The organism is Pseudochryseolinea flava (genome assembly GCF_003286915.1).
GTDB lineage: Bacteria > Bacteroidota > Bacteroidia > Cytophagales > Cyclobacteriaceae > Ohtaekwangia > Ohtaekwangia flava.
In genome coordinates this window covers 1-57671 of record NZ_QMFY01000016.1, presented here as the reverse complement: position 1 = coordinate 57671, position 57671 = coordinate 1, and the positions used below count along the sequence as shown (strand labels likewise).

At 44.4% G+C, this 57671-nt stretch carries 55 protein-coding genes (1 of these 55 running past the window's edge); 16 read left to right on the top strand and 39 right to left on the bottom strand.

What is annotated here, in order from left to right; translation table 11 throughout:
- Positions 1–1037, bottom strand: partial view of an alpha-ketoacid dehydrogenase subunit alpha/beta gene (locus DQQ10_RS22960; RefSeq protein WP_245970510.1) — the 5' end (the start) only. The gene continues 1375 nt to the left of window position 1, outside the view; only the first 1037 of its 2412 coding nucleotides appear in the window; it begins with the start codon at positions 1035–1037; its stop codon lies beyond the left edge, outside the window.
- Positions 1038–1302: 265 nt separating this feature from the next.
- Here DQQ10_RS22960 and ald point away from each other — a divergent pair, with 265 nt between their 5' ends.
- The 5 genes from ald to DQQ10_RS22935 all read left to right on the top strand — a co-directional run bounded on the left by ald (position 1303) and on the right by DQQ10_RS22935 (position 5494).
- The gene (ald, locus tag DQQ10_RS22955) at positions 1303–2415 is read left to right on the top strand and encodes an alanine dehydrogenase (protein WP_112749276.1); all 1113 of its coding nucleotides are present in this window, start codon (positions 1303–1305) and stop codon (positions 2413–2415) included.
- 156 nt (positions 2416–2571) lie between these two features.
- Positions 2572–3324, top strand: a complete 753-nt coding sequence (locus DQQ10_RS22950; protein ID WP_112749275.1) for a TerC family protein — start codon at positions 2572–2574, stop codon at positions 3322–3324.
- A complete protein-coding gene (locus DQQ10_RS22945) occupies positions 3317–3841 on the top strand; it encodes a YfiT family bacillithiol transferase (RefSeq protein ID WP_112749274.1) in 525 nt (174 codons plus the stop codon). The genes DQQ10_RS22950 and DQQ10_RS22945 overlap by 8 nt, the downstream gene beginning before the upstream one ends.
- Positions 3842–3863: 22 nt before the next feature.
- Positions 3864–4799 carry a YheT family hydrolase gene (locus tag DQQ10_RS22940; protein ID WP_112749273.1) on the top strand — a complete coding sequence of 312 codons (936 nt, stop codon included), beginning with the start codon at positions 3864–3866 and terminating at the stop codon, positions 4797–4799.
- Positions 4796–5494, top strand: coding sequence for an SOS response-associated peptidase (locus tag DQQ10_RS22935; RefSeq protein WP_112749272.1), 699 nt, complete (start codon positions 4796–4798; stop codon positions 5492–5494). Before DQQ10_RS22940 ends, DQQ10_RS22935 begins: the two co-directional genes overlap by 4 nt.
- A gap of 78 nt (positions 5495–5572) precedes the next feature.
- Here DQQ10_RS22935 and DQQ10_RS22930 read toward each other — a convergent pair whose 3' ends face one another.
- The 4 genes from DQQ10_RS22930 to ispG all read right to left on the bottom strand — a co-directional run bounded on the left by DQQ10_RS22930 (position 5573) and on the right by ispG (position 9190).
- Positions 5573–6598, bottom strand: a complete 1026-nt coding sequence (locus DQQ10_RS22930; RefSeq protein WP_112749271.1) for a hypothetical protein — start codon at positions 6596–6598, stop codon at positions 5573–5575.
- Positions 6599–6661: 63 nt separating this feature from the next.
- Positions 6662–7015, bottom strand: coding sequence for an MmcQ/YjbR family DNA-binding protein (locus DQQ10_RS22925; protein WP_112749270.1), 354 nt, complete (start codon positions 7013–7015; stop codon positions 6662–6664).
- Positions 7016–7017: 2 nt separating this feature from the next.
- On the bottom strand, positions 7018–7215 hold the full coding sequence (locus DQQ10_RS22920) for a DUF6728 family protein (protein WP_112749344.1): 198 nt from the start codon (positions 7213–7215) through the stop codon (positions 7018–7020).
- A gap of 16 nt (positions 7216–7231) precedes the next feature.
- Positions 7232–9190, bottom strand: coding sequence for a (E)-4-hydroxy-3-methylbut-2-enyl-diphosphate synthase (gene ispG, locus DQQ10_RS22915; RefSeq protein WP_245970508.1), 1959 nt, complete (start codon positions 9188–9190; stop codon positions 7232–7234).
- Positions 9191–9430: 240 nt separating this feature from the next.
- Here ispG and DQQ10_RS22910 point away from each other — a divergent pair, with 240 nt between their 5' ends.
- Complete coding sequence (locus tag DQQ10_RS22910; RefSeq protein ID WP_112749268.1) at positions 9431–10213, top strand: hypothetical protein; 783 nt, start codon at positions 9431–9433, stop codon at positions 10211–10213.
- On the opposite strand, the gene DQQ10_RS22905 is transcribed toward DQQ10_RS22910, so the two are convergent.
- Positions 10214–10918, bottom strand: a complete 705-nt coding sequence (locus tag DQQ10_RS22905) for an SDR family oxidoreductase (RefSeq protein ID WP_112749267.1) — start codon at positions 10916–10918, stop codon at positions 10214–10216.
- A gap of 89 nt (positions 10919–11007) precedes the next feature.
- Here DQQ10_RS22905 and DQQ10_RS22900 point away from each other — a divergent pair, with 89 nt between their 5' ends.
- Entirely contained in the window at positions 11008–11742 is a 735-nt protein-coding gene (locus DQQ10_RS22900; RefSeq protein ID WP_112749343.1) for an MlaE family ABC transporter permease, read from the top strand.
- Positions 11739–12488, top strand: coding sequence for an ABC transporter ATP-binding protein (locus DQQ10_RS22895; RefSeq protein ID WP_112749266.1), 750 nt, complete (start codon positions 11739–11741; stop codon positions 12486–12488). The genes DQQ10_RS22900 and DQQ10_RS22895 overlap by 4 nt, the downstream gene beginning before the upstream one ends.
- Before the next feature lie 7 nt (positions 12489–12495).
- Here DQQ10_RS22895 and mtgA read toward each other — a convergent pair whose 3' ends face one another.
- From mtgA to DQQ10_RS22770, 25 genes are all read right to left on the bottom strand, one after another.
- Positions 12496–13221, bottom strand: a complete 726-nt coding sequence (gene mtgA, locus DQQ10_RS22890; protein ID WP_112749265.1) for a monofunctional biosynthetic peptidoglycan transglycosylase — start codon at positions 13219–13221, stop codon at positions 12496–12498.
- Positions 13222–13297: 76 nt separating this feature from the next.
- On the bottom strand, positions 13298–14092 hold the full coding sequence (locus DQQ10_RS22885) for a GNAT family N-acetyltransferase (RefSeq protein ID WP_112749264.1): 795 nt from the start codon (positions 14090–14092) through the stop codon (positions 13298–13300).
- A gap of 78 nt (positions 14093–14170) precedes the next feature.
- The gene (locus tag DQQ10_RS22880) at positions 14171–16531 is read right to left on the bottom strand and encodes an ABC transporter permease (protein ID WP_112749263.1); all 2361 of its coding nucleotides are present in this window, start codon (positions 16529–16531) and stop codon (positions 14171–14173) included.
- Positions 16532–16635: 104 nt separating this feature from the next.
- The gene (locus DQQ10_RS22875; RefSeq protein WP_245970515.1) at positions 16636–20262 is read right to left on the bottom strand and encodes a sensor histidine kinase; all 3627 of its coding nucleotides are present in this window, start codon (positions 20260–20262) and stop codon (positions 16636–16638) included.
- A gap of 43 nt (positions 20263–20305) precedes the next feature.
- Positions 20306–20581: a DUF983 domain-containing protein gene (locus DQQ10_RS22870; protein ID WP_165824069.1), complete on the bottom strand. Its 276-nt coding sequence runs from the start codon at positions 20579–20581 to the stop codon at positions 20306–20308.
- 67 nt (positions 20582–20648) lie between these two features.
- Entirely contained in the window at positions 20649–20903 is a 255-nt protein-coding gene (locus DQQ10_RS22865) for a hypothetical protein (protein ID WP_112749342.1), read from the bottom strand.
- A 39-nt stretch (positions 20904–20942) separates the two neighbouring features.
- On the bottom strand, positions 20943–21482 hold the full coding sequence (locus tag DQQ10_RS22860; protein ID WP_245970507.1) for a DUF420 domain-containing protein: 540 nt from the start codon (positions 21480–21482) through the stop codon (positions 20943–20945).
- Positions 21483–21484: 2 nt separating this feature from the next.
- Positions 21485–21970 (bottom strand): hypothetical protein, encoded by a 486-nt coding sequence (locus tag DQQ10_RS22855; RefSeq protein ID WP_112749260.1) that lies wholly within the window; start codon positions 21968–21970, stop codon positions 21485–21487.
- Between the two features lie 70 nt (positions 21971–22040).
- Positions 22041–22370 carry a cytochrome C oxidase subunit IV family protein gene (locus DQQ10_RS22850; protein ID WP_112749259.1) on the bottom strand — a complete coding sequence of 110 codons (330 nt, stop codon included), beginning with the start codon at positions 22368–22370 and terminating at the stop codon, positions 22041–22043.
- 44 nt (positions 22371–22414) lie between these two features.
- The gene (locus DQQ10_RS22845; protein ID WP_112749258.1) at positions 22415–23158 is read right to left on the bottom strand and encodes a cytochrome c oxidase subunit 3; all 744 of its coding nucleotides are present in this window, start codon (positions 23156–23158) and stop codon (positions 22415–22417) included.
- A 72-nt stretch (positions 23159–23230) separates the two neighbouring features.
- Entirely contained in the window at positions 23231–23824 is a 594-nt protein-coding gene (locus tag DQQ10_RS22840) for a cytochrome c oxidase subunit 3 (RefSeq protein ID WP_112749257.1), read from the bottom strand.
- Positions 23825–23851: 27 nt separating this feature from the next.
- The gene (gene cyoE, locus DQQ10_RS22835; protein ID WP_112749256.1) at positions 23852–24757 is read right to left on the bottom strand and encodes a heme o synthase; all 906 of its coding nucleotides are present in this window, start codon (positions 24755–24757) and stop codon (positions 23852–23854) included.
- Between the two features lie 3 nt (positions 24758–24760).
- Positions 24761–25768 (bottom strand): COX15/CtaA family protein, encoded by a 1008-nt coding sequence (locus tag DQQ10_RS22830; RefSeq protein WP_112749255.1) that lies wholly within the window; start codon positions 25766–25768, stop codon positions 24761–24763.
- Positions 25769–25852: 84 nt separating this feature from the next.
- On the bottom strand, positions 25853–27739 hold the full coding sequence (locus DQQ10_RS22825; RefSeq protein WP_112749254.1) for a cytochrome c oxidase subunit I: 1887 nt from the start codon (positions 27737–27739) through the stop codon (positions 25853–25855).
- 31 nt (positions 27740–27770) lie between these two features.
- The gene (locus tag DQQ10_RS22820) at positions 27771–28844 is read right to left on the bottom strand and encodes a cytochrome c oxidase subunit II (RefSeq protein ID WP_112749253.1); all 1074 of its coding nucleotides are present in this window, start codon (positions 28842–28844) and stop codon (positions 27771–27773) included.
- A 16-nt stretch (positions 28845–28860) separates the two neighbouring features.
- A complete protein-coding gene (locus DQQ10_RS22815; RefSeq protein WP_112749252.1) occupies positions 28861–30360 on the bottom strand; it encodes a quinol:cytochrome C oxidoreductase in 1500 nt (499 codons plus the stop codon).
- Positions 30361–30410: 50 nt separating this feature from the next.
- Positions 30411–31109, bottom strand: a complete 699-nt coding sequence (locus DQQ10_RS22810; protein WP_112749251.1) for a c-type cytochrome — start codon at positions 31107–31109, stop codon at positions 30411–30413.
- A 16-nt stretch (positions 31110–31125) separates the two neighbouring features.
- Positions 31126–31653, bottom strand: coding sequence for a DUF3341 domain-containing protein (locus DQQ10_RS22805; RefSeq protein WP_112749250.1), 528 nt, complete (start codon positions 31651–31653; stop codon positions 31126–31128).
- 44 nt (positions 31654–31697) lie between these two features.
- Positions 31698–33092 (bottom strand): NrfD/PsrC family molybdoenzyme membrane anchor subunit, encoded by a 1395-nt coding sequence (nrfD, locus tag DQQ10_RS22800; RefSeq protein ID WP_112749249.1) that lies wholly within the window; start codon positions 33090–33092, stop codon positions 31698–31700.
- A 42-nt stretch (positions 33093–33134) separates the two neighbouring features.
- The gene (locus tag DQQ10_RS22795) at positions 33135–36236 is read right to left on the bottom strand and encodes a TAT-variant-translocated molybdopterin oxidoreductase (RefSeq protein WP_112749248.1); all 3102 of its coding nucleotides are present in this window, start codon (positions 36234–36236) and stop codon (positions 33135–33137) included.
- Between the two features lie 60 nt (positions 36237–36296).
- Positions 36297–37544, bottom strand: a complete 1248-nt coding sequence (locus tag DQQ10_RS22790) for a c-type cytochrome (protein WP_112749340.1) — start codon at positions 37542–37544, stop codon at positions 36297–36299.
- Positions 37545–38225: 681 nt separating this feature from the next.
- Positions 38226–39041: a TIGR02757 family protein gene (locus tag DQQ10_RS22785; RefSeq protein ID WP_112749247.1), complete on the bottom strand. Its 816-nt coding sequence runs from the start codon at positions 39039–39041 to the stop codon at positions 38226–38228.
- Between the two features lie 66 nt (positions 39042–39107).
- Entirely contained in the window at positions 39108–39512 is a 405-nt protein-coding gene (locus DQQ10_RS22780; protein WP_112749246.1) for a DoxX family protein, read from the bottom strand.
- Positions 39513–39521: 9 nt separating this feature from the next.
- Positions 39522–39911: a hypothetical protein gene (locus tag DQQ10_RS22775; protein WP_133259735.1), complete on the bottom strand. Its 390-nt coding sequence runs from the start codon at positions 39909–39911 to the stop codon at positions 39522–39524.
- Between the two features lie 65 nt (positions 39912–39976).
- Complete coding sequence (locus DQQ10_RS22770; protein WP_112749244.1) at positions 39977–40789, bottom strand: helix-turn-helix domain-containing protein; 813 nt, start codon at positions 40787–40789, stop codon at positions 39977–39979.
- A 131-nt stretch (positions 40790–40920) separates the two neighbouring features.
- On the opposite strand from DQQ10_RS22770, the gene DQQ10_RS22765 reads away from it, so the two are divergent.
- Positions 40921–42300, top strand: a complete 1380-nt coding sequence (locus tag DQQ10_RS22765) for a serine hydrolase domain-containing protein (protein WP_112749243.1) — start codon at positions 40921–40923, stop codon at positions 42298–42300.
- On the opposite strand, the gene DQQ10_RS22760 is transcribed toward DQQ10_RS22765, so the two are convergent.
- From DQQ10_RS22760 to DQQ10_RS22750, 3 genes are read right to left on the bottom strand one after another with little or no spacing between them, the layout of a single operon-like run.
- Positions 42281–44575 (bottom strand): FdhF/YdeP family oxidoreductase, encoded by a 2295-nt coding sequence (locus DQQ10_RS22760; protein WP_112749242.1) that lies wholly within the window; start codon positions 44573–44575, stop codon positions 42281–42283. The genes DQQ10_RS22765 and DQQ10_RS22760 overlap by 20 nt on opposite strands.
- A gap of 46 nt (positions 44576–44621) precedes the next feature.
- Positions 44622–45455, bottom strand: a complete 834-nt coding sequence (gene fdhD / locus DQQ10_RS22755) for a formate dehydrogenase accessory sulfurtransferase FdhD (protein WP_112749241.1) — start codon at positions 45453–45455, stop codon at positions 44622–44624.
- Position 45456: 1 nt separating this feature from the next.
- Positions 45457–46440, bottom strand: coding sequence for a Gfo/Idh/MocA family protein (locus DQQ10_RS22750; RefSeq protein WP_112749240.1), 984 nt, complete (start codon positions 46438–46440; stop codon positions 45457–45459).
- Between the two features lie 85 nt (positions 46441–46525).
- On the opposite strand from DQQ10_RS22750, the gene DQQ10_RS22745 reads away from it, so the two are divergent.
- From DQQ10_RS22745 to DQQ10_RS22735, 3 genes are all read left to right on the top strand, one after another.
- Positions 46526–47242, top strand: a complete 717-nt coding sequence (locus DQQ10_RS22745; RefSeq protein ID WP_112749239.1) for a tRNA1(Val) (adenine(37)-N6)-methyltransferase — start codon at positions 46526–46528, stop codon at positions 47240–47242.
- A gap of 145 nt (positions 47243–47387) precedes the next feature.
- Entirely contained in the window at positions 47388–47957 is a 570-nt protein-coding gene (locus DQQ10_RS22740) for a YceI family protein (protein WP_112749238.1), read from the top strand.
- A gap of 76 nt (positions 47958–48033) precedes the next feature.
- Positions 48034–48504 carry a MarR family winged helix-turn-helix transcriptional regulator gene (locus DQQ10_RS22735; RefSeq protein WP_112749237.1) on the top strand — a complete coding sequence of 157 codons (471 nt, stop codon included), beginning with the start codon at positions 48034–48036 and terminating at the stop codon, positions 48502–48504.
- Here DQQ10_RS22735 and DQQ10_RS22730 read toward each other — a convergent pair.
- The 3 genes from DQQ10_RS22730 to DQQ10_RS22720 all read right to left on the bottom strand — a co-directional run bounded on the left by DQQ10_RS22730 (position 48501) and on the right by DQQ10_RS22720 (position 51512).
- Entirely contained in the window at positions 48501–50222 is a 1722-nt protein-coding gene (locus DQQ10_RS22730) for a M3 family oligoendopeptidase (protein WP_112749236.1), read from the bottom strand. The genes DQQ10_RS22735 and DQQ10_RS22730 overlap by 4 nt on opposite strands.
- A gap of 37 nt (positions 50223–50259) precedes the next feature.
- Entirely contained in the window at positions 50260–50994 is a 735-nt protein-coding gene (locus DQQ10_RS22725) for a glycosyltransferase family 2 protein (RefSeq protein WP_165824065.1), read from the bottom strand.
- Between the two features lie 71 nt (positions 50995–51065).
- On the bottom strand, positions 51066–51512 hold the full coding sequence (locus DQQ10_RS22720) for a TerB family tellurite resistance protein (protein ID WP_112749234.1): 447 nt from the start codon (positions 51510–51512) through the stop codon (positions 51066–51068).
- A 296-nt stretch (positions 51513–51808) separates the two neighbouring features.
- Between DQQ10_RS22720 and DQQ10_RS22715 the strand changes: the two genes are divergently transcribed.
- The gene (locus DQQ10_RS22715) at positions 51809–52525 is read left to right on the top strand and encodes a hypothetical protein (RefSeq protein WP_112749233.1); all 717 of its coding nucleotides are present in this window, start codon (positions 51809–51811) and stop codon (positions 52523–52525) included.
- A 10-nt stretch (positions 52526–52535) separates the two neighbouring features.
- Here DQQ10_RS22715 and DQQ10_RS22710 read toward each other — a convergent pair whose 3' ends face one another.
- Together DQQ10_RS22710 and miaA are read right to left on the bottom strand one after the other, a co-directional pair.
- Positions 52536–53837, bottom strand: a complete 1302-nt coding sequence (locus DQQ10_RS22710; protein WP_112749232.1) for a glycosyltransferase family protein — start codon at positions 53835–53837, stop codon at positions 52536–52538.
- A gap of 45 nt (positions 53838–53882) precedes the next feature.
- On the bottom strand, positions 53883–54827 hold the full coding sequence (gene miaA, locus DQQ10_RS22705) for a tRNA (adenosine(37)-N6)-dimethylallyltransferase MiaA (RefSeq protein ID WP_317047962.1): 945 nt from the start codon (positions 54825–54827) through the stop codon (positions 53883–53885).
- A gap of 44 nt (positions 54828–54871) precedes the next feature.
- On the opposite strand from miaA, the gene DQQ10_RS22700 reads away from it, so the two are divergent.
- From DQQ10_RS22700 to DQQ10_RS22690, 3 genes are read left to right on the top strand one after another with little or no spacing between them, the layout of a single operon-like run.
- Positions 54872–55186 (top strand): hypothetical protein, encoded by a 315-nt coding sequence (locus tag DQQ10_RS22700; protein ID WP_317047961.1) that lies wholly within the window; start codon positions 54872–54874, stop codon positions 55184–55186.
- A complete protein-coding gene (locus DQQ10_RS22695) occupies positions 55183–55944 on the top strand; it encodes an MBL fold metallo-hydrolase (RefSeq protein ID WP_112749230.1) in 762 nt (253 codons plus the stop codon). Before DQQ10_RS22700 ends, DQQ10_RS22695 begins: the two co-directional genes overlap by 4 nt.
- A gap of 42 nt (positions 55945–55986) precedes the next feature.
- Positions 55987–57537: an NFACT RNA binding domain-containing protein gene (locus DQQ10_RS22690; RefSeq protein ID WP_112749229.1), complete on the top strand. Its 1551-nt coding sequence runs from the start codon at positions 55987–55989 to the stop codon at positions 57535–57537.
- Positions 57538–57671: the final 134 nt, after the last annotated feature.

The following is a 57671-nucleotide window of genomic DNA, read 5'->3' as shown; positions in this document are numbered from 1 at the left end:
GCGGCTTGCTTTGCTTCGCGTTCAATAGCTTCTACTTCTTCAGGTAGAATATTGACTTCGTCGATGATCCACTCCCGCATTTTCTTAACGCAATCGTGGTCAGCTTCCCAAGCAAGGCGCTCTTTCGATTTATAACGCTCATGTGATCCCGAAGTTGAATGTCCTTGCGGCTGTGTCATCTCCTGCACATGCAACAATACCGGTACATGTTCTTCACGGCATACTTTCTCCGCTCTCTGATAGGTGTCTACCAGCGCCATGTAATCCCAACCTTTTACGGTGAAAATTTCAAAGCCTTTTTCATTTTCGTTTCGCTGTAGACCAGCCAACAATTTAGAAATACTTCCTTTTGTTGTATGATATTCTTGCGGAACAGAAATCCCATAATCGTCGTCCCAAATAGACATCAACATCGGGACTTGTAATACACCTGCAGCGTTTATGGCTTCGAAGAACATTCCTTCGGAAGTTGATGCGTTTCCGATTGTACCGAAAGCTATCTCGTTTCCATTCTTCGAAAAGTTTTCATAAGCATGGAGTGCATCATTCTGACGATACAACTTAGAAGCGTACGCTAGCCCAAGTAACCGCGGCATTTGTCCTGCTGTCGGTGAAATGTCAGCGCTGCTATTTTTGATATCGCTTAACGCTTTAAACTTACCATATTCATCGAGCGTGCGCGTACCAAAGTGTCCCGTCATCAATCGTCCTGCCGTTGATGGATCCGCTTCTAGGTCCGTATGCGCATAGAGTTGAGCGAAGAATTGCTGTATGGTGAGTTCGCCGATAGCAAACATGAACGTTTGATCACGATAATATCCCGAGCGAAAGTCACCATTCTTAAATACACGCGCCATGGCGATTTGGGCAAGCTCCTTTCCGTCGCCGAAAATACCGAACTTGGCTTTGCCCATGAACACCTCTTTACGGCCAATAAGACTGGCTTCACGACTCTCTACAGCCAGGCGGTAATCCGATAAAATCTCTTTCACTTTCACCTGCGAGAATCTTGCTTTCACTTCTTTGGTTGCGCTCAAAATATGTGGGATTTATTTAGACCGTTCAGCCAAAAATAGACAATAGTTTAAGGTTTCAAAAGCTAAGCGACGGTACACGGGCGACCGTGAACCACACGCAAGTTTTGCGGTCACGAATTTTCTTTCGTAAAAACACATTCATCGAAATAATTAGGGACAATAAAATTCGATCACGGAGGTTTATTCTGCCAAAAAATCATATTGGATCGGTCAGAATTTCCGATAAAAAGCCATGCTATATTTGCACGACTAAATCGATTGAAACATGATAATAGGTGTTCCTAAGGAAATCAAAAACAATGAAAACCGTGTTGCGCTCACCCCTGCTGGCACGCAGGAACTCGTGAAGCGTGGACACACCGTTTACGTTCAACAAACAGCAGGTGTTGGTAGTGGTTTTAGCGATGAAGAGTATGCAAAAGCGGGCGCCAAGTTGTTGGCTGATGCAGCTGCTATCTTCGACGTTGCAGAGATGATCATGAAAGTAAAAGAACCTATTGAGCAAGAATATAAACTGATCAAAAAAGGCCAACTGGTATTCACGTATTTTCACTTCGCTTCTTACGAGCCACTAACGAAAGCCATGGTTGCCAGTGGAGGTGTTTGCCTTGCTTACGAAACTGTTGAGCGCGTCGATGGAAGTCTTCCGTTGCTGGTACCAATGTCAGAGGTCGCGGGAAGAATGTCAATCCAAGAAGGTGCTAAATATCTTGAGAAGCCATTGAAAGGTCGTGGCATCTTGTTAGGCGGTGTCCCTGGTGTGAAGCCCGCAAAGGTGCTCATCCTCGGCGGTGGTGTTGTGGGAACAAATGCTGCAAAAATCGCAGCGGGTATGGGTGCCGATGTAACCATCATGGACCTCAACCTAAATCGGCTTCGTTATTTAGATGACGTCATGCCGAAGAATGTGCATACCGTCGTATCGAACGACTACACAATTCGCGAACTGGTTAAGGAATCTGATCTCATCATTGGTGGTGTATTGGTGCCTGGCGCAAAAGCACCAAAACTAATTACCCGCGATATGCTGAAAACAATGCGGCCAGGAACAGTGCTAGTGGATGTGGCGGTTGACCAAGGTGGTTGTATTGAAACTTGTAAACCTACTACGCACGAAGATCCAACGTTTATCATCGATGACGTTGTGCACTATTGTGTAGCCAATATGCCTGGTGCCGTTCCATACACTTCTACCCTTGCACTTACCAACGCAACATTGCCTTATGCCATTAAACTGGCTAATCTTGGCTGGAAAAAAGCATGTCAAGAAAGCATGGAGTTGCGTAGTGGACTGAATGTGATTGAAGGAGAAGTTGTTTACAAGGCTGTTGCAGAAGCCTTTAACCTTCCGTACACCGACGTCAAGAAATTTTTATAACAAGAACAATAGAAAAGCCGTATTCATGTACGGCTTTTTTACTGGAAAAGTGAGGTGCAACAGTGAATATAAATCATCCTGGGCACCCTGCGATTTTGGTGGATCGCAATACTTATTCTATTTTTAAAGCTTAAACAAATTCTGAAACCCCTCTGCATGGAAATATTCCTTCACGCGGAAACCTGGCTTGCCCTGTTAACCCTCACATTTTTCGAAGTTGTTTTAGGTATTGATAATATCATCTTTATCTCCATTGTCTCCAACAAGTTGCCAATTGAGATCAGGGCCAAAACACGGAATATGGGTCTTCTGCTCGCCATGGGCGTTAGAATCCTACTCCTCCTCACCATCACATGGGTGATGAAATTCACCGAACCCTTGTTCAATGTTCCCCATTGGATTGCCGAAGATGGCGCCATCAGCGGACGAGACCTCATCCTCATTTTCGGGGGTATGTTCTTGATTGCGAAAAGTACCCGTGAGATCAATCACGAAATGGAAGGTGAAGACGAGGACGACCAACCTGAAGCCAGTGGCAAATCAAAAGTTACAGGCGTGATCGTGCAGATCATTCTCTTAGATATCATTTTCTCATTCGACTCCATTCTTACCGCGGTTGGATTGACCAGCGAAATCATCATCATGATTATTGCCGTTGTCCTCTCCATCGGTATCATGATCATCTTCTCAGGCCGCATCAGTGAGTTCATTCACAAACATCCATCCATGGAGGTGCTTGCATTAGGCTTCTTGATTTTGATTGGCTTCATGATCTTCCTCGAAGGTCTCGGCAAAGAAGTGCCAAAAGGATATATCTATTTTGCGATCGTATTCTCCATGATCATCGAAATGATCAACATTCGTGTTCGGAATAGACGAAAGAAGGCAAAAGAAGAATTCCATGAGTAGTGACGACGCACTACGCTTCCCAATTGGTAAGCATAAGTCGAAAGAAAGTTATCGTGCAGATGAAATCAGTCTGTGCATTGACCGCATCGAAGCACTACCGATTAAAGTAGAAACGCTAGTAAAAACATTACCGCCGAAGCAACTTCAACTACCCTATCGCGATGGCGGTTGGACTGCGCTTCAAGTGATCCATCACATTCCGGATAGCCACCTTAACGCATATGTACGCATCAAGCTCATGCTTACGGAGGATGTTCCGACGATAAAACCTTACAATGAAGGCGCGTGGTCTACAACACCTGAAAACGCGTTAGACCCGGTAATATCTATAAACCTGCTGAAAGCAATACATGTAAAATGGGTAGCTTTGTTACGGGCAATACCTGCGGCTGACTACAGTCGACAGTATTTTCATCCTGAGTCTAAGAAACACGTGCGGCTCGATCAGGCAATCGCCATGTATGCGTGGCATGGTGAGCACCACCTCGGGCACCTTAACCTCGTGGCCACGAAATGATAAAACTAACCGCTGAAGAGAAATGAATCCATATCAACCACCTACCATTCTCTTCAACGCTCACCTGGAAACAATTTTTCCATCGCTTCTTCGTAAGGTAAGTTTCCAGCAAGCGCAGCGCGAACGTATCGTTACACCCGATAATGACTTCCTCGATCTTGATTGGTATCGGCAGAATTCCAAAAAGTTGCTGATCATTTCTCACGGCTTAGAAGGAAATTCAACGCGCACCTATGTGCTGGGACTCGCACGTGCAGGATATCTTGCTGGCTTCGACATTCTCGCGTGGAATTTCCGAGGCTGCAGTGGTGAGATTAACAAGCAACTTCGTTTTTATCATAGTGGCGCCACCGACGATCTTCTCACTATCGTGAATCATGCACGGCTACAGTACAATGAGATTTATCTCGCGGGATTTAGTCTTGGCGGAAACCTAACACTAAAATTTTTGGGAGAGCCGGTCGACCACAGTCACATCAAGAAGGCTGTTGTCTTCTCCGTACCACTCAACCTTCACACGAGTTGTCAACGCATTGGCGAGCGATCGAACTGGATCTACGAAAGACGTTTCCTGAATTCTTTAAAGAAAAAAGTGTTGGCCAAAGCGAAGTTCTATCCCGAACTCGACACGCGGAAGTTGATGGCCATTACTGACCTAAAAACTTTCGACGATCAATACACAGCACCACTCCATGGATTTAAAGATGCGATCGCTTATTACGAGGCGTGTAGTTCACTCTACTTTCTGAAGCATATCAATATTCCTACCCTCATCGTAAACGCAAAGAACGACCCCTTCCTAAGTTCTGATTGTTTTCCTGAGGATATATTGACAGATCATCCTGTGGTTACGCTAGAGACACCTATCTTTGGCGGACATGTAGGCTTCGCCCAGTTCAATAAAAATGGACTATATTGGAGTGAAGAGCGTGCTATCAAATTTTTTACGCAATCATGATCGACCGTTTCACCATAACCGCCAGCGCAACGAAAATAGCGGAGCGATTCTCCGTTGAAGTTCCTGATTTCTATACCCCGAAGTACAACGCAGCACCTACTCAGTTGATCGGCGTGATTACAAGCAACGCTCCAGAAGGACTTTCTAATTTCTATTGGGGAACTTCTCCCGAATGGGCCAAGAATAAAACGCTTAGTGAAAAAATCATCAACGTTCGTGCTGAAGTGATTCTTGAAAAACCGGCTATCAAACGCTCCATGATGCGTGGTCGATGTATTGTGCCTGCTGATGGTTTTTATGCCTGGAAAAAGGCCGGAAAAAAATCAATGATCCCTTATCGTTTTGTTGATAAGAATGAAGGAATATTCTCTTTCGCTGCGATATGGGAAGAGTTTGAAGATACCGATGGCAACGAGCTTCAGACTTTCTCAATTATTACGGTGCCCGCTAATGAACTGGTGACTCCCATATACGATCGTATGCCTGTCATTCTTTCTCCTGAAACGGAGGCTCAATGGCTCAACAAAGAAACTAAAGAAGAAGAATTGGTTTCGGTGCTCACAGCGATACCCGCGAACCAATTAAATCTATATTCCATTTCTCCGAGAATCAGTAATCCAGCTTTAGATGTGCCGTCCCTTATACATCCTACGCCTCCTGCCGATCAACACGGGAACCTTACACTTTTTGATTAGTTATATCGGTTATCGGTTATCTTGTAAACTGTTATCCGTGAACCGTGAACTGTTACCGTGAACTGTTATCCGTTAACACTAGAATCCGTCTTCCTCTTCCTTCTGCTTTTCTTCTTCGGTAGGCGCTTCTTCAGTCTCTTCTGATTTCTTTTTCTTGTCCTTCTTACGACGTGCTGGTTTCTCGTCAGATGTTTCCGCAGGTTGATCTTGATCTGCCTTTTTCTTACGTCCGAATAGTCCTTTCTTCTCTTTCTTTTCTGCTTTAGGGGCCACCTGGGTAGCAGTCGTTGCTTGCTGCACCGAATCTTCGTCTACATAATCAAAGTCGTCCTCTGATTTGACTGGTGGCTCGGCAACATCCGTGGAATCCGTTGCAGCAGATTTATCTTTCTTCTTGAACAAATTCTTAAAGAATCCAAAGAAGCCTTTCTTTTCCTTCTTCTTCTTTGCGGATGCTCCGGAAGCTTGTTCTTGTTGTCCTAAATGCGCTAAGCGAACATCAGGCAACACGAGGTAATCACGGAGATACCACATGTAGTTATCCTGATCAACATTGAATTTTACTTCCTCCACGTAGTACGTGGGAGTCTCCCGACCATATTTTCCAGACGCAGAATCGTACACTAAGCTATCGGGGAAATTGTATCGTAGTACGCGAACTTCTTTGTCTTTAGAGATCATATAAACGCTGTCCTCTTCTGGTGCTGCAACGCTATCGGTTGGCACATCAACGATATATGTGCTGTCGATTACAGAACGCGCCGCGAGGTCGAGCTCAGCGCCAGGAACCACCCCGTCTTCGTCCATACCAGGCACATAGCCCGGCTGTAGCGAATCTGGTACGACCACGTTTACCGGTTTCATGACGACAGTCTGTAACTGTCTTAATTTCTTTTTATAGGAAACATCTTCTGCGACGAGATATTTATTCTTGCTCGCAGTGTACACCTTAGGCATGGTGTCGTTCTCAAAATAGCTGAATTTCTTGCGTAGCTCGTCTTTATCGTAGATGTACGCACTCTGATAGGCAGGGCATATCATGCGCTGTGTACAGCCACTTAAAAGGAGGTTCGCAATGAAGATTACAAAAAATGCCCTAATCATGGACAGGCTAATTCAAACAAAAATAAAGATTTTAGCATCATTTATAACCTTTTGACTATCAATTTACATCGATTCTAACGCTGATTTTTGACTTTTAGTGAGTTTCGACGCCACTAAAGCATAAGAATCGTCAATCCATTGACGGACAAGCTTATCGGGCAAAGATCCATCCATCAGCACGGTGTTCCAATGTTTCTTATTCATGTGGTACCCAGGTTGTACGGCTGGATAGGTCTCTCTAAGCTCAGCCCCTTTTTCGGGATCAACCTTAAGGTTAATGCTGGCGAAACTCTCTACGTCCGTTAAGGCAAATAACTTGCCCATCACCTTAAACACCAACACTTCTTCGCCAAATGGAAATTCTTCGGTCACGCCCTTCTTATTCAAACAATAAGCGCGAAACGATTCAATATTCATGGCTAGAGGATGCGTTTCAGAACGAGGTAAAACACCGCGATGATAAACACAACGATTGAAAACTTATTCACACCATGCATCATGCGCAGGTTAACATTGGCTGGACGTGATGCATCACGCTTGCGAAAGAAGTAAGTGCCAACTTCACCAAGTCTAAAAAAATCTTTCCATGAGCTTTTACGAGGCTTCGTATTTTCCATTGCGTTTGTATTAATGTTAAGATGCTGGTTCAATCCAGTCGCCATGTTCGCGGATTAAATCAACCAATTCGTCAACAGCTTCAGCGGTAGGAACGTTCCGACGAACAACTTCCTTGCCTTTATATAAGGTTATCCGTCCTGGCCCGGAACCAACATATCCGTAATCCGCATCGGCCATCTCTCCAGGTCCGTTCACAATACATCCCATGATGCCAATCTTGATACCTTTCAAATGACTGGTACGCACACGAATTTTAGCAGTCGTTTCCTGGAGGTCAAACAAAGTACGCCCACACGATGGACAAGAGATGTATTCTGTTTTTGAAATTCTTGTTCGCGTCGCCTGGAGAATATTGAACGCTGTATCGTTGATAAATTTATCAGATCCACAATGCTCGGCAGCAATAAAAACACCATCACCTAATCCATCGACAAGCAACCCTCCTAGATCGGTCGCAGCATACAGTTGCAGTTGATCACTGGTAAGGTCTGCGTATGCACGCCCTATAACAACAGGTACATCACATCGCCCATTCATTAATTCAACAAACAAACGACGCTGTTCTGCGAGGCCGTGTTTATTGTACGTGTTGATAAACAAAACTGCTGTTGGTTCATTTTTTACTTTCTCGAGAAAAGCTTCATCAATATCTTTCAAGAGCGTGTAAATAAAATTCAATCGATCCGATAATTCAACTTCTCCCTTATGATAATCAGAAGCCTTAATCAACGGATAAGCTCTATCTCGATGTCGTTGTGTCTGCCATGTCTGATGATTGAAGATCAATCCCAGTGTACCTGGAATTTCAAACTCAATGGTCTTGTCGCCCAGAAAAATATAGTCACATGCTGTATCAGTGATATTCCACTTATCGAGCGCGACTGCATAGTGATACCCTAACGCAAAGCATGATGCTGGCGTAATTTTTTCTTTCGTCGAGAAATCTGCGATTACTCTTGGAATCGGATGCGATCCACCAAAGTTTACAACCTCACGTGTTTTCCGTCGGTTGTAATCAAACGGCGTAATCGGATAGTGTTGAATCGCGGCTATTGGTTCATGTCCCACACGATCATCATAACGTTTGGCTAACTCGCGCGCAACCGGAACTTCAGCTTCAGGCTCCTCGGTGAGGGAAACGCGAATCGTGTCGCCCAGGCCATCTTCGAGTAATGTTCCGATCCCGACTGCAGACTTCACACGACCATCTTCGCCATCGCCCGCCTCGGTAACGCCTAAATGAAGTGGATATGGTTTCAGTCCCTCCTCTTCTAATTTCTGCACCAACAAACGATATGCTTGCACCATCACTTGTGGGTTACTCGATTTCATGGAGATGACAATGTTGTAAAATTGCTCATCCTCACAAATGCGCAAAAACTCCAAGGCAGACTCAACCATTCCCGCTGGGTTGTCGCCATAGCGACTCATAATACGGTCTGAAAGGGATCCATGGTTTGTACCGATACGCATAGCTGTTCCATATTCCTTACAAATCTTGATCAACGGCACAAATTTCTTACGGATACGATCAAGTTCCGCCTGATACGAAGCCTCTGTATAATCGATTGTTTCAAATCTTTTCTTGTCGGCATAGTTGCCCGGATTGATTCGAACCTTCTCAACGATACGCGCAGCAAGCTCCGCTGCGTTCGGCGTAAAATGAATATCGGCTACGAGCGGTACGTTATATCCTCTTAAGCGAAGCCCTTTCTTAATCTCGTCAAGATTCTGCGCTTCTTTAATACTGGGTGCTGTGATCCGAACATACTCACAGCCAGCATCTACCATGCGTATCGTTTGTTCGATAGAACCCTGCGTATCCATGGTATCGATGGTCGTCATCGATTGAATGCGAATAGGATTAATGCCCCCCATGGGTACATCTCCAATTTTCACTTCGATGGTTTTGCGGCGGCTGTATTGAACCAGGCTGTTGCAGTATTGCTTGAGGGCTGCGATTTCGGCGTTCACAGATGAGATTTTATCTGACAAAAATAACTTTAAAATGCCGATTTTGTTTTCGCACACCGGAAGATTCTTCGGCCAAACGGCTAAATAATTGCCCCACGAAATGCAATTTTTCCTTCGGTCGTCTGGCATTATTCCGCATGTTTCTGAATAAAAATTACATAAGCAAAATCCGCTTATCAATACCCAAGTTTACGCGTGAAAAACCTCCTAAAATTGAAGTGTCAAAAAACCATTTCACCCATGCAGGTCAAAGGAAACGTCATACTTTACAACACGCGCATCTATGAAGAGGAAAATCTCCAACCCGATGTGTTTCTTGAAAAAGTAAAATTGGTTCAACGTATTCGAACCTCACGACAACTGAAATTTTCTTTTCTTCCAACGTCTGCGAAAGACCTTGAGCGTAACAACAAAATTTGGGAATTTGTCAACGGCAATTCCAACGCCCTTAATTACGACCATAAATATTTTATCATCATGCTGCCGGATTGGCTGCACCAGTTTCTTCGATTTTCTACTCAGAAGAACGTGATGGAATGTATCGTGGTAGCCCTCACTGGCCTTTATGCCGGCGAGCCTGCCATGCGCGCAAAACTTGAAAAACGTCTCGAACGCAGTCTATATCTCCGTGTGACAGACTACTATCGTCAATACTTTTCCGACTTTGAAGACTTTAGCTTTATCGTCGCGGAAGATTGGAATCTCACCGATCAAATCAACGACGAGTATTTTCAGAAAAGAAAACGTTTCATCTCGCGCTTTGATTACTTCTTCCGTGATCATTGCAGCAACCCGATCGTCATTCCACATATCTATCCCGTGTATGACCCTCGCTACGAACAATCCATGTTCGTAAAGAACACCTTCGATGTCCCTTTGGTGAATTCTTATTTCAGCAAAAGCGACTGGAAGCGTATCATTCTTGGTGATTCCAAAGATGAATTGATCCGCATGGAGAGCGAAGCTGAACCATGGATCAAGTGGAAAGAAAGTTTTGTACGCGAGAACAGGCTACGCGCATAATCAAATATCGCCAAGTTGTGGTCGGATTAGGATCTCTTCGATCACCGTCCTGTCCGAAAGGGAATACGTCGAATAAATGGTTTCCGCGATGTCTTCGGAAGGCATAAAGCGCTCGTCTGGCAACGTCGTACCATCCCAACTCGCGGTACGTGTGGCACCGGGTAAAACAGCTGTGACTTTCACCTGATGTTGCTTTAACTCCTCACGCAAACACTTGGAAAAACCCAGCAATGCGAATTTCGAGATCGCATAAGACCCGCCATTCGCGTACGCTTGGATACTGGCTATGGAACAGATATTGAAAATATGCCCTTGCCGCAAGTCTTTCATAACATGCACCAGTCCACGGGTGGTATAATAAGCACTGTACAGATTTCCTTCGATCATTTTTTCCAGCGTCCCTGCCGGCTCTGTCGCAATCTCGCCAGGAATAAAAAAGCCTGCATTATTAACCAACACGTTGATGGGCTGCCGAAGAAGTAAAACCTTTTCACAGAACAACTTCACTTGCTCAGGCTCCGACATATCGGCCACATGCGCATGGCAACGAACATCATACGTATTCTCAACATGCGCGACCAGCTGACGAAGATCCACTTCTTTCCGCGCACAAGTAACAACATCAAATCCCTCACGGGCAAACTTTTCAATAATCGCCCTTCCAATTCCCTTCGTCCCGCCCGTAACAACAATCAGTTTGTTCATAATCTCCTAAAATGCGAATATTCACAGTTGAATTAATTTTCAACTATCTTTAGCAAGATAATGATTGCCTTTATTTTCTTGCAGGTATGATCGCTGAGATTGGTAAGTATTTTATGTTCCTCGGAAACCTCTTCGTGAATCGCGAAGCGTTCCGAACGTACTATAGGCTGGTGATGGAAGAATGCGTGAGCATCGGATTAGGATCGCTCTTTCTCGTTGCCCTGGTTGCCACATTCATGGGTGCCGTGACCACGGTTCAAACCGCCTTCAATATGGTGAGCCCACTGATTCCTAAATTTGTGATTTCTCAAGTTGTTCGTGAGATGACTGTATTGGAACTCGCGCCAACAATCATCGCCATCATTTTTGCCGGTAAAGTAGGGTCAAGTATGTCGGGCCTTTTGGGAACGATGCGCATCACCGAACAGATCGATGCACTCGAAGTGATGGGAATTAATTCCGTATCGTATCTCGTCCTCCCCAAGATCATTGCATCAATCTTAATGTATCCAATGCTGGTTATCGTCGCGGGTGTTTGTGCATTGCTCGGCGGTTACATTGTCGGCATATTCGCAGAGGTAATCACGCCTAATGATTACGTTGTCGGACTACGATATTCTTTCAATCCATTCACGATTACCTTTGCGCTGATAAAGTCAGTTGTTTTTGCATTCCTCGTGTCTTCCATTTCATGTTATCAAGGATACTACACCCATGGTGGTGCATTGGAAGTGGGCGTGTCGAGTACAAAAGCCGTTACCAATAGCGTGATCGCGATTCTGATTTCAGATTATTTACTAGCACAACTACTTCTCGCGCAATGATCAAAATACAAAGTATTACCAAATCATTTCACGATCGAATGATCCTCAACGACGTGAGTGGTACGTTTGAAAAAGGTAAGCCTAATCTCATCATTGGGGCCAGTGGTACAGGGAAGAGTGTGCTCTTGAAATGTATCGTCGGGTTATCGAAACCAGACTTCGGTCAAGTGTTCTATGATGGTCGCGATTTCTACGAAGGCGACCGTGATCTAAAAATCGAAATCCGCAGAGAGATGGGGATGCTGTTCCAAGGTGGAGCTTTGTTCGATTCAAAGACAGTAGAGCAAAACGTAATGTTTCCCCTCGATGTCCTCACGAAAATGTCGAGCGAAGAGAAACTCGACCGGGTGAATTTTTGTCTGAAGCGCGTTGGTCTCGAGAACGTCAATCGGAAAATGCCATCTGAAATTAGCGGTGGTATGAAAAAACGCGTCGGCATTGCGCGCGCAATTGTCAATAACCCCAACTACCTATTCTGCGATGAACCAAACTCCGGGTTAGATCCTCAAACATCGGTACTCATCGATGATTTGATTCAAGATATTTCCGAAGAATTTGATATCACTACCATAGTCGTTACGCACGACATGAACTCAGTGATGGGTATCGGTGAGCGCATCATGTTCATTTTCAAAGGACAGAAACTTTGGGAAGGGACAAAAGACAACATCACGCACTCGAACGTTAAAGAACTCGATGACTTTGTGTTTTCAAATAAAGTCATGAGTGGATTACGTGGAAAATAAAGAATCCCTATTTCTTCGTCTTCCCATTGTTGGCTGGCTCCAGTAGCGCATCAATCTCCGGATCACCACGCAAATTGTTCATCTGCTGCAGTACCCATGGATACCGTTTGCTGATGTATCGTGATTGAGGTTTTACGGTATATTTCTTTGGATTCGGCAGCGACGCAGCGATCATTGCAGCTTCCGTCTGCGTGAGTTTTTTGGCCGATTTCTTAAAATATTTTCTTGACGCTGCTTCAATACCAAATACTCCTTTGCCCATCTCTGATACGTTAAGGTATACTTCCAATATGCGTTTCTTTCCCCACACAGCTTCAATCATAAAAGTAAAATACGCCTCCAGACCTTTTCGAAACCACTTCGTATACACCGATTGCCCCTGCCACAGGAACACATTTTTCGCCACTTGTTGACTAATCGTCGATGCACCACGAATACGCTTTTTGGTTTTGTTATTCTCCATCGCCTTCTCGATACTCTTCCAATCGAACCCATTGTGGTCAGGGAAAATTTGATCCTCTGCCGCCATCACAGCCAAAGGAGCATTGGGAGAAATATCTTCGTAAGCAACGTAGTCGCGCTTCAAACCATCGCCTTCAATCCAGCTCATCAATTGAATGACCGTAATCGGCGGATCTACCCAGCGCAAAGCGATGATGTATAAAAGTTGCGCTACGAACAGAATGATAAATGTCTTCTGTAAAAATTCGACAAGAGCCTTAAGCCGCTGCATGGTGTAGATTGTGTGCGCGAAAATAGGAAAAGTTTTGACCGGCTGTACTCGCTTGTGAAAAGAGATATGTAATCTACTAACCGACGTTTCCTGCTATTCTGTTATAGACCGCTTGGGGTTGCCATGAGAACGACTTTCCCAGACGCATTCGTGTACCTTGGTTGCTTACTTGATAACCTCGTTCAAGTAAATAGTTTATCGCTACTTCGTTCTCTGAAGGAATGACACTCTTCGTTTGATTGATACTTCGTGTTGTCAAAAGGGCACAACCTGCTTCCTTGGTCGTCGCAACAATGGGGCCATCAGCGATCGTCGGCAAATAGTAGCCGCTTATTTTTCCATGCTCAAGATAAAGGGACGCTTCTTTCAAATGTGGTAAGATCAATCGAGAACGATCTTCTCCGACAACGCTAAAATCTACCGACAACAATTCGTCCCGTCTATTGCTTTCAAATCTTTCAATGTTCGTCGATGGTGATGTTGGAAGTATGCCACCTTTTAAAAATGTATAGGTTGATTCAGCAACAAAACCAACTTTCTTATACACCGGTTCGCCTAACGTCGTTGCGAGGAGCATGATCGTCTCACACGATGTGTGCCGTAGCTCGGCAACAAGTGCCGACGTGATGAAGGTACCCACACCTCTACCGCGTTGGTTTGAAGCGACGATAATGTGCCCGAGCCACGCTGTTTTCCCATGGTTGATGATGGTCCCTACGCCGATGATCGTTCCCTGCGCTTCTACTTTCATCGGTGTACAGAACGATGAAGCGAGATACCACTCAAACGCCTGCGTGATATCACCCCAACCCTCGGGCTGAAGCGCAGCCAATGACGATAAATCTGATTTTGTAAAAGGTGCTATGAACACGTCGGTAGAAAATATTGATTCGCAGAACGACTGTCGAATATAATTTTTTAACCAATATCTTCATAGCACCTCACGATTCTATTCGTATCGTAAACTTTTCACGGGATCACTTGATGCCACTTTTAACGAATGATAAGAAATGGTAATCATCGAGATCAACAGACAAATCGATGTCGCAAAAAGCAAAGTCGCGATTCCGATATCAACGCGATAGGCATACGTTCCCAGCCAATACGACATAAAATACCATCCAGCAGGACAACCGATACACGCGGCAATCATTACTAAAACAGCGAACTCTTTTCCCATCAAACGTACAAGCCCTGGCACAGAAGCACCCAACGCTTTGCGTATACCAAGTTCTTTTGTCCGTCGTTCAGCTGAGAATGCTGACAGTCCAAAGAGTCCTAAACACGAAATAAAAATTGAGAGTATAGCAAGTGCATTAAACAACTGTCCGCGTTGACCCTCGTCCTTATAAAATTTCTCCCAATCTTGATTCATAAAAGTGTAACGATACGGATAGGCCGGCGCATATTCTTTCCAGATTTTCTCAACCGATGCGATCGCCGCTTCATTCTGACCGTCGCGTGCCCTTACAATTAAGCAATTCATCCATGACGGGTCGATGCGCATAATGATTGGTTCGATCTCGCTATGCAAAGAACCGAAATTAAAATCCTTCACCACACCAATAATCTTTCCCTTCTCTTCCCACATGGTGAGATCCTTTCCGGCAACACCATCCTTAAAACCAAACTTCGCCGCAGCCTTTTCGTTCACGATGTAGTTCGAGCTATCCGTAATTTGATTGCGATCGAATGGCCTCCCCTCTGCCATTTCCATTTTCATCGTTTGGATAAAGTCAAAATCTACGTTCATGTTAGAAAACAAAATTCGATCATCTGGACTTTTTCCTTCCCAATCTAAACCATAGGTCGAATTACCAACTTGAATGGGCGATTGACTGGAGGCCGTTACACTCTCAATGCCTGGCATCTGCAACAGCCGCGCACGAAAGGTCTCAAACTTTTTAGGCATATCCCCTTCCATCCACAGCGTGAATAAATTATTACGATCAAAACCAATCTCGTGGTTATTCATGAAACTCATCTGGCGAAAGACAACCGTAGTACTGATGATCAAAATGATTGACAGCGAAAACTGTACAACTACGAGTGCTTTTCTAAACGTTGCTGCGCGACTACCACTCTTCAACTGACCTTTTAGGACTTGCGCTGGTTTAAATTCTGAAATAAATATAGCAGGATAACTTCCCGCGATAAAAGCTGTGATAAACACGATTCCAACAAAAGTCAAAATCACATACTCATTAGAAAAATCTAATGCGATATCCTTCGAGGTGATCTGATTAAACATCGGCATCAAAACAAAAGCCATCACCAATGCAATGATCGATGCCAGCAAAACGGTCAGAAAAGACTCTCCCATAAATTGCCTAAACAACTGGCTCGGCGAGGCCCCGATAGCTTTACGCAACCCAACTTCTTTTGCTCTCTTCGTCGCTTGTGCTGTGGCGAGATTCATAAAGTTGATACAGGCGATGATCAACACAAAAATTGATAGAACGAAGAATATCTTAACGTTCTCAATTCTACCTCCCGACTGTACCCCGTTCTCGTAGTCGCCGTGCAAGTAACCATCTTTGAAAGGTTGAATCAGTAGCTCTACATTGGTCTTCTCTTCGTGCGCTCGAATTTCATCTTTGAATCGTTTTGAAAATCCTTCGACATCTGCTCCAGCACGTAGCTGAAGGAAAGTCCTCACGTTATTATTACCCCACTCATCTAACCAGCTTTTATTCTCATCAAAGAAAAATTGAAATGGCAGCAGATATTCAAAGCGAATAGATGAGTTAGTCGGAATAGGTTTAAGAACGCCAGTAACGGCAAATGTATTCTTGGTATCCATTACGATAATCTTCCCAAGTGGATTATCGTCACCAAAATATTTTTTCGCCATCTTCTCGCTGATCACAATACTATTCTTATTCACCAAGGCAGTTTTTACATTGCCTGCTTTTAGCTCAAAGCTGAACATTTCTACAAAATCCTGATCAACATAAAAACCCTCTTCGTAAAAAGCCTTTTCTTCAAATTGCATTAAATGGGTAACTGGCCACGTAAAACGAGATGTCCGTTCTATTTCAGAATACTTCTCCTTAATAAATGGAGCCATGGGCGCCGGTGTGGAATTGAACGTAAAGAGCTTCCCATCAGTGTAGGTCTGATTTTCTCTGACGATGTATAGTCGCTCCACATCGCGGTGGAACTGATCGACTTTCAATTCATCATTCACCCACAGCAGAATCAGTAGTGTGCTGCAGATACCGAGTGCTAAGCCAAGTATATTGACAGTTGAGAAAAGCTTATTTCGAAAAATGTTTCGAAAAGCAATAGTAAAATAGTTTTTAACCATGATAAAAGCGATTAGCAGTACTAATGACAACCCAACAAAAGAGATGTTGCATGAAGGATACTTAGCCTTCTACGAATGGTTACAGCGGAAATAAAATATATTCGTTACGATTCAATCAGCGGCAATTCAATAAAAAAGGCCGTGCCTAACCCGGGCTTTGTTTCAAACCACAACTTACCCTTCATTTGCTCGATTCCCTGTTTTGCAATTGCAAGACCTAATCCTGAGCCTGATTTTTTTGTCGTAAAATAAGGAATGAAAATCCGCTCGGCGATCGCGGGCTCGATCCCTTTTCCGCGATCCGCTATACTTACAACGCATTGCTTGTTTGCAACATCGACATCAACGACCACGGGATTACTTCTCCCCGGAATGGCGGCTTGAAAAGCGTTGAGAATGATGTTAGAGAACGTTCGCCCCAGAAGTTGTTCATCACCCATCACGTACAGTTCCCGATGTGGTAACCGAACAGAAAGATCTCCCGTCGGACTATGCAGGTCTACAATTCGCTTGATCAATGAGGTGATCTCAAGTTTTTGAATAACCGGTTCCGGCATCTTGGCAAACGAACTGAATGAAGACGCTATTTCATTGAGCGTATCGACTTGTGTTAGCAATGATGAAACTGCCTTCTGTGTTTTTTCCTCGGAACTTTTTCCGGATTGAAGCGCGCGTTCCAGTTGCTGAAGCGTCAGCTTCATGGGCGTCAGGGGATTCTTGATCTCATGTGCTACTTGTTGGGCGATTTCTCGCCATGCCCGCTCGCGTTGCGTCTGCTCCAATTCAGCCTTACTCTCGCTCAAAGAAAATAACATCTGGTTGTACTCTCGTACCATCAAACCAATTTCGTCATCGGCCTTCCATACCAAAGGTTGGTTTGTCTTCGTAAGCGAAGTTCGCCGCAAGCTTTGGGTGATAAACTTCAACGGAAACGTAAGCCACTGCGAAACAAAATATGAGAGAATAACAAGCGCAATAAAGATCAAACAGAATGTATTGAGGATGTTCACAAATATTCCGATCTGAACTTTCTCTAGCGAGAATGCCGATCGAAAAAAAGGTATCCCCACGATGCCGATCAACTCACCACTCGAGGGTTTCTTCAATGCCGCGTAAGCAACATAATACATCAATTTACCGGCTTGCTCTGTTCGTATAAAAGCATTATCACCAATGCGGACTTTCTGTAAAGCAGATTGATTGATGTAATCACTCAATAAATTGTTCTCAAAAATAAGCGGTTGACTTGTCGCCATCAGTACACCGAACTTGTCATACACATTGGCGTCCATGTTGGTGAGCTTCGCCAAATCTCCCACGGAACTATTGAACGTCGGAATATTTACGTCATCCGACTCAAGTACCTCACTCAATGTGACCGAAAGTTGGTCACCAAAAGCGCGAGCCTTATCGAGATATTCTTGATTCAATTGATTCTGTGAGAATCTATTGGTAAGACTTAACGTGCTTATGCTGACAACAATCAACGGCAAGAAAAACGCTAGATTCAAGTATAACTGCACGCGTGCAGAGAAATATAACTTATCGCCACGGAAGTAGTTAACGAGGCCTTGAATGAGAATAAACACGAGTACCAACATCAATCCAAGCACCATTAAAAATGAAAAGATTCCCAGCGCATAGGTCTTCGTGGTTTCAGGGGAAGATACTACAGCAACCCTGCCATTGTCATCTTCTTCTGCGATGTGATCGTACCCCGCGGCATTAAATCCTTGCGTGTGAATATCGATACTACCAAGCCATTCGCGGTCGAATTGTTCGTAATTAAAATCCCCGGCGCTGTAAAGAATTCCTTCTCTAGAAAAAACCACGTAACTCAAATCTTGCTCACGAAAGACTTGCTGTGCACGATTGTCGACTAAAAGTTCAGGATACACATTTTGTGGAATCACGCGTTTCAAGCCTAGTGTAAGAACGACATATCCTGCAATTGAGCTGGAACGCTTTACAGGAACGGCTACCACGTATTGCTGCGCTACCGTACCATCTATGCTATTTAGGTAATACACATCGCCATAGCCCGTTTGCGTCGCCGCTTTGTTATTTCGAATCAACTCAGCAAAAGTGATGGACACGCCTTCGTCAAGGGAACCTCCAGAACTGTTGAACAAAAAGATTTCAACATCATATTTATTAAAGTATCCTGGGAGGAAAACTTGTCTGATCTTTTGGCGAATGGCGTCGCGATTCAAAAACGGACTGGCTACACGTGTTTGAATAAACACGTCACGAGAGATTTTTGCAGCTGTCTCTTGCAACAGGTATTCACCAAAAATATCGCGATCGATTAGAAATTCATTTGCAAATCGAAATTGATCGTCGATTTTCTGCTGCCAGCTGTAGTGGTAAATCGCATACGCTCCATTTACGGAAAAGAAAAAAATACACGCGAATAAATACCCGAAGGTAGAAAACCGTAAACGCATTAAGCTGCTTGAGAACCCTGCAACATATACTACGCCAATGTAAATTGTACCGAGTATAACAGAGGAGATATACCGTTGCCCTGTCCACTCATTAATACCGACGAAGAAAATTACGGCGATGAAAAAACTAATCATGATTCGCGTGCGCTTTTTATCACCAATGAGTAGACGGATAAAAGCATGCGCAAAGAGGAACGAGCATATACCTGCGAGCAGTACAGCTCCGAGGGCCGCGACGCGTGGCGTATCAAAACTTAGCGAATGTGAAACATCGAGTACAATAGATGAATTGTTAGCCAGTGTCTGGATAACAATGAATGGAAACATAAAAGCAAACAAAACCGCTAACGCATAAAAAACGGAGATCGTCCAATTTAGCAAGGCGCTCCTGCGCTGAACACGAAGAAGAAATAATTTCGGGTAGTGTTGAAAAATAAACAGGCACAATACCAGAAGTGCGAGCTCATTGAGCCACAAATCTCCGAGGGAACCATTGAGATTTGACGATGCAAATTCGCCAGGATTGAACAAATCCGAATGGAGATAATCATTCGGGAAATTAAACGTGATCATCACGTGGCGAAGAAGCCGAAGGGTCAAGAACAGCGCGACGAACCCGACATCTGCATAGCGAAGTGCAGAAAAGAAACGCATCAATCTGTACACCGCATAACACAGTGATGCAAGAATGAGGGCAACGCCAATCCAACTCAGCGCATGCCCAAAAGTGAATTCACCATTCACAAAACTCACACGAAATACAACCTGCTTATCAACGATGATCGGTTCTCCTTGCGATGCGTTAGCCTCATGAATAACAAAACTTCGCGAGGGAAATATCTTTTCATTCCACGTTGTCTGAAGGTAGTCGTTCGTTATACTGTATTTACGGTACAAAGGAATGATCGCAACCAACGTGTAGCCGTTTTTGAGTTCGTGCTTCACGGCAACGTACTCGCTATTTCCATACTTGAGAAGTTTCAGTTTAAATGAATCTGCAACCGCAGGGTATGACGGGACGAATGTGTGATCAGACCAATATTTAAGACTTTGAAACTGGTAGATATAATATGGATACTGACATTCGTCTACGTATTTCCCAGAGGATACCTTACCTTCAATGCGCTTTACGTCGTCATCAACAAGTTGAATTTCCTGTTGAAGACGTTCCGACAATTTCGTCGCAATGATTTGCGGATCATCATTCGTTTTTGTCCAGTATAGCAACGCACATCCTGCTGCGAAGAGCACGACCGATACAATAAGCGCTATCGATGATTTCACTTTCAAATTCAACTCAGGTCATCGATAAAGTTAACAATAAACTTTATTCTGTTTCACCCGGACGATAGCGCGGGCCTCCAAAAAGATAAAGGAATAAGATGCGTGCGTAACGATAGTTCAACGGCACGACCACCAGAATGCCAACGATGCATGTCGTAATGTACGTCCATTCGGACGGATCATCGAAGAGAAAATATAGTACGGCGCTCACGATACCGATGAGAATCACCGCATAAGCATAACTCACGAACATGGCTCCTTGATAATAACCTGGCTCCGGCTCGAGCTTAATTCCACAATGTGGACAGGTATCGTTCATGAGGTTGAACTTCGACACTTTTGTTAACGGGTATCGAAACATTGAGCCCTCACGACATCGGGGACATTTACCGAGCAGTAGTCCCGTGAGATACCCCCTTTTGACCATGCTTACTCGATTTATACCAGAAATATCCAATCACCATTACAGCCAGGTAAGGCATCACCAGAAGATAAAGGATGCCTGTATTTATACCCGCAGCAAGACCTGGATCTCCATTAGAAAAGTTATTCTCTAACGTTGAGCGACACATCGCGCATTGTCCGTTTACGTTGGAAATAGCAAGGATCAGTATTCCGATCAAGACCACAATTCTTTTCATAAGCACGTCTTTCATTTTCGCCGTCGTGAACATCTCAATCTACTTGTAGTATGGACTAAGCATCAAGTACACTACTACGCCGGTTACAGCCACATACAGCCATAGCGGAAATGTAAATTTAGCCAATCGCCGATGTCTTACAAAGTCGCCCGACCAAGCCCTTACGTAAGTGAATAACACCAATGGAATGATGGCAACCGACAGTACGATGTGGGTGATGAGTAATACAAAATAAACGATTCTGATCCCGCCTTGGCCACCAAAATGCGTTGTTTCGCTAGTAATGTGGTACGCGACGTACATGACTAAAAAACAAATAGATAGGCCGATGCAAACCTTCATTAACGTTTCGTGCAGTATTTGCTTTTTGTTTTTGATCGCCACGACCGCGATCACCAGCAATATGGCCGTTGCCGCATTTATCCCAGCGTAAATCGGTGGAAGGAAAGATAAATCGTATCCGGGAATTTTTACCTTAAACAAGGCGGCTACCGCAACCGGAATGATGATCGAAACCGCGACAATTAGTTTTTTATACTTCTCCCCTTTCACTGATGGAGACATCTCCAATTTATCCATGTCTAATATTTCTTAAGTATGATTGTTATTTCTGTTAATAAGCGATCAACCTCTTCCCGATCGCTCATGGTGTATTCGCCACGAATTTTTCCCTGCGCGTCAACCAATACGGTATTACGAGGCTCGGCAAGGAAGAATGTACAACGCTTCCACGACGACGTTTTTACATCTAATGATGTGTGATGAATGATGTGTACTGCATCGTCTTTGATCTCGTCAGTAACACGATCTATCTGTGCTCGTCCATCGACTGTCGTTTCATCAAAGATAACGACAACAAGCTTGTCGCGACCAAAATTCAATGTCGATAAAACAGTATCGGGTACGGAATAGGGTAACGTAACATTCGAGCATCCCGTAACAGTTGGAGGAGCTGACTGATATAGTGGTGCTACGGCAAATTCATTTCGCCCAAATAGCTTGAGAAATACAAAGATGCATCCTGGTAGAAGGAGCGCTAAGAATAAGTATATGAATTTACTTTTCATGTGACGGACTAAAAAGAAAAAGGCTTAAGTGACCACCTAAGCCTTTTCCAGATAATATTATAGTGGACTATTAGAATCTTGCATTTCCGATTGCAACGCCTTCGTAGACGAAAGCAACAAGCATCCAAACGATGAATACCAAAGGAATAAGGATAGACCAGAATAGTACTTTCACTTCGTAACGTAAGTGCATGAATTCACCCACGATGAAAGCTGCTTTTACGATCGTCAACCCGATGAAGAGCCAAACTTTGAATTGGCCGTGATCCATCGTGAACGCGATGATAAATTCAACAATTGTAATGATCAACATCCATAGCGCTGTCATCCACAGTTTTTTGATCTTCTCTTTATCTGGTGGAAGAACATTGATATGAACCGTTTCTTCAGAATGAGCCATCTTTAGTAAGCTTTATAATTTCTGTAATCTTTTAATCAATCAAATTAGACAAGGTAGAAGAAGGTAAATACGAATACCCACACCAAATCTACAAAGTGCCAGTAGAGACCTACTTTTTCTACCATTTCATAGTGGCCACGACGATCGTAAACACCCATTACCGTATTGTAGTAGATGAGAAAGTTTAAGCAAACCCCGCTAAATACGTGGAAGCCGTGGAAACCTGTGATGAAGAAGAAGAAGTCAGCAAACGCAGGAGGTCCGTATTGGTTTTGAACGAGGTTCGCACCAAAGAATGTAGTTCCTTCTGCAACAGCTGATCCGTGGTGTGATCCGTGGATAAAGTGAGCCCACTCCCAAGCTTGGCAGCTCAAGAAGGCAACACCACCGAGGATGGTCCAGAGCATCCATTTTTCAACAGCTTTACGATCCATACGGTGACCAGCTTCAACAGCCAACACCATCGTTACAGAGCTCATGATCAAAATGAATGTCATGATACCAACGAATACCAGTGGCAAAGCATAACCTTCTAGAAAAGGTACAGCTTCATAAACTTTTTCAGGTACTGGCCAGTAGTTCTGCGAAAACACAAACTCGCCAGTGTAATCAAATGCTTTATGTGCAGAGCGTACCAAACCATAAGTGATCAGGAGTGCAGAGAAAGTAAAAGCATCGGACAATAAGAAAAACCACATCATGAGTTTGCCATAGCTGGCGCCCATTGGTGATGATCCACCATCCCATTCGCTCCTACCGGGAGCTGTTGCCACTGAAGTACTTGCCATATTACGTTTTAAAAGTTATTTCAATTAATCAAGTTCTAATGCTACACTACCGGCTCTCCACTCGCCTTCCCATTAACGGTTCAATAATAAAAAGACGAACAAATATAGCCAAAGAACATCCAAAAAATGCCAATACGTTGCGCACATTTCTAGCCCCAAAAGGTTTTTTGAGTTCGCTTTTAGCCTAAAAACAGAGGTTGTAGACACCACCAGCACAACAACACCACTGATCACGTGAAGCCAATGGAGCCATGAGATCACGTATAGGAAGGATCCCGACACTGCTGTGGCATCCTTTCCGCGAAGGTAAATTTGATTATCCACCAGTTGACCCCACGCAAAGAACTGTCCCACAAGAAATGCAGTACCTAGTATCGTCGTGAGTGTAATCGCCAATTTCGTGACGTCGATCTTATCCTGCTTGGCCGATACATAGGCCCAATGCATCGTGAGACTACTCGCCAAGATGATGGCTGTATTTACCCAAAACATATTGGGCAAGTCAAACACAAGCCAGCTTCCGTTAGACTGTCTAACGATATATGCACTTGTAAGCGCAGCAAAAACCATTACTACGGTTGCAATGAAAAGCCACAATGCAAACTTCTTCGGATGCATGGCAATGGGCTTCTTCGCTTCTTCAACTATTTTAATATCGATAGCCATCTCTTCTATTTTTATTTATTCAACCCCTCAAATCTTATTCAACAAATAAGCGATTTGTACAATCGGCAAATACAAGAATGATCCAAACATAATCTTCAGCGCCGACTTACGGTCACCGGATTTCATCAATGAAAAAGTCTGCGCGAAGAAAAGCACGCCGCATACGGTGGCCACGATGGCGGACGCCGTACCTGTAATCCCAAATGTTGCTGGTAACAGCCCCAGTGGAATAAGGAACATCGTGTAGATCATAATTTGAATCGCAGTATTCAGATCTTTTTGCCCACCGGAAGGAAGCAATTTGAATCCCGCTTTTTTATAATCATCATCCGCAACCCAGGCAATAGCCCAGAAGTGCGGAAACTGCCAGATGAATTGTATTCCAAAAATGATAAGTGCCTCGTGCGTGATACTTCCTGTAGCAGCAGTCCAACCTAAGAGTGGTGGTAGCGCTCCAGGAATTGCGCCAACAAAAACGGCGATCGGTCCAACACGCTTTAATGGTGTGTATACAAAGCTGTATAAAATCATCGATACCACGGAAAGCATCGTGGTGAGCACATTTGTGAAAGTGATGAGAATCGCGATACCGGCAACGAAGCAAATCACAGCAAACACCATTGCTTCTTGGATTGACAGACGTCCTGTGGGAAGCGGTCTTGTCATGGTGCGGGTCATCACTTTATCAAGTTCTATTTCGATAATCTGATTGATCGTTACAGAAGCACCAGACACCAGGAATCCACCGATGAAAACCATGGCCAAGTCCAACAGGTTGATACTTGCAAAGGACGGTGAGGCTAACACATAACCGAATGCACAAGAAAACGATACCAAAAAGGAAAGTCTGAATTTTAACAGCTCGAAATAAGCTCTGCTTTTTAAGCCTACGAGGGCAAGTCCTGAAAGTTGGTCGGTTTGTCCGGCTACCATGTCTTAAATTCCTACAGGTTCTTCTTTACGATTTACCTTCAACAAGAGCAGAAACTGCATGCCGAAGGTAATGGTGGCGAGCAGCAAATGTACCGGTTGAAGAAAGGGCGGAACTGCAAAAAAAGCCATTCCAAGACCCGTCAAAATTGTTCCCAAAATTAACAGGATTAGGGTTAGAGGGAAAACTTTTGGCCCCCCAGTTTTCAGCAATCTCAAAATAAGTCCTACATGAAGCAGTAATACCAACCATGAGAACGAACGATGTATTCTAAACGATTGACCTAAATTTTCTATCCACTGCTCTCGTGCTAACAGGGTCGCCACAACATCTATCCCCTCTCGCACCTGTGTGCCTAAAAGAATTTGCACAAGCAACACAACGATACACGATAATAACCACCAAAATCCGATGGTAGATTTAATCGAATAAATTTCCCCAGCTTCATGATAGAGGTAAATCAAAAGCGCCACAATCACCAACGCCAGAAACATATGCACGGTGATCACCCAAGGTGTCAAGTTTGTAGACACCACAACGGATCCAATCCACCCTTGGATGCCTACCAATAAAAATGTAAGAAAGGCGATGATCGTAAGACGTACCTCAAACTTTCTAAACTTCAATGACGATATAAAGACAGCAAAAATCAGAAAGCCAATAATGACGCCGACAATGCGATTGATGTACTCGATCAATGTCTTCACGGGGTTGAAATCCGCTTCCTCCAATACGTTGGGATCGTTCAAGATCTTCGCAGCGGTATCTTCCATTCCAAAAGCCGTGAGGTACTTCGCGAACTTCTGATTTTTCTTATTACGATGTTCAGAATAAATCTCTTTATAGTTCGCCGGAAGTTCTTCTACGCTTGTAGGTGGAACCCAACTTCCAAAGCAACGCGGCCAATCCGGACATCCCATACCAGAGCCAGTACTACGCACAATGCCACCCACGAGGATGAGGATGTACACAGCAACGAGCGTCGACAGTGTGAGTTTTCTAAATGATCGCATGCCTATTAAAAGATTAAGGTTTCAGACGAAGGCTTACCGACATGGTAAGGGACCTTTATCTGAAACCTTATGATGTTTTTCGAATTAGTGACTTCCTTCTACAATGATCGCGTTATCGCCATTGGATGACTCTAACTTGATCAATTTAGTTTCATGCGGAAGGTTAGACTCAGGTGTTTCCGAGTAAGGAACAGTCTGAGGAATGAAGTCTTCTTTTGCACCAGGCTTGCTGTAGTCGTATGGCCAACGATATACGGCAGGGATTTCGCCCGGCCAGTTTCCGTGACCTGGATTACGTGGTGTTGTCCACTCAAGCGTAGTCGCATTCCAAGGGTTAATGGGCGCCAAGCGACCACGGAACATGCTGTAGAAGAAGTTAAACAAGAAGATGAACTGCGCAGCCAATGTTGCAATCGCCGCAGAACTTACCAACATATTCAAATCGGTAAAGCCTGAGAATGTATCAAAATTTGTCCATGAGTAGTATCTTCTTGGGAAACCAGCGATACCAATATAGTGCATCGGGAAGAAGACGAGGTAAACACCGATGAACGTCAACCAGAAGTGCAATTGACCAAGACCTTCGTTCATCATTCTGCCGAACATTTTCGGGAACCAGTGGTAGATACCAGCAAGCATACCGAAGAAAGAGGCGCTACCCATTACCAAGTGGAAGTGAGCTACTACGAAGTATGTATCGTGTAATTGAATATCGATCGCAGAGTTACCAAGGAAAATACCGGTAATACCACCAGTCAAGAAGAATGAAACAAGACCGATCGAGAAGAGCATCGCAGGTGTAAAGCGAATGTTACCCTTCCACAGTGTTGTCACATAGTTGAAGATCTTCACCGCAGAAGGTACCGCAATGATAAGCGTCAACAACATGAAGATTGATCCTAAGAATGGATTCATACCCGTTACAAACATGTGGTGAGCCCACACGATGAACGATAAGATCGCAATGAAGAGCATCGAACCGATCATGGCCTTATAACCGAAGATTGGCTTACGCGAATTCGTGGCAATGATCTCAGATGAAATTCCAAGTGCTGGAAGCAATACGATGTACACTTCAGGGTGACCAAGGAACCAGAACAAGTGCTGGAACAAAATTGGGCTACCACCTTCGTGCGCCAATGGCTCACCGTTGATGTAGATATCGGATAAGAAGAAGCTTGTACCGAAACTTCTGTCGAAGATCAATAACAATGCTGCTGCAAATAGTACTGGGAATGAAAGCACACCGATGATCGCCGTGAAGAAGAACGCCCAAATTGTGAGTGGGAGTTTTGTAAACGACATACCGCGAGTACGCATATTGATGACTGTTGAGATATAGTTGATACTTCCCAACAAAGAGCTAGCGATAAAGAAAGCCATGGCAACAAGCCATAGGGTCATCCCTAATCCAGAACCGCTAATCGCTTGTTCTAACGCGCTCAAAGGCGGGTAAACAGTCCAACCACCACTAGCAGGGCCAGTAGAAATGAACAACGAGATGAACATCAACACGCTTGAGATAAAGAAGAACCAGTAAGAAAGCATGTTCAAGAATCCTGACGCCATATCGCGGGCTCCGATTTGCAACGGAATAAGGAAGTTTGAGAACGTACCGCTCAAGCCGGCTGTCAATACGAAGAACACCATGATGGTACCGTGCATCGTAACCAATGCAAGGTAGAATTGAGGATCGAGTTTACCATCCGCTGTAATCCAGCCGCCAAGAAGTGGTTTCAACCATGAAATATTAGACTCCGGAAATCCAAGCTGCAGGCGGAAGATCACGGAAAGAACACCACCAATCAATGCCCAGAAAATACCGGTAATAAGGAACTGCTTCGCAATTACCTTGTGGTCCTGGCTGAAGATATAAGTTGTCCAGAAGTTACCTTCATGATGCTCATGCTCGTGATCATGATCACCGTGATGATGAACGTCTGAGTGAATGTGAATATCAGTTGTTGCCATGTCGTTGTTAAATCTTAGTTCTTACTGCTTCTTATTCGTTCACGGATGCTACTGTAGCGCCTGGATCTTTCTCCAAACCTGCTTTGATCATCGCAGCTTCTCTTAAGTCAGCTGGTACCTTGTCGAGATATTTCGGGTTCTGCTTCAACCACGTCTCTTGCGCTTGCTTCCACTTCACATAGTCATCCCACTCGTCAACTACGACTGGCATCTTCATCGAGAAGTGACCTTGTCCGCAAATTTCAGTACATGCGAGTTCGTAGTTAAAGTCAGGGTTGCTGGTTTCAAGACGCATTTCCTTTGTTGTCTTGGTTGCTACAAACTTGAATTGTGTTTGCATACCTGGTACCGCATCCATCTTCACGCGGAAGTGTGGCAAGAATACACTGTGTAACACGTCCTTCGCACGAATTTTCAACAACACTTCTTTTCCTTTTGGAATGTGTAACTCCAACGACTTAAAGTCATCGTATGAGTTCTTATCCGCGAGGTCAAGTCCGAATTCATTTCCGAAGTTATCGATGAGTTTAAAATTCACCTTACCAAGTTGGTTGTCCTTCACGCCAGGGTAGCGCGCTGTCCAAGCGAATTGTTGACCGACGATCTCAATTACTTCAGCATTCTTCTTTGCAGGGCTGGTAATATCGTTCCAAGTGCTAAGACCTGTGAAGATCAACACGGTCAATACGATCGCCGGTACAACCGTCCAAGTCAATTCCAAATAGTGATTATCTGGATAGAATTTCGCACGACGACCTTCTTTATATCTGTATTGATAGATGAATACAAACATGATGATACTGATGATCACAAATGCTGCCACTGTGATCGCCATGGTTACCCAGAATAAGTGGTCGGTTTCCTTACCATGCACAGAGGCAATTGGAAGGGTGTAACCATCGAAATGGGCGAAAGAGTACCAGAAGAAAGCTACCAGACTCACGACCATGAAGATGATGAACAATACACCGTGAAGGCTATTGTTAGGGCCTACCTTATCATCTTTAACTCCTTTTGCAATGGCAACGAGATTGGTTACTCTGAAGATCATGTACAGGACCCCAAGTACCAGTATCGCACCAAGACCAATAATCAAACTCATCATAGCAGTGTCTTATAAATTAAATGTGGTGATTAATACTTTCCTGTAACATTGGATCATGCTTACCAAACAATGGCATTTTAGACAGCGCGCCTAACACTACCAACAGGAAGGTAGCGGCGAAAATCAATGCTGTACCTATTTCAAGCAAACCGAGGACGCCATTCTCTTTCATTACACCCGGTGTAACCATGTTGAAGAAATCGAACCAGTGACCGATAATGATGATTGGACATACCACGCGCAACATCGAGAGCTGACGTTTTGCATCGCGTGTCATCAACATCAAGAATGGCAACACGAAGTTTACAATCAAGTTCAGGTAGAAGATCCAGCTATAAGGACTATTACGCATTCTTTCCATGAAGTATGTTACTTCTTCCGGAATGTTTGCATAGTAAATCAAGAGGAACTGACCAAACCAGATGTATGTCCAGAAAATAGAAAATGCAAAGCAGAATTTACCAAGATCGTGAAGGTGATTTGAGTTCACAATTTTGAGGTAGCCAGCATTTTTCAACAACACAACGATGAGTGTGATCGTCGCCAAACCTGTTACCCACCAGCTCGCAAATACATACCAGCCGAACATCGTTGAGAACCAGTGTGTATCAATACTCATTACCCAATCCCATGCCGCTACTGAAGAGCTCACCGCAAAGAAGATTAGGAACCATGCTGAAATACCTCTGATTTTAAACCAGTATGCAGTTGTGTTTTCGAGATCTTCTTTCAACATGTTCTTTTTGATCACGTTGAAGAAAATATACCAACCACCGAAGAATACTACCATACGAACGATGAAGAACAATGGGAAAGTACCACCAGCCAATGGCCAGAAGAAGAACGGTGCTTTGCCGTCGATGATTTCGTCGTGACCAGGATTCACTGAACCATCAGCAAGTTTCTCACCATAGAGATAGCTGTGCGTCCAGTGGAAAATATCGTGGTGTGTTAAAAAGTAAAGACCTAACATGAGGATACCGGCGAATGGAATCCAGCTTCCTAAAGCTAGTCCAACGCGCTTCACGCCTACTGACCAACCTGCTTGCGCTGCGTATTGAATCGCCACGAAGAAAAGGCCGATGATACCGAGACCTGCGAAGAATACGTTGTTATGCCAAAGCGTCGAGAAAAGACGTTTCTTCCACGTTGGTGTTTCGTCATGATGACCGCCAGCGGCATGGTGTTCTCCACCGTGAGCAGGTGCAGCATGTTCTGCAGCATGCGCATCGCTGTGTTCCGCAGACTTATCGGAAGGGTTTTCAGTAGCATGATGATCGGTTGCTGCAACGCTATCGGATGCAACAGAATCTTGCGCAACACTCGCCACCAGTTGATGACTGTTTGTTGCCGCATGATGATCACCACCTTCATGTTTTCCTTCTGAAGAGATGGCCATGAATAGACCCAAAGCAAACAATACCACTCCAGCAATAAGGAGCATGAAGAGTTTGCGTTTAGTCTCCGGCTTGAAAATATAATGTTCTTCTTGAACTTCTGCGTGATGATGAGCCATTGTCTTATCCGTTCGCGGTTATCGTTAAAATCTAATCTTAATTCCTGTTATTACTTCTGAAGCGTCTTCACGTATTTCGCGATCTTCCAGCGATCTTCAGGGCTGATCTGCGAGCCGTGAGCCCACATCAAACCTTTGCCTTGTGTGATTACGTGGAAGATATGACCTTCTGAAATACCTTTAAGCGCATCGCTTCTCAAGTTGGCGATACCATTGTATGTGTTACGTGTTTTTGTTTCACCGTTAACCACAACTTTGATACCCTCTCCTTCTGCGCCACCGGCAACTTTACCATCGCCGTTACCTTTCGCGCCATGGCAATGATCGCAATAGGTCTCATACAAAATCTTTCCGTCGGCGATAACAGACGCTGTAGAATCCAATGGATTTTTCAACGTTGCTGCAGCATACGCAAGACTATCTTTACCAAGGCGGTATGGCAACCATCCTTGCTTGTTTCTACTTACTGTATTCGGAGCAGGATCGCGCATATTCATTTTGTGCGGATTGAAGTTGTTTGAGTTGTAATACTCAGCGTGACCTTCCGTTACCGAATCCAATTTTGGATATTCGATGGAAGTCACCCAACGTCCAGCTTCCCAATCGTCAATCTGTGAGTATGGTTCGTAAGCTACTGAGTGGTACATGTTGGGCGCATACTCTGTACCCTGGTCATTTCCACCAGCGCCGCATGCCGTTAACAATGCAGCCGCTGAAATCCCTACGAACAAATTTTTCACTAAACGCATATCTATTGTTCTCCGATTATTCAAAGTTCTTTTCATTCACTTCAGATGCACCTGCATCTTTCAATATCTGGCTGATCTCAGCTTTGCTCTTGCCGTTAAGGTCAAGGTCGATCGCCATCACGTGTTTATCGTCCGTGCTTCTCACGTCGAACTGACGTGGCCAGCTGTAAGGCTTCAGGTTGCTGGCAATCATGAACGTTGCCACCATACCAAGTGCTGCCAAGAGCACGGTAAGCTCGAACGTTACAGGAATGAATGGGGGTAGTGATACGAAGTTCTTACCACCGATAATCATCGGCCAGTCGTAACCCAGCATCCAGATTTGCATGGTCAATGCAAGTGATGTTCCTGTTAGACCAAAAAGGAATGCTGCGATTGGCAATCTTGATTTCTTAATGCCGAGTGCGTCGTCGATTCCGTGAACTGGGAATGGCGAAAACACATCGTGTATCTTGAGGCCGGCGCCGCGCACTTTCTTGATGCCTTTCAATACGGCATCTTCGTCGTCAAAAACACCTACCAGAAAATTCTTGTCTGCATCCATTGTATTTCGAATGAGTTGTATCCTTTAATAGTTTCTAATTCACCTTATGCTCCCAAACCTTCCTTGTGGTGTGGCTTTTCAGAATCTGATCTTACAATGCTTTTCACCTCGGCCATGTTGATCACTGGGAAGAACTTCGCGAAGAGTAAGAAAGCGGTAAAGAACAATCCGAACGTGAATACATATTCTCCAATATCAAACATGGTTGGATGGAATCCCGTCCAGCTTGATGGAATGTAATCGCGGTGAAGTGAGGTCACGATGATCACGAAACGCTCGAACCACATACCGATATTCACGATGATCGAGAGCACGAATGTCGCAGCAATGCTTGTTCTGATTTTCTTGATCCAGAAAAGTTGTGGCGAAATCACGTTACAAGTCATCATAGACCAGTATGACCATGCGAATGGACCTTGTACACGGTTGTAGAAAGCATATCCTTCATATTCAACACCCGAGTACCAAGAGATGAAGAGCTCGGTGATGTATGCGATACCTACTACGGAACCTGTCACGATGATGATGATGTTCATCAATTCAATGTGATAGATCGTGATATAATCTTCAAGTTTAAATACGACACGTGTAACCAAGAGGAGTGTTAATACCATGGCGAAGCCAGAGAAGATCGCACCCGCAACGAAGTATGGCGGGAAGATTGTTGTGTGCCATCCTGGGATAACCGATGTAGCGAAGTCCATCGATACGATCGTGTGAACAGAAAGTACGAGTGGTGTTGAAAGACCTGCGAGGATCAATGCAACGGATTCGTAACGCATCCAAGTTTTAGCACCACCCTGCCATCCGAAGCTAAGGGCGTTGTAAATCTGAGCGCGGATGTTATTGCCTTGTACTACAGCGCGGTCGCGGATTGTAGCAAAGTCAGGAATAAGACCGATGTACCAGAATACAAGCGACACGGTGAAGTATGTTGAGATCGCGAACACGTCCCAAAGAAGCGGCGAGTTGAAGTTTGCCCAAAGAGAACCGAAAGCGTTTGGCAGTGGCAATGCCCAGTAGAACCCGAGCCAGAGACGGCCCATGTGGATCAGCGGGAATGTAGCCGCGCAAATAACGGCGAAGATCGTCATCGCTTCCGCAGCACGGTTAATGGACATTCTCCATTTCTGTCTGAAGAGCAAGAGGATCGCAGAGATCAGCGTTCCTGCGTGACCGATACCAACCCACCATACGAAGTTGGTGATATCCCACGCCCAACCTACAGTTTTGTTAAGACCCCAGACGCCGATACCGTTCCAGAGAACTGTGCACACGCAATAAAAGCCGTATGCAAATAGCACTACTGAAATGGCCATGGCAATCCACCATGATCTTGTTGGTTTTCCTTCTACTTGTCGGCTGATGTCGTGCGACACATCCTTAACCGTTTTGCCACCGGTTACCAGGGGATCGCGAACTACTGACGTTACCTGCATTTATTTAAAAGTTATTCGTTATCAGTTATCTTTTTCGTTGGATTAAGCTTTTGCCGCATCCTTATTTCTAACCTTCTTGAGATACCAGATGTTTGGTCTTACACCAATTTCTTCGATCACCTGGTAAGCACGTGGGTTGTCTGCGTCTTTATCGTTAACCGTTGGACGATCAGCGAACGTAGGACGCACTTTCAACAACTTAGAAATCTTGCTATCCTTATCGTTCAAGTCACCGAACACAATAGCACCCGTAGAACATGCTGCCGCACAAGCTACGTTTACTTCGCCATCGGCTACTCTACGCTTCTCTTTCTTCGCTGTAAGTTTACCAGCTTGGATACGCTGTACGCAGAATGAACATTTCTCCATCACACCGCGTGAACGTACGGTTACATCTGGATTCAATACCATCTTACCAAGGTCTGTGTTCATGGCTGTGTTAACATCCTGGAACTGCTTGTTGTCATGATATTTGAACCAGTTGAAGCGACGTACTTTATATGGACAGTTGTTCGCGCAATAACGTGTACCGATGCAACGGTTATACGTCATTTGGTTGAGACCTTCCGTGCTGTGTGTTGTTGCTGCTACCGGACATACTGTTTCGCAAGGTGCGTTGTTACAGTGTTGGCAAAGCATCGGCTGGAATACAACTTCAGGATTGTCTGAAGCTTCTTCAAGTCCTTTCCAATCTGTCACTGGTGCATCGCTGCTGTAGTAACGGTCGATGCGCAACCAGTGCATTTCGCGACGGTTGATTACCTCTTCACGTCCGACAAGCGCTACGTTGTTCTCTACGTTACATGCTACCACGCAAGCCGCACAACCTGTACAGGTGTTCAAGTCGATTGACATACCCCAATGATGGTTGGTATAATCGTGGTTCTTCCAGAGCGTTGCTGTTTCTGGATCGATCTTATCTTCTGTTCCATTCCAAGTCGTAACCTTCGGCTGATAGCTATCTGCTGATGGATCTTTCTTGAACTTAGAGAGTATTGTTTCTTGAATAACCGCGGCACGACCCATTGCTGTATTGTGCGTTTGTGTCTGCGCGATTTGATATTCTTCTTCGATGATTTCGAATTTCACATTAGCACCATAGCTAAGGCTTCCATTCAATAATCCGATCAGTGGATACGCATTAGCGCCTCTACCGTCAGCTACTTTACCTGCCTTCGTACGACCGTATCCTAATGGAAGTCCGATTGTACCAGCGGCTTGACCAGGCTGCGGAAGGATTGCAACGATCACTGGCTCTTGACCTTCTACTGTGATCTTTGCTTTCCGTGTATTGCTTTCAAAGAACTTGATGCCTTCAGCTTCTTTCGGTGCAACCGTTACGTAGTGATCCCAAACAGCTTTTGTGATTGGATCTGGCAACTCTTGAAGAAGTGGGTTATTCGCTTGTGAACCATTACCGATGTTACCACTTTCGTAGATCACCAATTCTTTCTGTCCACTTGCAGCAGCTTTGTAGTTGTTCGATATAGCATTTGCTGCAGCGCCTACATCACCTGAGAAGTAAACCGACTTTGCTTCTACTGGCTTCTCGTAAACACCATCGTACAGGCACTTATCCCAGAACGTTTGGAGGTTAACACCTGCAGATGCACCAAACCATGTAGACCAGTTTGCTTTCACCACTTCGAAGTAGTCTGTTTCAGACTCTCCCGCCCAAGTCAAGAAGCTTGATTGCGCTGAACGTGTTTTGAAAATTGGTGTAATGGTTGGCTGCGATAAGCTGAACAAGTTTTTCTTAGGCTCAGCATCGTTCCATGATTCGAGGTAGTGATGATCTGGAGCAAGGTATTTCACCAAGTCGCCAGTCTCTTCTTCTTTATAGCCAGTAGCAATAGATAACGTTACATTTTTCAATGCAGCACCGATCTTCTTGCCTTGTGGATGATCGTAAACAGGGTTACAGTTGTAGAAGATAACGCCTTCTACTTTGCCAGCTTCAAGTTCGCCAACAAATGCAGACATTGCTTGATCGTCACCTTGTCTGTAGTTGACAGTCAATGATGGATCGATTGTCGTTCCATAAGATCCGAGCATGTCGTTGATACCATTAACCAATACTTGGATGGCTTTATCATTTGAGCCGGCTACAACGAGTGAGCTTCCTTTCGTTGCCCAAAGATCGTCAGCAGCTTTTGCAAGGTTTGCTTTCTCAACGCCGCCTGTAACAGTTGCGCGACCAGCTTTTGCTGCGATCAAGTTGTAAAGTTGTGCTACTACCGCACCTTCTTCCGAAGGTTTGATTTGTGTTCTATAATCAGCGTTCGCACCAGTGATCGATAGAATCGATTCAAACTGATAGTGACGCGACATGTCTGTTTTTTCTTCATTCACTTCACGACCCAGCGCGTAACCTTTTGTGAACTCGATTGGTGCGATCCAGCTTCCGATGAAATCAGCAGCAACGCTAACGATAGTTTTCGCTTTGCTGAAGTCATACGTTGGAATGAAAGCAGAACCGAAAGATTCTTCGTTTGCTTTCAGAATGCCGTACGCAGATGACTGATCGTACTGGATATGTTGCGTTGTTGGGAATTTTGCTTTGAATTTCTCAATAACAGCTTTTGTGCTTGGGCTGAGGATCGTGTTGCTCACGATTCTGATTTGGCCACCTTGCGCAGCGATTGCGTTGAGTTTTGCTATTACCTCACGATCGAGGTCTTTCCAATCAACACGCTTCTTGTCAATTTTAGCACCACGAAGACGATCGTTATCATAGAGGGAAAGAACCGATGCTTCTACTTGCGCGCTCACACCACCTTTCGTAGCTGATGACAATGCGTTACCATCGATTTTGATCGGACGACCTTCACGAACTTTCACGACAACGCTCGCGTAGTCGCCGCCATTAATATAGGTCGATGCGTAGTAGTTAGGAACGCTAGGGTCCACATCTACTGGCTTGTTCACATACGGGATCGCTTTACGGATTGGAGCCTCGCAAGCTGCCAGCGCTACCGCCGACATACCGAAACCCATCATCTTTAAGAAATCCCTGCGGGAATGCCCCAAATCTTCTTCCGGACCCGGCTGAGCAAATTCCTGATGAGCATGCTTCACAAACTCAGGACTGTTTGTCAATTGCTCTAAGCCTTTCCAGTAAACCTTCTTATTAGATTCTTCCATATATATTAATCGCGAAGCGTGATTCTATTTTTAATTCTCTTCAAGTAATTGATCGGTAGATCAATAGTGGCATTTTGAACATTCCAAACCGCCGATGTCTTCCACTTTGAAAGGAGCTTTGCTACCCTTCTTCTCTGCGTGGATCTTCAACATCTTGTCGTAGTATTCCGCATTGCGGGTCGTATCGATGTCTGTCTTGCGGTGACAGTCGATACACCAACCCATCGTTAATAAAGAGTGCTGTTTTACAACTTCCATTTCTTGAATTGGACCGTGGCAAGTCTGACACTCAACACCACCAACTACGACGTGTTGCGCGTGGTTGAAGTATGCTAAGTCAGGAAGGTTATGGATACGCACCCACTTGATAGGTTCGTTGTTCGCATAAGCATCCGTGATTTGTTTAATCTGAGAAGCACCAGTCTGCGCACCTTCTTTGATCTGGTTGTGACAGTTCATACAGATGTTCACAGAAGGAATCGTCGCACTCTTCCCTTTCGTAACGCCTACGTGGCAATACTTACAGTCGATTTCAAGATCACCTGCGTGAATTTTGTGTGAGAACGCGATTGGCTGTTTAGGCGCATATCCTTGTTGAACACCGATGGCGAACAAGTTGTTGATGACAGTTTTGAATCCGAGCGCTGCTACCAAGAAAGCAACGATGAAGATAAACGCCGGGCTGCTCAAAGCAGACTTCAATGTGATTGGCGAGTGTACAACTTCTTTTTCTTCTTCGTTAAGATTCTTCTGATCGAGGAAGCGTTTGAGTGAAGAAATAAGAAGGGCGAGTGTAACGACGAGAAGGAGTAGAACGATTACAACACCAATAGCAACCAGGTTCAACAGGTCGCTGCCACCGGCTTCAGTATTTTCGCCACCAGGGACAGGATCTTTAATGACATCATCTTTCGGAACCTCTGCTTCCTTTGCTTTCACGTAAGCAAGAACATTCATGATGTCTTCATCCTTCAAAGAAGAGAAGGCAGTCATCATTGTAGGTTTGTAGTCCTTGTAGAGGTTGTTTGCGTATGCATCTCCGCTGGCAATCATACCGGGAGGGTTCTTAATAAAAGACTTGATCCAGTCGATGGATGGTGCTCTTTCATCAACACCGGCCAAGGCTGGACCAACCAATTTCTCTTTTACTTTGTGACAAGACTTACAGTTCGCATTGAAGATCCCTTCACCTGCCTTAATCGCAGCCGGATCTGTAGAGATTTCCTGGGCGCTGGAGGTGCTAGAGACGAATGCGAAAACGAAGACTAGAATGAAGAACTTGCAAGCGGAAGTAAAGTTTTTTATCATGTGAGGTTCAATGTCCGTTTTCAAAACAAGCAGCGCAAATCTACTATCGGAACTCATTTTTTCAAATTAATTTAGGTCGTTGCACAATAAATAATGAGGAAATTACCCTCTATTCGCGGATAATTGGCCTCTGGTAAACGGCTCGAAAGGTAATCACGGAATGAATCGATGCTGCTTCTAAATTGTAATTTAGAATCATTTTAAATTAATCTCTCGCTGCAGTCAGATCGTTATCTTTTCATTACGCTATCACCAACATTGCGATTACATTTTCACTGCTGCAAATGATCTCGCCTTCTAACTTATCTTCGTTTTTATCTTTTAATCGATGAATTCTCGCGAGGCCTTCCACGCATTTTGCAAATGCCTAGCTGCCTGCATCGATCTGAGCTGGGTAAATACCTGAATCCTCAAAGCACGGCATCAAAAGATGTCACCAATGCTCGATCACTTGAAAAATACCCTTCAACGTTTCAAACATGCTCACGTTTTATCGTCTAATCATGCGACAACTCGGCGCCGCTCGCCCTTAAATTTGGCGGCATTAAAAATTGATTAAACTTTTCGAAACCAACCATCGTTCGCGCTTCATCTACCACCCGCGAATGTCTACTGAATGCCTAGAGTAAGAAGTAAGAAGTCAGGAGTCAGTAGTTGGAGTTGTCAGGAGTCAATCCCTCCTTACTCCTTACTTCTTACTCCTTGCTTCTCCTTCCCAAACTTCTCTTCAATCCCCAGCCCAAAGAGTGCAAAATCATACTTCACTGGGTCTTTTGGATCTAAGCGCCGGAGGTTCTTTGTCAGTTCGAGGGCGGTCTGCCAATCAGTTTGTTTACGGGTAATAAACTTCAGGTGGCGGGCGACGCGATCCACATGCAAATCACACGGACACACGAGCTGTGCCATCGAGATGTTTTTCCAAATACCGAAGTCGACCCCTTGCCCATCGCTGCGAACCATCCAGCGCAGGTACATGCTCATGCGCTTACAGGTAGCATTGCGTTCGGGTGAAGGGATATGTTTACGTGTTCGTTGTGGTGAATCTTTTAAACTAAAGAACAAATCGCGAAAGCGATTGAGCCCTCCTTCAATGGTATCGTCGCCGGGTAAGGTTGCGAAAGCACTTTCAAGGCTTTCGTTTTTCTTATAAAACCACTTCAGCCATTCAATAAAGTATAATGTGTCGACGGTATTGAATGTGCGATGTTTGAATTCTAAGAGTGGTTTTAGATCTTTTTTGCTATGACCAAGTACGAACTGATGGGGCGCGTTGTCCATCATGTTCATTAGTTCATGACATTTACGGATGATGGTCACACGTTGTCCCCACGCCAGAACGGCGGCAAACAGGCCCGCAATTTCAATGTCTTGTTTCTTTCTAAAGAGGTGTGGTATCGAGATCGGATCATTCGCGATAAAACCAGGTTGATTGTAGCGCGACACTTTCTCATCGAGGAAATCTTTCAGGTCGAGCAGGCGTTGGGTTTTCTTTGCCATCCTTAACGTAAAAGTCGAAAGGTAAGGATAGTCGGGAGAAAACCGGGCACAGGTGTCTTTTGATAATCAACGCACGCGCCGATGGACAATGATGAGATAGAGGAATACAGCAATCAGCAATACGTTGAATTCAACACCATTCCTTCCGCCCCCAACAACGTACCACCCTTCCGGGTAATGTACCATCACAATGCCAGCGACCAGAATGAATATCGTTACCACACCAGTCACGACGATATAACGGTTTAGAAGCAGCAGGATAGCGCAGGCGACATGGGACAACTTAATCGCCCACGCTATGGCAAGACCAAAAGGTGCAAAGCCGACTTTGTTTAAATATTCGTTACCAAAAAGATTTACGCCACCATCCAGCATTCCGGGAATACTATGCATGATCAAAATCGCTGCAAGGGTGATGCGTAAAACGATGGTCGCATCATGGCGTAAATAGTTCTTGATGGTATCGATCATATGTTGATTTTAGAATGCATAAGACGGGGCGGCTACGGCGATCGTTCCCGAATTTGTCGCTGTACCTGGCGTCGAAGACTTTTCTTTTCCACCCACGATAACTTTTACCGTAATCGTCTCACCAGGGTCTCCTCCCGCGCCGGCTATTGAAATCTGGGTCGTTGGAACGTTGGATTCGTACGTGATCGTTTTTGACCAGGGCAAAGCGTTTATCGACTCACTAGTACCTCCTCCGCTCGCGGTTATTAATACGGCATTTAACTGACCTGTGAAATTACCTGTTACCTCGAATTTTACTTCACGACTTCCTGCGTTATCGTCGCCATCGTCGCTTGAGCAAGCCATTGCTACCATTGCCAACACCCATACCAAACCATACATTGCTAGTCTATTTTTCATAAGTTTTACTGTTTGAACCACGCCAAAAGTAAAGCCTACTCAAAATTCAAAATTGTAAAAAAACGTCAGGCATCTTTCGTATAGATAAAGGAGGAACTTTCAGATCCGACACTTTTTCTTTTGGCAAAAGCGTAAGGCGACATACCTGAGAATGCAGAAAAATCTTTGATGAAGTGCGATTGATCGGTGAACTTCAAGTCGTAGGCAACTACGCCCAGGTCCGCAAACGACGCATTGGCCAATTGCTTCAAAGATTCTTCGAAGCGTAAGATACGCTGGTACTTTTTATGAGAGATACCCACAACAGCTTTAAATCGTCGCTGCAAACTCCGCGTTGAAATGCGGTAATGACGTCCAAGCTCATCGAGGGATATATCACGATCGAGGCCATGGTGGTGGACAATTTTGTTGATGAGCTGATCTTGACGCATGGCCCGAAGACGCTCGTATAGGAACTTAGAAATCAAACTCACACGCGCATGATGGTTAGTGGCGCGTTGCAATTGTGATTGAATTTCAGCGGGACAAATCAATCTGATGTCAGGCATTTGATTGATCAAAGCGACGGGCGATTCGCCGAAGAAAGCTGCCAATCCATGCGGGTAAAAGCTTACACCGAAGTGCGAAAAATTTCCGTTTATGATCGCCTCGGTGTGTTTCGTGTCGATACCACTAAGGTAACATGCCGGGAGCTTGTCGCCACTGAGATTTGTGAGGGCCTCAAAGCCGTCAAGATTCTGGAAAATGAGTCGCGGATATTTGTCGGCAAAACTTTTGATTTGCAGTGTGGCGTTGGGGTTCTGAAACGAATCAAAGCTCCAAAAGTAGCGCACGTAGCGCTCTAAAACTCTCGGTGGCTGATATTGTCGGTACTCCATATCGTGCCAGTAAACTACACCATCGTCATTAAATAAACTAGTGAATTATTAATATGCCGCAGACGTCGGTATGTGATCTCGTCAACCTGAATTTCGTTATTTTAGTGCCACTGTCGCGTTAACTGCCACCCATGAAAAAACTCTTTCGCTTCCTCACGGTACTCATCATTATCATCATTTTAGCTGCTGTCGTTTACGTCGGAATTTATTTCCCGCCGGTAATGACAGGCATGGCCGCGAAAACCATGTGCTCATGCTTATTTGTTGCAGAACGTTCTGAACAAAGTATTCGCGACAAAGAATTGCAAGTGTTCCCTGGGCTTTCAAGTATGGACATGTTGATCGAAGATGCTAGCGTATCGGCATCGTTTCTTGGCACGACACGGAAGGCTATCTATAGAAAAGGATTAGGCTGTATCCTACTATCGGAACGAACGGAAGAAGAGGTTCGATCACAGCAACCGGTTTTGTCTACTGCTCCCAACGTCAACCGCGATTCAGTCGCATGGCCTTTAGGTGATGATCTCACAGCACAAGGTGCAATAACAGGCGTGCAATACGATTCCATTAAAAATGCTGTCGACAAAGCATTCTTCGATAAAGATCCAGAGAATCCAATTTTTACACATGCCGTCGTTGTTGTTTACGATGGAAAAATTATTGCGGAAAAGTATGCCGACGGATTCGACAAGCAATCACGCATGATGGGATGGTCGATGACGAAGAGCATCACTAACGCGTTGATTGGGATATTGGTCAAAGAGGGCAAGCTAACGGTAGAGGCCGGTGCGCCTGTGCCGGAATGGGAGGACGACATTCGAAAAAATATAACACTCAATAACTTACTTCAAGCCACCACGGGCCTGGCATGGGATGAATCTTACTTCAATCCATCAGCAGATTTCCATACGATGTTCATTCACCGCGATGACAAAGCTGCCTATGCCGCGAGCATGAAGCAGAAGGTAGATCCCGGTACTTTCTTTCAATACTCTAGCGGTAGTACGAATATTTTGTCTCGTATCATCAGACAAACTGTTGGTGACGACCAGTATTACAAATTCCCGTATGAAAAACTATTCTTCAAAGTTGGAATGAGTCGCGCCATTATGGAGCCCGATGCATCTGGAACGTTTGTCGCATCTTCGTATAGTTATGCTTCCGCTCGTGATTGGGCCCGGTTTGGACTGCTTTACCTCAATGATGGTGTGGTGCAGGGCGAACGGATTCTTCCCGAGGGTTGGGTAAAGTACTCGACGACACCTTCGGCAGTGGCGCCCCGTGGAGAGTACGGTGCACAAGTTTGGTTGAATCATGGTGCTCCAAATGACCCCGAGAATAGACTGTATCCCACACTACCACAAGACACATTTCTCTTCGACGGATTCGAACATAATTTCGTTGTCGTCGTGCCCTCGAAAAAACTTGTCGTGGTGCGGTTGGGTGTTACACACAATAAGAACTTTGATCTCGAAGCCTTGGTGCGCGGCATCATTGCCGGCATTCAATAGTTGCTACTGGTTTTGATTTAATCTTTACCACCACAGACTTTGATATCGGCGTCTGACTTTTATCCGCATATCGGTTGTAAGGGATCAAAGCATTTGCCTCTGGAAAATATGTTGCAATATTCTTAGATGGTATGTTGTACGGTATCACCACAAACGATTCAGCGCGACGCTCCACAAGATCATAGTAGCTGTATAAGTTTACGCGATCTCCGGCCTTCAAATCATGTTTGCTGACGTCGTTGGCATTCATGAATACAACTCTCCTACCATGATGAACACCACGGTATCGGTCATTCAATCCATAGATTGTTGTATTGTATTGATCATGACTCCGTATCGTCATCATCAAAAATTCATCGTCCTTTAAATGATGTGATGCCAAGACATTGATACTAAAAATACCTTTCGCGGTAGTGGTGTTGAACTTGCCTTCGCGTGCTGCGTTAGGGAGATAGAATCCCCCAGGTTTTCGAACACGCTCATTGTAGTGCTCAAATCCAGGTATCGATTGTTCAATCAAATCGCGTATATGATCATAGTTAGACGTCAACATATCCCAGTCTAACTTGCTTTTTTGTAAGAGTACCTTCGCAATGCCAGCCACGATTTTTGGCTCGCTCCAAAGTTCACGCGATATGGGTGGCAAATTACCTTTCGATTGATGCACAACACCCGCTGAATTTTCAACGGTTACAAATTGCATTCCCGAGCGTTGAGCATCTTCTTCTGTTCTCCCCAGGCAAGGAAGAATGATTGCGCGCCGTCCGTGAACGACATGGCTACGGTTCAATTTTGTAGACACATGCACCGTGAGTTCACAATTCTTCAATGCAGACGCGGTGAAATTTGTGTCAGGTGTTGCCGACAAGAAGTTGCCACCCATGGCGAAAAACACTTTTGCCTTTCCATCGTGCATTGCTTTAATTGACTCAACAGTATCATAGCCGTGATGACGCGGTGGCTCAAAATCAAAAACTTGTTTTAGGCTATCTAGAAATGCAGCAGAAGGTTTTTCGTAGATGCCCATGGTGCGATCACCTTGCACATTTGAATGACCTCGCACAGGACACGTACCGGCGCCTTGCTTACCAATACTTCCTTTTAGCAACAAGAGGTTTACCACTTCGCGAATATTATCGACAGCGTTTTTATGTTGTGTGAGCCCCATCGCCCAGCACGCGATAATTTTTTTGCTGTTGGCAATCATCTGCACCGCCGCTAATATTTTTTCCGACGGCACACCGGATCTTGCCATGAGGTCGCTAAGCTTATACTTCTCCAAATCGTTGATGAGTGCATCATATCCGGTAGTATTGGCTTTGATGAATGCATGATCAAAGACTGTCCCTACATGTCGTTGCTCTTCATGCCACAGGAGTTTCAACATTGCTTTGAGTAAAGAAACATCTTCATTGATCCTTACTTGCAACCATAAGTCTGTAATGGGCGAGGCCTTACCAACAAAATCCATCACGTGCTGTGGATGTTTAAATCCGATCAGCCCTGCTTCTTCCAGTGGATTGATCGTGATAATCTTTGCACCATGTTTTTTTGCCTGCTGCAAAGCTGTAAGCATTCTTGGATGATTTGTTCCTGGGTTTTGTCCAATGATGATGATCACCTCAGCATAATTGAAATCTTCTAATTTGACTGAGCCCTTCCCAATGCCAACAGTTTCATTCAACGCGACGCCGCTAGATTCATGGCACATGTTGGAGCAATCCGGTAGGTTGTTCGTACCATACATGCGCACCATTAATTGATACAGAAAGGCCGCTTCGTTACTGGTTCTTCCTGACGTATAAAATATCGCTTCGTCTGGTGTTGCTAGTTTATGAAGATGTTCCGCGATCATCTTAAACGCATCATGCCAAGCGATAGGTTTATAATGAGTGTCACCTTCTTCGAGTAAGAACGGCTCCGTTACTCTCCCACGTTTACCGATTTGGAAATCGGTCCAGGTTGCCATATCCTTTACGCTGTACTGCTGAAAGAAGTCACGATCACATTTCTCTGTCGTCGCTTCTTCTGCTACGGCTTTTGCGCCGTTCTCACAAAACTCCACAGCAGAGCGTTCATGATCCGGGTCTGGCCATGCGCACCCTGGACAATCATAGCCATCGAACTGATTCAATTCAAGCAACGCCTTTGTTCCATTCACGACGCCTACTTCTGAAAAGACATGCTTGGCCGATTGAATCACAGCTTGTAATCCACCTGCTGATTTCTGAGGCTTTGTTATTTTAAGATGATCATCTTCTTGGGCTGCGTTCATACTGAGTTGAAATAAATGCGAATGATAAAATCTTTTTCCAGCGGCGCTACGCAACAATCACATCGCCATGATAGACATTGAACTTGTCGCCTCTCACAAAACCTATCAAGGTGATCCCGGATGCTTGGGCTAATTTCACAGCAAGACTTGAAGGTGCGCCGATCGCCACGACAACCGCGATACCGGCCATCGCTGCTTTCTGGATTAACTCGAAGCTTGCGCGTCCACTGAGCAAGACAATGGTTTCCGTGAGTCGAATTTTACTCGCGATCAGCACCTCCCCCACCACCTTATCAAACGCATTGTGCCTGCCGACGTCTTCATGAACTGAAAGCAATGTGCCCTCAAGATCAAACAGTGCAACGCCGTGTAGTCCTCCGGTGTGCTCAAATATCGTCTGTGCTTTTTTCAACTTTTCCGGCAGTGACTTAATAACAACATCACTTACTGAATGGTTACCGATGACCGTATGCGTTTGCGTTACGATCGCGTCAATCGATGATTTGCCGCAGACGCCACAGCTCGACGTCGTATAAAAATTCCGCTGCAGCTTGGTGAAATCAATTTGTATGGCTGGCTTTAGTTCGACACGGACAACATTATCTTTTTCTTCGTCTTTCGCCGTCGGACAATAGTGAATCGCTTCAATATCTGTGTATTTCCGAATGACGCCCTCTGCGTATAAAAATCCCACGGCGAGTTCAAAATCGTTTCCGGGCGTGCGCATCGTAACGGCCAGATTGAATTGATCGCGATCGTCTGCAGCCCCGTACCCTATTTTAATTTCCAATGGCTCTTCAACAGCGAGCAGGTCTGCATCGGCAGTGATCCTTTTACCGTCGAGACGCTTTACCTTCGCAGGAACGACAAATGGCTTCATATCAATCTACGCTATATTTTATGCCCGCCACGCGACGAATATTATCCAACGTTTTGATGAGTTGAATAGAATCGTCTAGTGTCATGATTGGGCTTTCGGTTAAACCCTTTTGTAAGCACGCCGTAACATGTCGCGCTTCAAATTGATAACCATATCCGCTTTCGCGATATACTTCAATTTCTTTTGGTTCATCTTTATCGCCTATTAGAAACAATTTTCCCACGGCGTTGTGAAATCTATTTCTCATCTCGATTCTTCCTTTTGTTCCTGCAATAACTGCCTCCACAGGCGTATCTGCTGTTAGTGTTGAGAACAACGAAGCCATTGCCCCATTGTCATAAGTAAACGTGATGCTACATTGTTGGTCAACACCAGAGGAAAAAGGTACAATCGTAGCCTGCACATGTTTAGGTACGCCAAGAAGCGTCTGCGCTAAAAAGACAGGATAAATGCCGATGTCGAGTAGTGATCCTCCACCTAAACCGGGATCAAATAATCGCGGTGCCGGCGGATCGGAAATGAACCCGAAGTCAGCTTGAATCCATCGGATATCGCCGATAGCGTCTTCGGCAATCAATTGCCTGACTTTATCAAATTGAGGTAAGAACTTCGTCCAAAAAGCTTCCATCAAGAATATTTTCTTTTCGCGCGCCACACGAACCATATCCGAAACTTCCCTGCTGTTGAGGGCGAATGCTTTTTCGCATAGCACCGCTTTACCATGATTCAAACAAAGCAATGTGTGCTCGCGATGAAAGCTATGTGGCGTTGCTACGTAGATAACATCAATCTCTGGAGAAGATGCTAGCGCCTCATAGGTATTAAACACCACAGGAATTCCGTACTGCGCGGCAAACTCATTTCCTTTCGCATCATCACGTGACGCAACGGCAACCAATGTAGCGTCTTCAACAAGTTTGAGGTCGTTAGCAAACTTGTTGGCTATTTTCCCAGCACCTAGTATCCCCCAGTTTATTTTCTTCATTTGTGTAATTGTTGAGGCCAGCAGCAGCTTTCCGCTTCAGCCATAAAGCGTAATTTTGTTTTTCAAATTAAGCAATAAGGAATCAATGTCGCGTAGTGCATCGCACTTTCATTTTAAGCAGTTTTCTATCAGACATGATCAATCTACCATGAAAGTGGGAACAGATGGTGTGTTACTAGGTGCTTGGGCGGATGTCAATGATGTTAAATCGATCCTCGATATCGGCACGGGATCAGGCGTGATTGCATTAATGCTTGCACAACGCAGCGCAACCGATGCGTTTATCGATGCTGTGGAGATTGAAAGTGCAGATACATTGCAGGCGCGTGAAAATGTTTCTTTGTCGCGATGGCCGAAGAAAGTTCATGTCGTTCAATCACCTATTCAAGATTTTTATCCAGGTATACAATACGATCTCATCGTTTCCAATCCGCCGTACTTTAACAATAGTCAGATACCTCCAGATGCACGCCGTGTTGAGGCGCGCCATACAACATTGCTTTCTCACGACGCCATGCTGCAAGCTGTGGCAAGATTATTAAAACCATCGGGACATTTTTCAGTTATTCTTCCATACACTGAGGGGCATCAATGCATAGCCCTAGCGTTGCGTCACGATTTATATTGTGTGAAGCAATGGAATTTTCGAACGCGGGCCGACAAACCGATCGAGCGTTTATTACTGACATTCTCGCTACAAATGACAGCTGTCGATCATGGGGAAATATTGCTGTATAACGGCGATAATGACTGGTCTTCTGAATATCGCGCGCTCACACGCGATTTTTATCTTAAACTGTGACCGATTTAAGTGTTAAAACACCGGACAAATCCGGTAGTCAATAAAAATTAATCGCTGTCGATCAGCAAGTTAGCGTAACTTTTTTATTTGTTGGAACATGTAAATTGCACTTTGCGTTATACTTGCATCATAAAATAAACAAACAATGAAAAAACTCAACTTCCTCATTTTATTCCTGTTGGCAGGAACTGTATCGTTCGCACAAACTTGGAGCCTTGACAAAGCACACTCTAATTTGGGCTTCTCTGTAAGTCACTTAATGGTTTCAGAAGTAGATGGTTCTTTCAAAAATTTCGACGCTAAGATCACTTCATCAAAAGAAGATTTTACGGATGCCGTAATCGACTTCACTGCTGAAGTTGCAAGCATTTCTACCGATAACGAACAACGCGACGGTCACTTGAAAGGTGCTGATTTCTTCGATGCGCAAAAATTCGAGAAGATCACTTTCAAGAGTAAATCAATCAAAAAACTTGATGCTAAAAAGTATAAAGTTATTGGTGACCTCACGATGCACGGCGTTACAAAGCAAGTAGAGCTTGACGTTACATTTGGTGGCACGGCTGTTCACCCTTACAACAAAAAGACAATTGCTGGCTTTAAAGTTGGCGGTATCATCAAACGCTCTGACTTCGGCGTAGGTGCGAGCACTTCAAGCGCTGTGGTTGGCGACGAAGTAACGCTTAACGCGAAGACTGAATTTGCAAAAGACTAATTGAAATTATAAAGCAGGCAATGATCTCTCATCCATTGCCTGCCTTTTTTTTGTTTTATCCGTTATTCCACCCGTTATGAAAATTGAAGAAGAAATCAAGCAGCCAAAGTTTCGCGATCCATTTCAAAAAGCCGTGATCAATCTACTTTTTACGGCAAGTTGGATGCAGAGTCAGAACCAAGAGTTTTTTAAGAACTATGGCATTACTGCACATCAATTCAACATTCTTCGAATTCTTAAAGGGCAGCATCCACAAAGCATTTCTGCTACAGAAATCAAATCGAGAATGCTAGACAAAAACTCAGACGTCTCCAGGATGTTGGATCGTTTGATAGCCAAAAATCTCATCATTAAACGCACCTGTCCGAAAGACAAACGTGCATTCGACGTTATCATCACAGACGAAGGAATGGATCTGTTGAAGTCGATGGAGAAATTTCTACCACAGCGCGATCGCGTCATGAATTTATCTGAAGAAGAGGCCGTCTTATTAAGCGACCTCCTCGACAAATGCCGCAATGTTAATTCGGAAGTGTTTGAAGACTAAATCTTTTTGAGCTCGTCTTTTACAAAGTCCATGAGTTCCTTGATATAGGCCCTGCTAAAATCAAAACGAATGTCAGCAGCTTTGTAGATCTCGGGAATACTTCTGAGGTATCCTAACTTCAATGCGTTTTGGTACCCCGCTAGCCCACGCTTCGGGTCTTTTCTAAAGTTACGCCAGACCGCAACTGCGCCTAACTGAGCCATACCATATTCGATGTAGTAGAATGGTACCTCGTACAAGTGTAATTGCTTTTCCCACAAATAGTCTTTTGCTTCTTGCAGACCACTCCAATCGGTGATGGTATCAGCGAACGAGTCGAAGATTTTATTCCATGCAGCTTTTCGCTCTTCATGGGTATGGTTGGGATTTTCGTAAACCCAATGTTGATATTTATCGATCGTAGCAACCCATGGCAGTGTTTCGATGATATCTTCAAGGTGCTCTCGTTTCGCACGTTTAAGCTCCACGGGATCGGTGAAGAATACATCCCAATGGTCCATTGAGATCAACTCCATCGACATTGACGCTAACTCAGCTACTTCCGACGGTGTTGATTTGAAATCATTTAATTCAAGATCACGCGTGAGGAAATTGTGAATAGCATGGCCGCCTTCGTGCATGATCGTTACCATGTCACGCAACGTCGAAGTTGCATTCATAAAAATGAACGGCACGCCGATTTCGGCAAGAGGATAGTTGTATCCTCCTGGAGCTTTTCCCTTTCTTGACTCAAGATCGAGGTGCCCCATTTCTTTCATGATCGAAAGGCATTGGCCTAAATACGGATCTAGACGTTGAAAAACTTCAATTGTTTTTTCTGTAAGCTCCTTTCCGGTTGTAAATGGTTTCAATGCATCTCTGCCGTCAGCGTCAACGGCTTTATCCCATGGACGAAGGCTGTCTACCTTCAACGCTTTTTTTCTTTCCTGCGTAAACGCATTTAACAAGGGCACAACTTCCTGTTGAATAGCCTCATGAAAATTAAAACAATCTTGGGGTGTGTAGTCAAATCTCCCAAGCGATTTAAACATGTAGTCTCTGAAATTTTTAAAATCAGCATTCACCGAAACCTGATGACGAAGTCCGATGAGTTTGGTAAACAATTCGTCCAACGCGTCTTTATCTTTGAGACGTCGTTCGGAGATTTTGTGATATACTTTTTCGCGGAGCTCACGGTCGGTAGACATGAGTAATACAGATGCTTGTTGAAGCGTAATTTCCTTACCCTCCCACGTGATCGTCATCGCGCCTGAAATCTGAGCATACTTTTGCGTTTCCGTGTTCAGCGCCGTGTAAAGCGGGACATTCTTCTCGCGGAAAATTTCGATCTCTTTTTTCAGTGACCGGATCAGGATATCGTATCCTTCAACTTTTGCCAGCGCATCGAGCGATGGAGAGGCCGCAGCCTTTTTGTTAAGTTGATCGGCAATCGGTGCAATTTGCGGCTGGATGTTTTCAACAAAATCTTGATATGCATTCCTGTAAGATTCATTTTCCGTATAGCACGTCATTCGGATATAGCGCCATGCCATATCTTCGGAAATGATGGACTCAAGTTCACTGCGATCCTGCAACCATTTTTTGAGATCGTTCATGGCGCTGATCTCACGCGCAAGGAGATTATCGAAATAGGGCTTTAGATTTTCCCATGTGGTCACTTCAAATTTTTCAGGTAGAAATTTACGCACTGGGCGTTTCGGCACTTCAATCACATTCATACAAAACTATATTTAGTTCGACCTCAATATAAATAACTTATCCAATCAGCGCATCGACAAAGGGGCGCAATTGGTTTGATAAATTGATAACATCTTCATTCTTCAACATAGACAATGCCAGGTCTCTCGCTTCTTGTCCGAGCGGCATTCCGTGTTGGAAAATATTATTGTCCCAATGATCTTTTCCAGAAATATTGGTTCCATGGTAATTGTAAATGTAGAGCACGGGGTTATGATGAATAGCTACTAGACTTTGGTCGAGGAGTGCTTGAACAAGAATTGAATCTTCGCCCCGGTTGTAGTTACCGTATACAAATCCTTCATCAAAGGTACGGCGCGCGCAAATCAGTGATCCTTCCCAAGGCCTATGAAAAGACAAATATGCCTTCTCTAAAACCACGTTCATTAAAATTATCCGGCTCAATGTGCAAGCGGGTAGATTCGTCCGTTGGATGTGATTCATCTGTTCACTGATCCGCGATGGGTGATACCAATCATCATCATCCCAAGCACAAAAGTATTCCCCTTGACTTACACGAATGGCCAAGTTACGCCTCTCGCCCAAAGTCATGGGAGCCGGTATCGACATGATCTTAATCGAAGGATCTTCTATCGTGCGAACATAGGCAGCCGTTGCAATGTCGTCGCTGAGAAAAAGAATGATGAGTTCCTTATTCTGATAATACTGAGCTTGAAAACACGTCACGGCGCGTTCGAGAAGGTGCGGACGTTTTTCCGTGATGCAGATAGCGGAAACGAAGGGGTTGTTCACGTGATGCTTGTTGATAAAGCACCAAGTTATTCAAATCGAGAAATCACTTTATGTTATGATGCGAAAATCTTTTAGAGAATCGTAGGTCGAGGCTCGTATGTTTCGAGTGTTACCCTATCGACAAACTCCTTCCATTCATAGGCAAGAGGTGTGCCCGTACTGAACATCGCGATGAGATGGTCAACGATTTCAAGTTTAAGTTTATACGCGCGCACGATGTCGGTGATAAAGTCAACCTCATCGTCAGTTACTTTCTCATCGGCATAAATGATCTGCATCAAATCGTATAGCATCTCCATCCGGTTGTGAATCGAATCCGGAACGAAAGCTTGCTTCGGTGTTTGATCCTCCAAAAGCTCATTGATTTGCCATTCTTTTAAACCACGCTTCTTTCCGATCTTATGAATGAGTTGTCTTTCGAGTTCATCCAAATTCCCATCCGATGATGCTAAGGCGATAAGATTGCTCAGGTAGTTTCTCTTGAAACTGGTTCGCTGATGTTCAAAGAATGTTGTCATATGTGTCTCTTATACCTTTTCAACTGCAAATGAAATTCCAATTCATACCTTACATTGCCAATGCGGCCGGAATCAAGAGAAAACATCGAAATTGACTGTTTGAACCTTAATTTATTTGGCAAATTAAGCCGAATTATGCCATCCAGCCTAATTACTCATTTTCATTTTGGGAAAAAATTCTAAAATCAGTTAAATCCTGACACACCAATATCGGTAAATATACGTACAACCTTACATCATTTATACATAACTCGCATCCGCTTAAATGATGCAAAGGCGTAATTTTCCATCACCTTATGAATACCCTCAACTTCCTCTTTACCCAATTCGGATTTATTTCGCTCACCGTCGTGTTTGGAATCCTCCTTCTACGCGAAATCAAGCACGCACTTGCCCGCACTGACTTTGATCAAACAAGGCAGCGACGCATTTTTTACACGACATTATTCTCGCTTCTTTCATGGCTAATCATCATCTCAGTCTTATCGTTGATGGGAATCTTCAACGACTTCAGTACAATGCCACCGGTACTTTTTATTGTGCTCATCGTTCCGCTTGCCGTTGTCATCTGGCTTCTCAATAATGACACGGCGTCAATCGTCATTCATGCGATAACACCACATAAACTCATCACCCTGCAAGTGTTTCGCGTATTTGTTGAAATATTGTTGTGGGCGCTTTTTATCCAAGGGTTACTGCCGGAACAAATGACCTTCGATGGTCGAAACTTTGATATCATCTCCGGACTCACGGCACCCATGATGGCGTGGCTTGTTTATAAACAGAAAGTGTCGAAAGCAATTGTGGTACTGTGGAATGTTTGTTGCCTAGCGCTACTTGTGAACATCGTCACAACAGCAATACTCTCGATGCCGACGCCATTCCGTGTATTTATGAATGAACCCGCTAACACTATTGTAGCAACATTTCCATTCATATTGCTACCAGGCTTTCTGGTGCCACTAGCCTATACGTTGCATTTCTTCTCGCTAAAAAGTATCACACGGAAATAAACGTACGATGCTACAGCAGCGCTGCCAACGACTCGGCAATTTTTCGACGCGAATACGTCAATCCTGCTGACGTCGTCAGTTGCATCGACTGTTCTGTTTCCCAGCGTCGATATTGCTTCACAATAAAATCAGCAATATCATTGGTGTTCTCGCCGTCAATCATGCGACCACATTGCGCGCGATGTAAAAGATCGGCAGCATCACCTACTTCGGGTCCCACCCCAAGTACAGGAAGTGACGTAGCAATGTATTCGAACAACTTACCCGGCATGTACCCTTCAGCATCCTTGTAACCGGTGAGCACGAGTAACAACACCGACGCTTCACCATACTTCGCTATAAGTTGTTTGTGTGGGATACTTGGCGTAAAGGTAGTCGCTGCCTTCAACGATGGGTTAGAAACAACAAACGCTCTAAAAGCCGGATGGACATCACCAATAAAATCAACCACAAGGTGTTGTTTCATTTGCGGATAATCCTGGAGCACTTTCTCGATGGCGCGCATGAAAGGTCTGGGATTGCACTTTTCGTTGATGATTCCGACATGTCGAATGATAAAGCTCGACGATTTCTTCACCACCAGATTTTTGAAATCATCCTCATCAAAACCGTTTGTCAGCAATTGAACTTTTCTACCGGACAATCTTTCAAACTGGCGCACGTAGAATGGTGTGATGGTCAGCACCTCATCCGCAGTTGTCGTCACTAGCCTTTCAAGTTTACGATGTTTATTTTTCGCGCGTTCACCCGCACGAATGCTATCGAGAAATCCCCACTCGCTCCAAGGATCACGAAAATCGGCAATCCATTTAAGCGATGAATTTCGCTGTTTTAGTTTCAAGCCGATGAGGTGCATGCTGTGTGGCGGGCCTGTTGTGATAACCGTGCCGATATTATGTTCACGCAGATAATGCTCAAGAAATTTAACGGATGGTTTCACCCAAAATTTGCGTGGGTCAGGAATGAACAAATTTCCACGAACCCAAGTGCTCAGCCGCTGAAAAATGGATTCGGACTTCAAAGAGACTACGTCCGTTGGCTTCGCTGTTTTCTTTTTTCCAAACAACGAAGAGAGCTTAAAGAAAATTTCATATGGTTCCCATATTGGATACCGGATCACTTCTGCCTCGCGCGGCACATCGAGTAATAGCGATTCATCTTTAATGGCGAATGAAGGGTTAGCGGGTGTGAACACGTATGGTTTTACACCTACCGTTGGCAGATACTTGACAAACTTCAGCCAACGCTGAACGCCACTTCCGCCACTCGGGGGCCAGTAATAAGCAATGATGAGTACTTTTTTTGTTTGCATGAGCCGTGATCAGGTGTTCAAAGTATTCGCGTTAGATACGAAGTATTACTTGTAACTGTTTATATGGTGAAGTATGTCGTCTAATTGAGTCGGTTGAAACCACTTAAATTCTTCATCCCTTTTAAACCACGTAAGTTGCCGCTTAGCATAATGGCGTGAATTTCTTTTCAGTAATCGAATAGCTTCCTCTTTGTCGTACGCCCCATGGAAGTAGCCGAAAATTTCTTGATACCCTACTGTCTGCAACGCTTGGTGTTGTTCAAAAGGGAGCATCTCCTTCGCTTCTTGAAACAATCCTGCTTCTATCATTTTATCCATGCGTAAATCAATTCTTTCATACAAAACTTCGCGTGGCAACGTTAGTCCGATTTTAACAATATCAAAATCATGTTTACGTTTTGAATTCGTCCGGTAGCTGGCGATTGAATTGCCCGTTCCGATCTTAATTTCCAACGCCCGAATTAGTCGATGTGGATTTAACTTATCGAGCGTTTTGTAATGTTCGGGGTCGAGACGTTCCATTTCGTGTTGAAGCCATTCGATACCCAATGCTTCGAATTTGGAAACGAGGCCTTTTCTGATATTTTCATCGACTGCGGGAATATCATCAAAGCCATCGCAGAGCGCTTTGATATACAATCCTGATCCACCGCAGAGGATCACGTGATCATTTTTCAAAAAAAGATTTTGAATTACGGCCAATGCCTCAGTTGCAAATGTGGCGGCGTCATACTGTTGGCTGATGGTGTGGCTATTGATAAAATGATGTGGCACAGCCGCCAGTTCTACCTCATCTGGTTTAGCGGTACCGATGGTCAACTCTTTGAAAATCTGTCTTGAATCCGCCGAGATAATTTCGGTATAAAAATGTTGTGCGATACGGATGGCCGTAGCAGTTTTGCCGACGGCAGTAGGGCCAGCGACAACGACAAGTTTTTTACTTTTAGCGACCATAAAACGGCCGGCAAAATACAATTTTCCAACTTTCAATCTTCCGATTTTCAAAGTAACTTGCCCGGAAATCAACCACGATCATGATCAAATATACGCCACAATTCCTCCTGAAACTGGAAGATATGGTTGCCGAATCGGACTACACACTCCGCTATGAAAAGGGCAATTTTAAGAGCGGATATTGCCTTTTAAAAGATCAAAAGATCATGATTATCAATAAGTTCTTCACAACAGAAGGAAAGATTAACACACTGCTTGATATCCTTAAAGGTGTGCAGCTCGACACGACGCGCTTCACGGAAAAAAGTCTTAAGCTTTGGGAAGAATTAATTGCCCAACAGCCACAGACACCTCCTGCTGAATCTCCGGAGCCTACTGAATCTTCCGCTGCTTGAACGTAACTTTTCTTGGTACCGGTACTTCACAAGGAGTGCCCGTAATTGGGTGCCAGTGCGCTGTTTGCCGTTCTCTCGACTATCGCGATAAACGTCTCCGAACATCGATCCATATTGAAGTGTCCGGTAAAAGTTTTGTGATCGATACTGGACCAGATTTCCGACAGCAAATGCTTCGGGAGCAAATCAACAAACTTGATGCTGTTCTCTTTACGCATGCGCACCGGGATCATACCGCTGGTCTCGACGATGTGAGGGCGTACAACTTCATGCAGCAAATGGATATGCCTGTGTATGGTACGCTGCCTGTGCTTGAGCAGCTTCGTGTGGAGTACGCGTACGCGTTTGCCGAGCATAATTATCCTGGTATTCCACGATTGCAACTTCATGAGATCGGTCACGCACCTTTTAACATTGACGGCGTAGGGATCCTTCCATTGCCTGTGATGCACATGAGACTACCCGTGCTCGGATTTCGCCTTGGTAATTTTAGCTACATCACCGATGCGAATTTCATTCCGGATGAAACGATGGCCGCATTAGCAGGCACCGAGATCCTTGTTCTCAACGCGCTACAAAACGAACCACACATTTCTCATTTCAATTTATCTGAAGCGATCGAAATGGTTAACCGTATCAAACCGAAGAAGGCATACTTTACACACATCAGTCACAAACTCGGCTTGCATGCTGATGTTGAAAGAACCCTTCCAAAGGGCATTCACTTAAGCTACGACGGACTTCAGCTATCGCTGTAATTAAATCGCAAGCAATCTACATGCGATTCGCTATATTGCTCCGTGCACAATAATTTCTACTTCCTACGCAAGGTCAGTTCGCGGTTAAAAGATATTCTCGTCGGATCAGCTGTTGTTTCCGAGTGTTACAGTCAACAGAAAGATGAGTTGATTATTCGCTTTGAGACGAAGCAAAAGTCGTTTTATATCAAAGCCACGCTCTCACCAACGTTATCGACATTATCGTTCCCGGAGGATCACCAACGGTCAAGAAAAAACAATATCGATCTGTTCCCATCACTCATCGGACTTCACGTCACGGATGTAAGGCAGTTTGAAAACGAAAGGGCGTTTGCGCTAACCATGACCGATGGCTTCGCGTTACTGTTTAAGATGCATGGCAATCGATCGAACATCATTCTTGTCAAAGAAAGCAATGTTATCGATGCGTTCAGGAAAAACATTACCGATGATGAGGATGCCAATTTCAAAACGTTAGATCGTCAGATAGATTTCAGTTATGAAGCCTTTGAGGCACATTATCACAATCTTCAAGCGTTGTACTTTACATTCGGAAAATCCGTTTGGAAATATTTGAATCAACAAGGATTTGCCGATCAGGATAAATCAGTGCAATGGTCTTCAATTCAGGCGGTAAAGAAAGCACTTGAAGAAACGCAATCTTTCAGCATCATCATCGATAAAACAATATCGCTATGGATGCTTCCTACTAACAATGCAATCGAAACGCTTGATGATCCCCTAAAAGCGGCAACACAGTTTTACTTTAAGTTTGTGCAACAGAACGCATATCTTTCAGAACATGCCGATGCGTTACAAGCGATCCGAACAAAAATCTCATCGAGCGAAAGTTTCATCAAAAAGAATAAATCGAAGCTCGACGAAATAGAAAGCGACAACCATTACAAGGTTTGGGCAGATTTGATCATGGCAAACCTCCACCAAATTCGTCAAGGACAAGAAAAAGTAACGCTTGAAAATTTCTATAACGAGAATAAGCCGCTTGAAATCAAATTGAAGAAAGATCTGAATGCACAAAAGAATGCAGAAGCCTTCTACAGAAAGGCAAAAAATCAGCACATCGAAATCACGACGTTGCAGGAGGCAATCGCCAGCAAAGAAAAGCTTATCGTATCGTTGACAGAAAAGCTGGAGCGATTGGAATCGGCAAGCGACTTGAAATCGATTCGTCAAGTTTCGGGAGCGATTGAATCATCACAAGACCGTAAAAAAGACATTAGTCTTCCTTATCACGAATTCGAATTTAAGGGATTCAGAATTTGGGTAGGAAAAGATGCTCAGCGTAACGACGAGCTTACATTAAAATACAGTTACAAAGAAGATTTATGGCTTCACGCAAAAGACGTTCCTGGGTCTCATGTACTGATCAAGCATCAATCCGGTAAAACGTTTCCGAAGGATGTTATTGAACGCGCTGCGCAACTTGCAGCGTATAATTCAAAAAGAAAAACAGAATCGCTGTGCCCGGTAATCGTAACGCCTAAAAAATTTGTCAGAAAGCGAAAGGGTGACCCCGCGGGAATGGTTGTGGTGGAGAAGGAGACGGTTGTGATGGTTGTTCCTGGATTGTAGTTAATCGTTAAGGGCATCTCTAAAAACCTCAGTGAAAAGCGGTAAAGATTTGCGTACTTGCTTTCAAAGTAAGGGAAATGAAAAACAAGGCGAAAGGTCTATTTGACGAACAATTCAGACTGAACAAGTTAACG

Excerpts from the sequence above, each read along its gene's own strand:
- cyoE (WP_112749256.1), bottom strand. The coding sequence starts at position 24,757 with ATGGTAGCCGGACAAACCGACCAACTTTCAGGACTTGCCCTCGTAGGC.
- DQQ10_RS22790 (WP_112749340.1), bottom strand. The coding sequence starts at position 37,544 with ATGATAAAAAACTTTACTTCCGCTTGCAAGTTCTTCATTCTAGTCTTC.
- DQQ10_RS22775 (WP_133259735.1), bottom strand. The coding sequence starts at position 39,911 with ATGAAAAATAGACTAGCAATGTATGGTTTGGTATGGGTGTTGGCAATG.
- DQQ10_RS22905 (WP_112749267.1), bottom strand. The coding sequence starts at position 10,918 with ATGAACAAACTGATTGTTGTTACGGGCGGGACGAAGGGAATTGGAAGG.
- DQQ10_RS22795 (WP_112749248.1), bottom strand. The coding sequence starts at position 36,236 with ATGGAAGAATCTAATAAGAAGGTTTACTGGAAAGGCTTAGAGCAATTG.
- DQQ10_RS22810 (WP_112749251.1), bottom strand. The coding sequence starts at position 31,109 with ATGCGTTTAGTGAAAAATTTGTTCGTAGGGATTTCAGCGGCTGCATTG.
- DQQ10_RS22920 (WP_112749344.1), bottom strand. The coding sequence starts at position 7,215 with ATGGAAAATACGAAGCCTCGTAAAAGCTCATGGAAAGATTTTTTTAGA.
- DQQ10_RS22720 (WP_112749234.1), bottom strand. The coding sequence starts at position 51,512 with ATGACAACATTCTTTGAACATCAGCGAACCAGTTTCAAGAGAAACTAC.
- DQQ10_RS22770 (WP_112749244.1), bottom strand. The coding sequence starts at position 40,789 with ATGGAGTACCGACAATATCAGCCACCGAGAGTTTTAGAGCGCTACGTG.
- DQQ10_RS22780 (WP_112749246.1), bottom strand. The coding sequence starts at position 39,512 with ATGATCGATACCATCAAGAACTATTTACGCCATGATGCGACCATCGTT.
- DQQ10_RS22730 (WP_112749236.1), bottom strand. The coding sequence starts at position 50,222 with ATGAATGTGATTGAAGTGCCGAAACGCCCAGTGCGTAAATTTCTACCT.
- DQQ10_RS22870 (WP_165824069.1), bottom strand. The coding sequence starts at position 20,581 with ATGAACGATACCTGTCCACATTGTGGAATTAAGCTCGAGCCGGAGCCA.
- DQQ10_RS22785 (WP_112749247.1), bottom strand. The coding sequence starts at position 39,041 with ATGGCAAAGAAAACCCAACGCCTGCTCGACCTGAAAGATTTCCTCGAT.
- DQQ10_RS22880 (WP_112749263.1), bottom strand. The coding sequence starts at position 16,531 with ATGGTTAAAAACTATTTTACTATTGCTTTTCGAAACATTTTTCGAAAT.
- DQQ10_RS22815 (WP_112749252.1), bottom strand. The coding sequence starts at position 30,360 with ATGGCTCATCATCACGCAGAAGTTCAAGAAGAACATTATATTTTCAAG.
- fdhD (WP_112749241.1), bottom strand. The coding sequence starts at position 45,455 with ATGAAGCCATTTGTCGTTCCTGCGAAGGTAAAGCGTCTCGACGGTAAA.
- ald (WP_112749276.1), top strand. The coding sequence starts at position 1,303 with ATGATAATAGGTGTTCCTAAGGAAATCAAAAACAATGAAAACCGTGTT.
- DQQ10_RS22855 (WP_112749260.1), bottom strand. The coding sequence starts at position 21,970 with ATGAAAAGTAAATTCATATACTTATTCTTAGCGCTCCTTCTACCAGGA.
- DQQ10_RS22935 (WP_112749272.1), top strand. The coding sequence starts at position 4,796 with ATGATCGACCGTTTCACCATAACCGCCAGCGCAACGAAAATAGCGGAG.
- DQQ10_RS22930 (WP_112749271.1), bottom strand. The coding sequence starts at position 6,598 with ATGATTAGGGCATTTTTTGTAATCTTCATTGCGAACCTCCTTTTAAGT.
- nrfD (WP_112749249.1), bottom strand. The coding sequence starts at position 33,092 with ATGCAGGTAACGTCAGTAGTTCGCGATCCCCTGGTAACCGGTGGCAAA.
- DQQ10_RS22925 (WP_112749270.1), bottom strand. The coding sequence starts at position 7,015 with ATGAATATTGAATCGTTTCGCGCTTATTGTTTGAATAAGAAGGGCGTG.
- DQQ10_RS22840 (WP_112749257.1), bottom strand. The coding sequence starts at position 23,824 with ATGGCTATCGATATTAAAATAGTTGAAGAAGCGAAGAAGCCCATTGCC.
- DQQ10_RS22940 (WP_112749273.1), top strand. The coding sequence starts at position 3,864 with ATGAATCCATATCAACCACCTACCATTCTCTTCAACGCTCACCTGGAA.
- DQQ10_RS22760 (WP_112749242.1), bottom strand. The coding sequence starts at position 44,575 with ATGAACGCAGCCCAAGAAGATGATCATCTTAAAATAACAAAGCCTCAG.
- DQQ10_RS22865 (WP_112749342.1), bottom strand. The coding sequence starts at position 20,903 with ATGAAAAGAATTGTGGTCTTGATCGGAATACTGATCCTTGCTATTTCC.
- DQQ10_RS22700 (WP_317047961.1), top strand. The coding sequence starts at position 54,872 with ATGATCAAATATACGCCACAATTCCTCCTGAAACTGGAAGATATGGTT.
- DQQ10_RS22740 (WP_112749238.1), top strand. The coding sequence starts at position 47,388 with ATGAAAAAACTCAACTTCCTCATTTTATTCCTGTTGGCAGGAACTGTA.
- DQQ10_RS22805 (WP_112749250.1), bottom strand. The coding sequence starts at position 31,653 with ATGGATGCAGACAAGAATTTTCTGGTAGGTGTTTTTGACGACGAAGAT.
- DQQ10_RS22710 (WP_112749232.1), bottom strand. The coding sequence starts at position 53,837 with ATGCAAACAAAAAAAGTACTCATCATTGCTTATTACTGGCCCCCGAGT.
- DQQ10_RS22765 (WP_112749243.1), top strand. The coding sequence starts at position 40,921 with ATGAAAAAACTCTTTCGCTTCCTCACGGTACTCATCATTATCATCATT.
- DQQ10_RS22845 (WP_112749258.1), bottom strand. The coding sequence starts at position 23,158 with ATGGCAAGTACTTCAGTGGCAACAGCTCCCGGTAGGAGCGAATGGGAT.
- DQQ10_RS22860 (WP_245970507.1), bottom strand. The coding sequence starts at position 21,482 with ATGGATAAATTGGAGATGTCTCCATCAGTGAAAGGGGAGAAGTATAAA.
- DQQ10_RS22850 (WP_112749259.1), bottom strand. The coding sequence starts at position 22,370 with ATGGCTCATTCTGAAGAAACGGTTCATATCAATGTTCTTCCACCAGAT.
- DQQ10_RS22910 (WP_112749268.1), top strand. The coding sequence starts at position 9,431 with ATGCAGGTCAAAGGAAACGTCATACTTTACAACACGCGCATCTATGAA.
- DQQ10_RS22945 (WP_112749274.1), top strand. The coding sequence starts at position 3,317 with ATGAGTAGTGACGACGCACTACGCTTCCCAATTGGTAAGCATAAGTCG.
- mtgA (WP_112749265.1), bottom strand. The coding sequence starts at position 13,221 with ATGCAGCGGCTTAAGGCTCTTGTCGAATTTTTACAGAAGACATTTATC.
- DQQ10_RS22750 (WP_112749240.1), bottom strand. The coding sequence starts at position 46,440 with ATGAAGAAAATAAACTGGGGGATACTAGGTGCTGGGAAAATAGCCAAC.
- DQQ10_RS22735 (WP_112749237.1), top strand. The coding sequence starts at position 48,034 with ATGAAAATTGAAGAAGAAATCAAGCAGCCAAAGTTTCGCGATCCATTT.
- DQQ10_RS22825 (WP_112749254.1), bottom strand. The coding sequence starts at position 27,739 with ATGGCAACAACTGATATTCACATTCACTCAGACGTTCATCATCACGGT.
- DQQ10_RS22950 (WP_112749275.1), top strand. The coding sequence starts at position 2,572 with ATGGAAATATTCCTTCACGCGGAAACCTGGCTTGCCCTGTTAACCCTC.
- DQQ10_RS22895 (WP_112749266.1), top strand. The coding sequence starts at position 11,739 with ATGATCAAAATACAAAGTATTACCAAATCATTTCACGATCGAATGATC.
- DQQ10_RS22820 (WP_112749253.1), bottom strand. The coding sequence starts at position 28,844 with ATGATGAGTTTGATTATTGGTCTTGGTGCGATACTGGTACTTGGGGTC.
- DQQ10_RS22715 (WP_112749233.1), top strand. The coding sequence starts at position 51,809 with ATGAATACCCTCAACTTCCTCTTTACCCAATTCGGATTTATTTCGCTC.
- DQQ10_RS22830 (WP_112749255.1), bottom strand. The coding sequence starts at position 25,768 with ATGCGATCATTTAGAAAACTCACACTGTCGACGCTCGTTGCTGTGTAC.
- DQQ10_RS22745 (WP_112749239.1), top strand. The coding sequence starts at position 46,526 with ATGTCGCGTAGTGCATCGCACTTTCATTTTAAGCAGTTTTCTATCAGA.